Origin of the sequence: Amycolatopsis sp. NPDC049688 (assembly GCF_040674975.1) — a bacterium.
Classification (GTDB): Bacteria; Actinomycetota; Actinomycetes; order Mycobacteriales; family Pseudonocardiaceae; genus Amycolatopsis.
Map to the genome: position 1 here is coordinate 112766 of NZ_JBFANY010000019.1, position 56164 is coordinate 168929.

Consider the following 56164-nt stretch of genomic DNA (forward strand, 5'->3'; position numbering starts at 1 on the left):
CTTCTCCGCCGCCTCGACCCGGCCGTTGACTTCGGCCGCGACCTGCGGATCGTCCTGCCACGCCGGGGGCGTGTGCAGCGCGTACTCCCCCTTCAGGGGCGCCTTCTTCAACAGGTCGACCGCCGCGTCGAGGTCGGTGAAGTCGAACCAGTCCAGGGCGATCGGTTCCTCGTCGCCGGCCTTGGCCCACCAGGCCGCGCGGGCCACGACGACGTCGTCGCGCAGCGCCACCCAGGTCCATTCGGGCCGGTATTCGCCCTTGGCCGCCATTTCGGCGAAGTCGTCGCCCAGCAGCTTGCGGCCGACGAGACCGCGGTCGGGCAGGGAGGTGAACAGTGCTTCTTCGCCCGCTTCGAGCGGGCGCACGACCAGTTCGGTCATGGAAATCCTTCCGGGAGTACGCGCTCCCGGTCAGACAGCCGGCACCCTCGCTGCGGGGTGGGAGCGCGTGATCGGTTGCGTGATCATCGGTCCCACCTCCTTTCGCCTGCTCGAGGGTGCGTGCGTGACCCTACGGCGTCCCGGCGGCGGTGATCAACGGATTTTCTGCAGCACCACCCGCGTGCTCAGCCGCGGTTCGGCGTAGGAGTGCGACGCTTCCAGGACGTACTCGCCGGCGATGTGCCGCCAGCCGTCACGCCAGGCTTCGGCCGACCTCGGCGCGATGGCGATGTCGGTCTCGACGGCCTGGCCGGGCCCGGCTTCGACGCTCGCGAACCCGGCCAGCCAGCGGTGCGGCCGGTCGCCGCGTTCGGTCGGGGCCAGGTAGAGCTGGACGACTTCGCGGCCCTTTCGCGTTCCCGTGTTGCGTACGCGGACCCGGACGCGCGCGCCGCCTTCGTCGTCCGGGTAGGCGTCGAGTTCTTCGTACACCCAGGTCGTGTAACCCTGGCCGTGGCCGAACCAGTACGCGGGTTGCGTCTCGGCGCGGGACCAGGCGCTGTAGCCGATGTACACGCCTTCGCCGTACTCGAGCACGCCGTCCTCAGGCGTCACGTTCTTCACCGGGGCGTCTTCGAGCTTCGCCGGCCAGGTCGTCGGCAGGCGGCCGCCGGGTTCTTCCCGGCCGAAGAGGACGTCGGCGAGCGCGTCGCCACCGGCCTGGCCGGGGAACCAGGTGAGCAGCACGGCGGCGACCTCGTCCCGCCACGGCATCTCCACCGGGGAACCGGCGTTGACGACCACGACGGTGTTCGAGTTGGCCCGGGCGACCCGCGTGACGAGCTCGTCCTGCCGGCCGGGCAGGGCGAGCGACGTCCGGTCGAAGCCTTCGCTCTCGACCTCGGCGGTGGTGCCGACCACGACCACCGCGACCTCAGACTTCGCCGCCAGGGCAACGGCTTCCTCGATCGCGGCGTCCGGATCGGGCACCGGGCCGCGGTGGCCGAGGGCGAAGGTGACCCAGGCGAAGGTGCCGCGGGCGAACTCGGCCATCTCGGACGGGATCCAGTACGTCAGGCTGACGTCCACCGGCTCGCCCGCGGTCAGCTCGATCTCCCGCCGCTGCTCGTGGACCTGCATGATGGACGTGAAGATGTCTCCGCCCTCGGGCAGGTTCACGCCGTCGAAGAGGGTCTGGCCGCCGACGGTGAGGCGGAGGTCGCCGGGGCCGGTGAGGCCGAAGGTGTGCGTCCCGCCGCGGTCCGGGAGGAACGTGCCGGCGATCTCGACCGAGGCGAGGGTGCCGATGTCGAGCCCGGCCGGCAGTTCGCCGATCCAGTCGATCCTGGCTTTGCGCAGGGGGAACTCCGCGAGTTCGGTGCCGTCCGCGGCCCGGGCGGTCGCGCGGATCCGGAAATTGTCGGTGGCCGCCGGTAACGTCGTGCGCGGATCGGCACCGGGGCGGTAACCGAGCTCGGTGCCAGGGGGAACGGCCGCTTCGAGGCCGTCGAGAGGGGAGACGACGTGGTCGGGGAACACGGTGGCGCTGCCACCGCCGAGGATCTTCGGGTCCGCGGCGAGCGCGCCGATGAGCGCGATGCTTTCCGGCTCCCGCAGGGGAAGCACGCCGGTTTCGTTGCGGAGCAGCACGAACGACCGGTGCGCGATCTCGCGCGCGACCCTGTCACCGTCCAAACCGGACTGTGCGGGCGCCGGGCCGTCGCCGAGCGCGCCGGTCCGGTGGGCGAGCAGGAGCACGCGGCGCGCCATGGCGTCGACGACGGCTTCGTCGACTTCGCCGCCGCGGACGGCTTCGGCGAGCCGTTCGCCGAACACCGTGCGCGGGCCGGGCATGGCGACGTCGAGGCCGCCGTTGGCGGAGGCGACGGTGTCGCGCGCGGCCAGCCAGTCGGAGACGACGAAACCGTCGAAGCCCCATTCGTCGCGGAGCACGCCATTGAGCAGCTCGGCGTGCTGGGTCATGGTGACGCCGTTGACGCTGTTGTAGGCGGCCATGATCCCCCACGGCTTCGCGCGCCGGACGATGATTTCGAAGGGTGCGAGGTAGAGCTCGCGCAGCGCGCGCTCGCCGACGTGCACGTCGGCGGTGAAGCGTTCGGTCTCGAAGTCGTTGGCGACGAAGTGCTTGACCGCGACGGCGACCCCGCCGTCCTGCACGCCGGTGACGTAGCCGGCGCCGATCATCCCGGTGAGGAGCGGATCTTCGGAGTAGCACTCGAAGTGCCGGCCGCCCAGCGGCGACCGGTGGAGGTTGACGGTGGGCGCCAGCAGCACGTGCACGCCCTTGCGCCGGGCCTCCTGCGCGAGCAGGCGGCCGGCCTCGACCGCCAGGCGCGGGTCCCAGCTCGCGGCGAGCGCGGTCGGGCTGGGCAGGGTCACCGAGGGGTCGTCCGGGCTCCACCGCGTCCCGCGGACGCCGACCGGGCCGTCGGAGAGGACCAGGGAGGCGAGGCCGATCCGGGGCAGCGCGGGCAGGGACCAGACGTCCTGACCGGCGAGCAGGCTCGCCTTGGTGTCCAGGTCGAGCTGGGCCAGCAGCGCGTCGACGTCGAAGCTCATGCGCACCCTCCGCGGTCCGTCCTGCCGCCACCCTACCTGGCGGTGGGTAGTGAACGTTATGGTTCCGTGACGGCTTGTCCCGTAGGCTCGGGATCATGACCCGGGCCAGGGGCGCCGACCGCCGAGCCAGCATCGTCCGAGCGGCGTTCGAGGTGATCGCCGAGCGCGGCTACCGCGGCACCTCGCTGGCCGCGGTCGCCGAGCGCGTGGGGCTGACCCAGCAGGGGCTGATGCACTACTTCCCGACCAAGGAGGACCTGCTCACGGCGGTGCTGGAGACCCGGGACGAGTGGGATCTGCTGCACTTCGGCCACGCACCCCCGGGCGACCCGTCGGCGATGACGGTGAACCAGCTGGCGGACCTGGTCGACTACAACGCGACGCGGCCGGGCATCGTCCAGACGTACACGGTGCTGTCGGCGGACAGCGTCACCGAGGACCACCCCGCCCGCGAGTACTTCCACGACCGCTACGCCCGGGTCCGCGCGGGCATGACGCAGATGCTGGAACGCCACCGCGACGAGCTCCCGCCGGGCACGACCCCGGAACAGCTGGCCCCCATCGCGATCGCCGTCCTGGACGGCCTGCAGCTGCAGTGGCTCCTCGACCCGGCGGAGGTCGACATGTCCACCGGGTTCCGCACGTTCCTGACGCTGCTCGGGATCAAGCCGGACTGACGTCAGCCCATCCCCACGCTCTGCCGCTCGACCTCGATCAGCGCGACGACCCGCGGCTGCTCCCGCGAGTACGGACCGCCGATGTACTTCGTCGCGATCCGGTCGACGATCTCCCAGGCGGCGTCGCCCTCGAGCCACTCGGCCACCCGGCCGCGGATGATCACCGGCTCGAACGGGTTGTCCAGCGGGGTCAGGGAAAGCGCGACGCGCGGGTCGCGCCGCAGGTTGCGGGCCTTGCGCGAGTCCGGGCCGGTCAGGATGGCGATCCGGTCGCCTTCCGGGTCGACCCAGACCGGGACCGAGTGGGGCGCGCCGTCGGGCAGCACGGTGGCCAGGTGACCGAGCGCGGTGGTGGCGAGGATGCGGCGGACGTCGGCTTCGAGCATGGTCATCTCCAGGTTTCGTGGTGGTTCAGGCAACTGCGTAGTGGAGGTGGGTGACGCCGGGCGCGGGCACGGCCTCGATCAGGTTCAGCCGCACGTGCGACGGCAGTTCCCGGAAGAACGGCCGGCCGCCGCCGAGCAGGACCGACACCTGGTGGAGGACGATTTCGTCGACCAGCCCTGCCTCGAGCGCCGAAGCCAGGACGCCGCCACCCATGAGCCCGACGTCCTTGCCGCCGGCCGCCTCGCGGGCCGCGGCGATCGCGTCCCCGATGTCGCCCACGAGGGTCTGCCGCTCGGTCAGCTGCGGCGCCGGCCGGTGGCTGAGCAGGAACAGCGGGGCGCCCGGGTGCGGGCTGCCGCCGCCGAAGTGTTCCGAATCCTCGTAGGTGTTGCGGCCGGCGACGACCGCGCCGACCCGCCCGGCGAAGGCGTCGAAAACGCGGGCGCTCGGCTCGCTGAGGGTGAAGAAGTCGAACACGCGGCTCCGGGTGTCCCCGTCGGTGTACCAGTCGAAGAGCGTCCCGCCGTCGCCGAGCCCACGCCCCGGACCGGCGCCGCGGCCGGTGATGTACCCGTCGACCGACACGGCGTGGGAGCTGAAGACCTTGGCCATCGCGGCTTTCCCTTCTGGGTTCCTTCAGGAGACTCCAGAACCGTAGCAGCTTGAGTTCCTTGAGGGAACCCCAAGTGCTAAACTGGTGGTCATGCAGCGCACGAACTTCAGCGAACTGGCCGCGTGCTCGATCGCGCGCACGCTCGACGTGATCGGCGAACCGTGGTCACCGCTGATCCTGCGGGACGTGTGGGCCGGGATCAGCCGCTTCGAGCAGCTCCAGGCCGACCTCGGCATCTCCCGCAAGGTGCTCACCGAGCGGCTCAACCACCTGGTCGAGGAGGGGGTCCTCGAGCGCCACCCGTACGACCGCCGCCCGCGTTACGAGTACGTCCTGACGGAGAAGGGCACCGAACTGGTCGACATGCTGATGGCCATGACCCGCTGGGGCGACAAGTGGCTGGCGGGCCAGGCGGGCCCCCCGGTGCTCTACCGCCACCACGCGTGCGGCGAGATCAGCAGCGTGGACCTCCGCTGCGCTCATTGCGGCGAACCGATGCACGCCAACGACGTCGACCTGCTCGAGGGCCCCGGCGCAACGCGCTGACCCCGGCGGCCGGGCCAGTACGGCCGGCGGATCGTCGCCCCTCGCCACAATGGCGCCCGGGCGAGCATGGCCGCATGACGCCACCCCTCGCCCCCCAGCGACCGCTGCACCACCTCGCCGCAGCCACCCGGCCGCCACCGTCGCCGCTCACAGCAACCGCTGCTGTGCCACCACTTCCCGCAACCGCTGCAGCGTCCGCAGCGTCGTCTCCAAATCCTCCGGCGGCACCTCGGCCGCCACCTCCTCGGCCCACTCGACCTGCGCCTCCCCCAGCGTCCGCATCGCCGCGCGCGCTCGCCGCGTCAACGACAACACCGGCGCCCGCGCGTCGGCCGGGTTCGGCAGCCTGTCGAGCATTCCATTGCGCAGCAAGCGGTTCACCGTTTCCTGCACGCTCTGCCGACGCAGTCCTCGGCGGCGCGCCACCTCCGCCGCGGTCGCCGGGCCGTCCTCGAGAAACCCGAGCACCTGCCACTGCGCCGCGGTCAGCCCGACCGGCGCGGTCAGCGCGTCACCCGCGGCCAGAAACCCGCCGTTGCACGCGAAGACCGCGTCGATCACGCGGGTGAAAGTCTCGGCTCGAGGCGACCGCATGCGTGCTAGTCTCGCACATCGACAGGTACCTGTCGAAACGGAGACACCATGGACATGCCCCGCCTCGGTCCCGCGCACGACGCGCTGAAAGCGTTCGTCGGCGACTGGACCGGCACCGAGGAGCTCGCCGCCTCGCCGTGGGCGCCGGCCTCGACCGCGCACGCGGACTGCGAATACCGCCTGGCGCTCCACGGTTTCGCGGTGATCCAGCACTACCGGCAGCGCCGCGAAGACGGCTCGGAGTTCCTCGGCCACAACGTCTTCACCGCCGATCCCAGCACCGGCGAGACGCTCTGGTACGGCTTCGACAGCTACGGCTTCCCGCCCGAGTCGCCCGCCCGCGGCACCTGGACCGGCGCCACGCTGACCCTCGAAAAGAGGACCGCGCGCGGGATCGCGCGGCACCGGCTCACCCCCGGCGGCCGGACCTTGACGCACGAAATCGACATCCGGATGGGTGAAAACCCCGGGTACAGCCCGTTTTTGCGCGCCAGGTACACCCGCAAGGAGCAGTAGCGGGCCCGAAACTGTCGGACCCCCGGAGTACAGATGGTGGCGTGACCGAAACCACCACCACGGATCCGCCCCCGCTGATCGGGGTCGAGAACGTGAAGATGCCCGAGTGGGCCCGCGTCGACGAACGCGTGGCCGCTGCGGGCTTCGGCCAGGCCGTGCGGGCGCTGCCCACCGCCGTCTCGGTCGTGCTGCGCCTGGCGTGGCGGACGTCGCCACGGCTGACGCTGCTGGCCGCCGTCGTGCACGTCGTTTCGGGCTGTGTCACGGCGTTCGGGCTGCTCGCCACCGCGAACGTTTTCACCGCCCTGCTCGAACAGGGCCCGACACCGGAACGCGTGCTGCAGTCGCTGCCGGCGATCGCGGTCGTCACCGGGTCGTACGCGGCGCGCGCGTTGCTGGACGCGGCCGTCTCCGCCGTCGAGGGAGCGTTGCGGCCGCAGGTCACCGCGGCGGCGGACGACGCGGTGACGGCCGCGGTCGTGCGCGTCGGGCTGATCGCGTTCGAGGACGCGGACTTCCGGGAGCTGGCGCGGCAAGGCGCGCGGTTCGGTGTGCGCGCCATCGAAACGAGCCTGCGCCGGCTGGCCGACCTGACGTCGTCGACGATCTCGCTCGTGGCGGCGATGATCACGGCCGGGCTGCTGAACCCGTGGCTCGCGCCCGTGTTGCTGCTCGCCGCGGCGGCCGACGGCTGGGCCGCCGCGCGGGTGGCGAAGCTGAACTACCGGCACTACCTCGACACCGTCGGGCGCAACATCCGCAAGTCGGTCGTCGAAGAGGTCGCCACCTGGCGCTCGATGGCCCTCGAACGGCACGCCCTGACGCTGCAGGAGCCGCTGCTCGGCGAGTACCGGCGCATCTCGCGCAGCCTCACGCGCGAGGAGATCCGGCTGGCGCACCGGAGCAACCTGGTGCGCACCACCGGGCGGGCGGCGGCCGGCTTGGGCACGGCCGTCGCGTACCTGGTGCTCGGCTGGCTGCTCTACACCGGCGGGATGGAGCTGGCGCTGGCGGGCACGGCGGTGCTGGCCATGCGCACGGCGTCGACGGCGCTGTCCAGCACCATGCGCGCGGTCAACTCGCTGTACGAAGACTCGTTCTACATCGGGTTCTACAACCAGCTGCTCGTGGAGTCGGAGAAGCGGCAGCCGCCGCCGACGTCGGTCACCGCGCCGGCCGACCCGGGCGAGATCCGGCTGGACGGCGTCACGTTCACCTACCCCGGCGGGAAGACGCCGGCCCTGCGGGACGTGTCGGTGACGATCCGGCGCGGCGAGGTCGTCGCGCTGGTCGGTGAGAACGGCTCGGGCAAGACCACCCTCGGCAAGCTCCTCACCGGGCTCTACCCGCCGGACGAGGGCACGGTCCACTGGGACGACGTCGACCTGGCGCGGGCCGACCCGGCCTCGGTGCACGCGAACATCGCGGTGATCGCGCAGGAACCGGCGGAGTGGCCGATGACAGCGGCGAACAACATCACGGTCGGGCGGCTCGGCCGCGCCGACCCCGATCGGGCGGCGTGGCAGGAAGCCGTCGGCTACTCGGGTGCGGACGAGGTGATCTCGGCCCTGCCCGGCAAGGAGCACACCGTCCTGTCGAAGAAGTTCGACGAGGGCCACGACCTGTCCGGCGGCCAGTGGCAGCGCATGGGCATCGCCCGCGGCATCTACCGCGACGCGGCGGTCCTGGTCGCCGACGAGCCGACGGCGGCGCTCGACGCCCGCGCCGAAGCCCGGGTGTTCGCCGGACTGCAGCACGCAAGCCGATCGGGCCGCGGCCGCCGCACGACGGTGCTGGTGACGCACCGGCTGGCCAACATCCGGTCGGCCGACCGCATCCTGGTCCTGGAGAAGCGAAGGTTGATCGAAGAAGGCACCCACGACGAGCTGATCCGCGCCGGCGGCACGTACCACGAGCTGTACGAGATCCAGGCCCGCGCCTACCGAACCGAGCCACCGTGACCGCCACCCCGACGGTCGCCTCCCGCACCCCAACGGTCGGCCCGTGTACCCAGACGGTCGGCCCGCGTACCCGAGCAGTCGGCCCGCGTACCCAGACGGTCGGCTTACGCATCCCGGCGGTCGGCCCGCGCACCCCAACCGTCGGCCCGCGCATCCAGGCGGTCGGCTCGTCGACCGACCCTCCAGGTACGCGACCGACCCTCCGGGTACGCGAGTTCGCCGGTCCGGTACCCGTCACTCGCGTGATTGGGCGGGCATCTCGCGTGATTGGCGGGGCATCGCCGTCAGGTGGCGAGGGTCAGGGAGCCCAGGTGGGAGAAGTGGGCCGCGACGCGGGAGCCGCGGCGGAGCGGGACCGCGTCCGTCATGCCGCCGGTCAGGACCAGCCAGCCCGGCTCCAGAGCCAGGCCGCGCGCCGCCAGGGTGTTCGCCGCCAGGGCCAACGCCTCCGCCGGGTGGCCCTGGACGGCCGCGCCCGTTGCCGTGTCGACGATCTGGCCGTCGACCTCCAGCAGGGTCGCCTCCAGAGACAGGTCCAGCGAAGCGGGCGGCAGACCCACCGGGCCGACGCTGAAGTACGCCGACGAGCCGTTGTCCGCGACGGCGTCCGGAAGCGTGAAGCGGTAGTCCTCGTACCGGCTGTCGATGACCTCGATGCCGCCGTACACGCGGTCGACCGCGGCCAGGGCCGTCGCCGCGGTCACGCCGGGGCCCGCCAGCCTGCGGCCCAGGACGAACACCAGTTCCGGCTCCGCGCGCGGGTGGATCAGGGACGGCACCGGCACGCCCGCCGGCAGCACCATCGCGTCCGTCAGCCACGCCAGCAGCGGCGAATCGATCCCCATCCGCTGCTGCTTGGCCCGCGACGTCAGCCCCAGCTTCACCCCGACGAGCGTCTCGCCGCGCGCCCGGCGCTGGCGCAACGCCTCGTCCTGGATCGCGTACGCCGTCTCGAGGTCCAGGTCCGGCCACTCGGCCGAGAGCGGCGCGCGCTCCGAGACCGTCCCCAGCAAAGAAGCAGCCGCTTCTCGCACGTTCATGCGTCCTCCGACGAAGAAGCAGGGGCGAAGACCGCCGTGACACTGCCGATCCCGGCGATGGTGGTGACGATCGTGTCGCCGGGGGACACCGGGATCGCCCGGGTCATCGAGCCCGGCAGCACGACGTGGCCCGGCTCCAGGGTCACCCCCAGCGGCCCCACCGTGTTCGCCAGCCACACCAGCGAGTTCAACGGCGACCCGAGCACCGCGCCGCCCGCGCCCGTCGCCGCCACCGAGCCGTTCTGGTACAGCACGCAGCCGGCCAGCCGCAGATCCACCGAACCCAGCGAAGCCGGGCTGCTGCCCAGCACCACCCCGCCGGACGACGCGTTGTCGGCGATCGTGTCGAACAGCGAAATCTTCCAGTCCTGGATGCGGGAGTCGACGATCTCCAGCGACGGCAGCACGAAATCGACCGCCCGGACCGCGTCGGCGACCGTGACACCCGGGCCGCGCAGGGCCGAGCCGAGCACGAACGCGATCTCCGGCTCGATCCGCGGCTGCAGGAACGCCGACGTCGGGATCGGCTGATGCTCCAGGTGGAACATGCTGCCGGTGAGGTGCCCGTAGTCGGGCTGGTCGACGCCCATCTGCCGCTGCATCGCCGCCGACGCGAGGCCGACCTTGTGCCCGCGGACGGCGTCGCCGCCCTCGACCCAGCGCCGCACCTGCTCCTGCTGGATCCGGTAGGCGTCCTCGACGCCCGCGTCGGGATACGTCTTGATCAGCGGCTCGATCGGCTCGCGCGAGGCGTAGGCCCCCGCCAGAGCCGACGCGGCCTCCTGCACCTTGCTGACATCCACCTCGGAAACTCTGCCGTGCCCACCCCCCCGCACACAAGCGAGGATGTTCCACCCAGCGGAACTCTCGACAGGCAACCTCTTGCGCGCGAGATAAAACGGGCGTAGCGTCGAGGGCACCACCAGGAAGGGACGTGAGGGACATGGCACCGACCCAGGCCGAGGCCACCAAGCTCGCCGAGATCCGCGACGCACTGCGCGAGCGCCACCTGCGCCCGGCCGCCGAACGCCCGGCGACGAACGGGCGCGGCATCCACCACACCGCGCTGATCTCCAGCGACGTCGAGCGGACCATCGAGTTCTACCAGGACATCCTCGGCTTCCCGCTCACCGAGCTGATCGAGAACCGCGACTACCCCGGCTCCAGCCACTTCTTCTTCGACGTCGGCAACGGCAACGCGGTCGCCTTCTTCGACCTGCCCGGCCTGGACCTCGGCCCGTACGCGGAAGTCCTCGGTGGACTGCACCACCTGGCCCTGTCCGTCACGCCCGAACGGTGGAGCGCGATCAAGGACAAGCTCGACGAGGCCGGCGTGCAGTACCTGCTGGAGAGCAAGACTTCCATCTACCTGTCCGATCCGGACGGTGCCCGCGTCGAGCTGATCTCCGACCCGCTGGGCGAGATGTACGGCGAGAAGATCGGCTGAAAGCGTGGTCCGGGCGTCGCGCGCCAACTAACCTGTGCGCGACGTCTGGAGGTGCGATGTCCGATTGGTCGCTCTCGCGCGCGAAGGCGCGGCTCGATCACCGCGAGGTGCTCGACGAACTCACCGCCCGTACCCGGTTCGAGGTGCGGCTGCACCTGAACGAGCCGGCGACGAACGGCGTCTACGACGAGCTGACGAGCATCTTCGCGATCGGGCACGGCGAGTGCGCGGCCCTCCTCAAGCACCACCGGCTGCTGCCGTGGTGGGAGCGTGCGCTGCTGTTCCGCTATGCGCGGCGCATGCACGGCAAGGCGATCACGCGCAGTGTCGGCGTGGTCCCCGCCGAAATCGCCCCGCAGGCGGCGCGCGCGTTCGGCGCCGAGATCGCGGAGCTGGCCCCCGGCTCCGGGGACACCGGCGCGAAGTACGACCTGCAGGGCCGCGGCCTGCTGACCGTGTTCCGGATCGCGATCGGCGCCAAGGGCGCGATCTGGCCCGACCGCCACGAGGTCGCCACGACGTCCGCCCGGAACATCCTGACCTGCGCCGCCACCTTCGCCCGCCGGAAGCCGTGGCATGTGATCTGGCCCGTCTACCGGGTGCGCGGCCTGCGGCTCTGGAAGCTTTGACCCCGGCAAAGCGTTCCACCGGTATGAACGCAGAGGAGATCCTCGCCGGCGCGAAGACCATCGCCGTCGTCGGCCTGAGCCGCGATCCGGCCAAGGCCGCGCACGGCGTCCCGGCGGTCCTGCAGGCGCACGGCTTCCGGATCATCCCGGTGCACCCGACGGCCACCGAGCTGCTCGGCGAGAAGGTGTACCGGTCGTTGAAGGACATTCCCGAGCCGGTGGACCTGGTGGACGTCTTCCGGCCGTCGCCCGAAGCGCCGGGTATCGCGCGGGACGCCGTCGAGATCGGCGCCAAGGCGCTGTGGCTGCAGCAGGGCATCGTGTCCGCCGAAGCGCGGCGCATCGCCGAAGAAGGCGGCCTCGCCTACGTCGAAAACCGGTGCACCGCGGTGGTCCGCGCGACCGCCGGGATCTCCCGGAGCTAGCCGGACGCTCCGAAGTGGACGATGCGGTGGTTGCCCGGCTCGGTGACCCAGACGCCGCCGAGCCCGTCGTCGGCCACGTCCCTCGGTGAGCTGATGGGCTCGGCGGTGCCGGGCAGCGCGGCGCCCGTGCGGGTGTCGAACCGGGCCACGCGCCCGGTGTCGTCGACCAGCAGCCGCCCGGCGGGGTCGAGCGCGACGGCGCGGGGCCGGACCAGGCCACCGAACTCGCGCGTGAAGCCGCCCCACCACGAGAACTGCACCACGCGGCGGTTGCCGGTGTCGGCGACGTAGACGTTGCCCGCCGCGTCGACGGCGACCGCTTCCGGCGCCTTGAGCCGCCCGGCCAGGACGCGCGCGAGCGCGCCATCGCGGGTGAACGCCTGGACGCGGTCGTTGCCGGTGTCGGCCACCCACACGCGGCCGCGGGTGTCGACGGCGATCCCGGACGGCACGCGGAACTGCCCGGGCCCGGCGCCGGGCCCGCCGAAGGCCCGCGGGAGCGCCGCGACTTCACTGCTGGTCACGGCACCAGGATCACCGGCGGCGAGCCACGGCAGCCAGGGCCGGGACGAGTGTTCAGCGACTGTTCCGCCCGCGCTCACCAGCTCCACCGGGAGCACGTCCGCCGGTCGAGGAAGCTGTACGCGGGCAGCGGCCCGAGCCAGTCCGCCTGGACGCCGTGGTCGCGGGCCAGCCCGGCGACCGCGTCCCGGACGACGAGCAGGTCGCCCAGCCCGACCAGGAACGCCCACCGCTCGTCGGCGCTCTCGCCGGCGGGCAGCGCCACGGAGTCCTGGGCGCGTTCGGCGACCTGGGCGAGCAGGACGTCCGAGCGGGCCGCCCGCCACGCCGACCCGGGTTCGGTGAACCGCAGGCAGACGTGCACCTCGGCCAGGCCGTCGAGCCGGTCGAGGTCGGCGCGGTAGGTGCCGGCGGCCGGGGCGAGCACCTCGGTGCGGACGGTGTCCTCGTCCTCGGCCACCGTGCCGAACCGGACCGGCAGCACCGGGCCGCCCTCGACGAGCGCGGACACCACCGCCAGGTGCGCCGCCGGATCGGGCTCGGGATCGCCCACGACCATCGCCAGGTCCTCCCAGCACACCGTCCGCGGCGCCCGCGGGTGCCCGGCCCGGACGACGCCGTAGAGCTGCAGCGTCACGGCTGTTCGACGGGAACAGCGGGCTCCACCGGGACGGCGACGGCCGGGGTCGGCGGCGGGGGCGGGATCAGCCCGACGGTCTGCTCCAGCCCGATGGACACCTGCCCGGGGTTGGGCTGCTGCGCCTGCGCGGTCACCCGCTGCATCGCTTCGAGGTAGCGGATGTAGGTGTCGACGCTGGCGATCACGACCCTGGCTTCGATCGACAGCAGTTCGATCCCGATCAGGGACACCTTCACCGTGGCGTCGATGACCAGGCCCTTGTCCAGCAGGATGTTGAGGGTGTCGGCGAGTCCGCCACCGGTCTGTCCCGGTCTGGTCACTTCGCTCCTTCGGTCGCGGGGATGTCGTCGAGGGCGGCGCGGATCTCGGCGAACCGGAGCTCCAGCGCGATGAGGGCCTGGCCGAGTGCTTCGACCTGGTCCGGGGTGAGGGTGCCGGCGTCGAGCCGCCGCAACGCCTGGCGTTCCAGCACTTCCTTGAGGATGTCGAGCACGGTGACGACGAGGTGCCCGAGCCCCCGGCCGGCGTCGGCGGCGATCCGTTCGGTCATCCGGGCGTTCCTTCGAGCCCGAGCAGCAGCAACCGCAGGTCGAGCCGCACGAGATCGATGCCGGCGAGCGAGATGACGACGTCGCCGGTGACGACGGCCCCGCGGTGCACGACCCGGTCGAGCAGGTCGACGATGGCTTCGGCCGCGTTGGTGCCGGACGGGGTGAAGACCTCGGCGAGCAGGTCGCGATCCGGCACCCCGGCGGCCTCGGTGTCAGGCATCGGCGGCCGCGCCGAGTTTGACGTCGGTGAACGAATACGGCGGCCACGGCCCCGACGTCTCCACCGTCGCCCCCGCCGCACGCAGCTCGCGGGCGAACCACTCGACCTCCGCGTGGAACTCCGCCTCGCGGCTCGTCTCCACCAGGTACGCGGTGTTCACCAGCACGCCGTGGGGCCTGGCCCGCTCCACGCTGTCCGCCGCCTGCTTGCGCAACGCCTCCTCGAGCCGGTCCGCCGCGCCGGTCACGTCCTCGCGGGCCCGCTGGATCGCCTTCAGCCGCTCGCGGCGCCGGACCAGGTACTGCGTGCCCGTCAGGCCCGCCGCGTCCGGACGGGTGGTCGCGGCCGGCTCCACGTGCCGGATCCGGATGCCCCACTCGCGGTGGCCCGCCACCTCCTCGAGGCAGTCGCGGGCCTGGTCGTACCCCGCCGCCAGCAGCCGGCGGGCCGCGTCCTCGCCGTCGAGGACGGTGCCGAACCGCAGCGGCAGCACCGGCTCGCTGCGGAACACCGCGCGCACCACCGCGTCGTGCTCGCGGGCGAGCTCGGCGAGCGTGCCGTCGACCGGGTCGAGCGTGTCGATGCGGTCGAAGCGGGCCGGCGCCACCTCGGAGACCACCACGCCGAGGTCGCGGTAGCCGATGAGCCGCGGCGCCGGGCCCACGTCCCACGTGGACGGCCGGTTGCGGGTGATCGCGTACGCGCAGAGCCAGTTTCCGGTGCTCACCGGGGTTCTTCCCTCCCGCCCGGCACGGGCAGCCGGGCCTCCAATTCGGCGACGCGGGCCGCCAGTTCACGGCGTTCGGCATTCGGTGCGAAGAACGGGTCGTTCGTCCACCAGTCCATGCCCATTTCACGGGCGGTCTGCGCGGAGGCGATGAACAGGCGGATCCGCAGGGTCAGCAATTCGACGTCGACCACGCTGACGCCGATGTCACCGGCTATCACGACACCCTTGTCGAGCACGCGTTCCAGAATGTCTGCCAACGAATCGGACGAAGCGGCCAATCTGTCGACCTTCCTTTCAGGAATCAGTGGTGCCCCGCGTAAACCGCCGCAGCCGCTCGCACGCGGCAAGCTCGCCGTCCGCGTCGATGTCCACCCGGTAGGTGGCCATCACGCTGGTGGAGTCCGGGATCCGGGCCAGCTCGACGACGTCGAGGAGCACGGACCAGGCCCCGTTGCCGCGGCTGCGGATCCCGGTGACGGCATGCGGGGTCTGGCCCGTGACCACGCCGAACTGGGCCGTCGCCGCCTGGATGGCGTCGGCGGCGCGAAGCCGGGAAACGGATTTCCCGGCGGGTTCTGGCGTATTGTTGTCGAGGGCAGGGAAAGGTGGTGGCGATTCCGTCATCGCTTTCCTCGTCGCGGGTGGATGGCCCACCGTAGCAACCGGGAGGATCATGTGCACGGCGGTCGCGGCACGGTATTTTTCACCGGTTCGCGCGCCCGATTGGGCAATCCGCGGCAACCCGGGGCGACAAACGGCTCAACGCCGGGACACCCAGCGGCACCAATTTCCGGTAAACGGCCTTCACGTCACGATCGGGTAACGTCCACGAGCCGGTACCCGACACCGCGGACCGTCTCGATGGTGTGCGTGCCGAACGGCGCGTCGATCTTGCGGCGCAGGTACCCGATGTACACCTCGACGACGTTCTCGTCGCCGTCGTAGTGGGCGTCCCAGACGTGGCCGAGGATCTCGTTCTTCGACAACGCCGTCCCGGTGCGCCGCAGCAGGAACTCCAGCAACCCGAACTCCCGCGCGGTGAGCTCGATCCGTGTCTGTCCCCTGTGGACGGTCCGGGCGGAGGGGTCGAGCCGCAGGTCGCCCGCCTCCAGCACGGCCGGGCGGGCCGGCGCGCCGCGGCGCAGCAACGCCCGCAGCCGGGCGATGAGCACGACGAACGAGAACGGCTTGGAGAGGTAGTCGTCGGCGCCGAGGTCGAAGGCGTCGGCTTCGTCGTACTCGCCGTCCTTCGCCGTCAGCATCAGCACCGGCGTCCAGTTCTCGGCCGCCCGCAGGCGTTTGAGCACCTCGTAACCGGACAGCTCGGGCAGCATGATGTCGAGCACGATGACGTCGTACTCGTGCTCGGTCGCCCGCCAGAGGCCCTCGCGACCGGTGTGCGCGACGTCGGCGGTGAAGCCCTCGGCGACCAGCCCCCGCCGGAGCGTCTCCGCGAACTCGCGCTCGTCTTCCACGATCAGCAGGCGCACTACTCCTCCTTCGGCAGTTCGATCACCGGCAGCTCGATCACGAACCGCGCCCCCGGCTCGTCCGACGCGGCGTAGCACGCCCGGCCGCCGTGGCGCGCCGCGATGCCGGCCACGATCGGCAGGCCCAGCCCGGTTCCGCCGTGCCCGCGCTGCCGCGACGCGTCGAGCCGGACGAACCGCTCGAAGATCCGCTCCCGGTCGGCGGGCCCGACGCCGGGGCCGTCGTCGCTCACCTCGACGACGGCGACGTCGCCGCGCACCGCGCTGCTGACGCGGATGCGCGAGCGCGCGTGCCCGCGCGCGTTGTCGACCAGGTTGCGCACCGCCCGCCGCAGCTGGGCCTCGCTGCCGTGCACCTTCGCCGGCCCGGCCCGGACTTCGACCTCCAGCGCGCTCTCACCGCGGAGCCGCTCGGCCTCGGCGCGGACGATGTCGTCGAGGTCGACCTCGGTGCGCTGCGGCCGGTCGGTCGTGTCGTCGGTGCGGGCCAGCATCAGCAGGTCGTCGACGAGCTCGCGCAGCCGCGCGGTCTCCCGGCCGATCACCGGCACCAGGTCGCCGGTGCTTTCCGGGTGCCGCCCGGAGACGTCGAGCGCGGTGCTGATCGTCGACAGCGGCGAACGCAGCTCGTGGCTGGCGTCCGCGACGAACCGGCGTTGCGCGGCCTGCGCGGACGCCAGCCGCGCGAGCATCTCGTTGAGCGTCACGGCCAGGCGGTGCACCTCGTCGCCGCCCGGTGGCAGCGGCACGCGCGCGGCGAGGTCGCGGGTGGAGATCTCCGCGACCGTCCGGCGCATCCGCTCGACCGGCCGCAGCGCCGAGCCGACCGCGCGGTACACCGCGAACCCGGCGATCGCCAGCAGCGGCACGGCGATCAGCCCGAGCAGCAGCGTCAGCCGCGTCGACGCCTCCGTCACCGGTTCCAGGGAGCGCGCGGAGATGACGGTGAACGGCCCGCCCGGCCCGTTCACCTCCTGCGACACCACGCGGTAGTCGTCGCTGTCGCCGTTCAGCCCCAGCGGGAGGGTCTCGATGACCTCCTGCCCGACCGCCGGCCGGGCCGTGGTCAGCGGCGGGTGCCCGACGATCGCCGGGTCGCTCGCGATCGGCGTGCCCCGCGCGTCCAGCACCTGCGTGACGGCCTCGGTGTCACCGGTGCTGGCGACGTCGCTGGCGCTCAGGTCACGCGCGCCTTCGCGGACGAGCTGGATGGCGACCTGCCGCCCGGTGCTGCGGGCACTCTCGGTGACACTGCGGTCGAGCGATTCCTCGAGCAGGATCACCACGACCACGCCCGCGGTGGCGACGGCCAGCGCGAGCGCGAACACCGCCACCGCGGTGGTGCGCATCCGGACGCCGGTCGCGGCGATCACCCTGCCGAACTTCACCAACGCAGCGTAGCCACCGCTCACGGCCCCGAGCGCCCCGATGTGGCGTTGGTTGCGCCCAGCGCAGGTGGCCGGGCGAGGGACTTCGGCCACGGTTCACCGGCGGCGGCGCGGGCCGGTGAGCCGTTCGCCGCGCAGGCGTTCGACCTCGGGCAGGCTCAACGGGCGGAGCGGGTGGCCGATCGTCCAGGCCAGCAGCAGGTCGGCCAGCGCGGGGTTGCGGGCGAGCGCCGGGCCGTGCAGGTAGGTGCCGACGACCCGGTCGGTCACCGCGCCCTCGGTGCCGTCGCCGTTGCCCGTGCCGCGCACCACCCGCCCGAGCGGCTCGCTGCCGGTGCCGAGCTTGCTGACGCCCAGGTGGTTCTCGAACCCGGTCAGGGCTTCGCCGTCGAGGAGCCGCGACGGCGTCGCGACCAGCTCGGCGACCGCGCGCTGCGGGCCGGGTTCGGTGGTGACGTCGAGCAGGCCGAGACCGTCGTGGTCGACGCCGTCGAGGCCGCGGAATCGGGTGCCGAGCACCTGCAGGCCGGCGCACACGCCGAACACGACCGCGCCGGCCGCGACGGCCCGCCGCAGCCCGGGGTACTTGCGCAGGTGCGCGGCGGCCAGCACCTGGGCGCCGTCCTCGCCGCCGCCGAGCAGGTAGAGGTCCAATGTGGACGGCACCGGCTCGCCGAGCCCGACCGGGACGACCTCGGCGTCGAGCCCGCGCCACTGCAGCCGCTTGCCGAGCACCTGCGCGTTGCCGGTGTCGCCGTAGGTGCCCAGCACCTCCGGCAGCAGTAGTCCGATGTGGACGGTGGAGTCAGCCACTGGGCAGCCTGCCGACCAGGTCGCGGAAGGCGGTGTAGTTGGCGACGAGCTCGACGGCGCCGGGCGGCAGCGCGTCGATCGCGGTGACCGGGTCCGGCTCGGCCCAGTGCGCGACCTCGGCGTAGCAGAGCCGGACGGACAGGTCGGCGCCGCGCTCGCCGGTGACGACCACTTGGCGCCCGCGGAGCCGTTCGAAGTGGACGTCCCACAGCCAGGACAGGTCCCGGCCGTCGGCCTCCTGGGCGTTGACCGCGACGACGACCGGGGTGTCCTCGTCCAGCACGCGCAGCGTCTCGACCCAGCCGGCCGGGTTCTTCGCCAGCATCAGCCGCACGGAGTGCCGCGAACGGCGGATCGTGCGGTAGCGGCCGCCGATGTCGGTGATGGTCCGGAGCCGGGCGGCGGCGGTGTGCGGCGGCACGCCGAGCCGGTGCGCCGCGGCGAGCGCGAGCGCGGCGTTCGCGCGGTTCACCTCGCCGGGCAGCCGCAGGTCGAGGTCGACTTCGCGGCCACCGGGCGTCCGGACGAGGTCGCCGTCGAGCGTCCAGCCGGGCTCCGGGCGGGCGAGCCCGCACGCGCAGCCCCAGTGCCGCTCGTGGGTTTCGACGCGGCCTTCGCAGCGCGGGCACGCCGTCGAGTCGCCGGTCCAGCGGCGGCCGGTGCTCACCCACACGAGCTTCGCGGCCGCGCTCGCGGCGGACGTCACCAGCACGTCGTCACAGTTCGCGACGACGACCGTGCCGGGCAGGTCCGCGATGGCGGCTCGCAGGTCGCGTTCCATGGCGCGGACCTCGCCGACCCGGTCCAGCTGGTCGCGGCTGAGGTTGAGGAGGACGAGGACGGCGGGGCGGACCTGGTCGGCCACCCAGGGCAGGTAGGTCTCGTCGACCTCGAGCACGGCGTACGGCGCTTCGGGCCGGGCGGTCAGGGCGGCGAGGATGCCGTCGGGCATGTTCGCGCCGTCGCTGTTGGCGGCCACCTCCGCCAGGGCTTCCAGGGCGCGGGTGAGCATCAGGGAGGTCGTGGTCTTGCCGTTGGTGCCGGTGACGAGCACCACGGTCCGTTCCCGGCCGAGGCGGCGCAGGGCCTGCGGATCAAGCGCCAGCGTGACGCGGCCACCGATCATGCCACCGCGGCCGAGCCCCGAGCTGCGGGAAAGCCAGGCGGTCAGCCGCCCGGCGGCCACGGACGCGCGGGTTCGGAGGGGATTTCGGAGGGACACCGGCTGGATGCTGCCTGCCGGGCGCTGTGATTTTCCTGAGTCCGTGACGGGGCTCTCGGGGGCGTGACGAGCTTGGGATGCGCCGCCCGGCTGCCGGGCCCGGTGGGTGGTGCTGCCGCGGCAGGGGGCGGGGCCCGGTGGGTGGTGCTGCCGCGGCAGGGGGCGGGGCCCGGTGCGCGGCCGGCCGTGGGCCGGCCGCGGCAGCCGGGGCGGTGCGAGGTTGCTGCAGCCGGTCGGGTGCGAGGCCGGGGCCGCCGGCCTCGGGCAGACTGCGGCAGCCGAGCCGGCGCAAGGCTGCGGCCGTCGGATCGGGCGCGGGTGCAGCGGCGGCCCGAAAACCACCCACCCGCCGCGGGGGCGCCCCCCGGGTCCAGCGTATCGGCGGGGACTGACGACAACCGCGAAAAACCGCGCCTCTCAACCGGTTTGTCCACATCGCCCGCACCCCGTGGACAACCCGCGCCCCCATTCACACATATGAACAAACACCCCCTCGAACCCGCCGGACAACCCCGTCCACAGCCCCACAACCGCCATAGGTAGGAAACTTAACCATCGGATGTTGAACCAATTAGCATCCACAACTACCCGCATTGTTGCGAACAAATACAAGATCTTCCGCAGATACATCGGAGGTGTTACCGTCCAACCCCAGCCAGCGGAAAGGCGTACCGCTGAGCGGGAAACTGTCCAACGGAGGGCATCGTGGGACCGGAGCGCGGGCTGGAACAAAGCGGGACTCTCGAACGCGGACTCGCCGTGCTGGAGCACGTCGGCCGGCACCAGGAGATTTCCACCAATGCGATCGCGCGGCAACTGGGGCTTTCGCGCAGTGCCGCCTACCGCATCGTCGGGACCCTCAAGAACCTCGAGTACCTCGAAGCAGACCAGGTCACCGGGCGCGTCCGGCTCGGTACGCGGCTCGTCGAGCTCGGGGCGCGGGCGATGGCCGCCACCGATCTGCACCGGTGTGCTCCGCGGTACCTCGCCTCGCTGGCCGAACGGTCCGGAGAGACCACCTACCTCGCCGTGCCCGACAACGACACCATGGTCTACGTCGCCACCGAACGCAGTGCCAGTGCCGTCACCCTCGCCTGCCGGCTGGGGACGCGGCGGCCGCAGCACGCCACTTCGCTCGGGAAAGCCTGGCTCGCCGCCCTTCCCGAAGCCGATCGGCTCGAGCGGGTCCGCCGCATGAAACTCGACCCGCTGACCCTCAAGACCATCAGCGATCCGCACCGGCTGCTCGACGAGCTCGCGAAGACCAGCCGCCGCGGGTGGGCGATCGACGAGGTCGAAAACGAGCCCGACGTCGGGTGCGTCGCCGCCGCCGTGCGGGACCACTCGGGGCGGCCGATCGCCGCCATCAGCATCGCCGGGCCCGCTCCTCGCGTGCTGCGCCGCCTCGACGAACTCGGGGCCTCCGTGGCCGGGACCGCCGCCGCCCTTTCCCTCCGGCTCGGGTACGTCCGGGGCCGGCCGGCCTGACCACCAGAAGACGGCGAAGGAGCCGACCGTGACGTGGATCCAGGACTACCAGCCGGCGGGCGGACTGTGGCTGTCCGCGCTGCTCGCCGCGCTGCCGATCATCGTGCTGCTGGTTTCGCTCGGCGTGATCCGCTTTTCCGCGCACCTCTCGGCGGCCCTCGCGCTGGTCACCGCGCTCGGTGTCGCCCTGCTGCTCTACCGGATGCCGGCCGCGCTGGCCTTCGACTCCGCGGCGATGGGGCTCGTGTTCGGCGTGTGGTCGGTGGCGTGGATCGCCTTCCACGCCGTCTACTTCCACAACGTCACCGTCGCCACCGGCCGGTTCGACGCCATCAAGCGCGTCCTCGCCGGGTTCAGCGAGGACCGGCGGCTGCAGGCGCTGCTGATCGCGTTCGGCTTCGGCGCGCTGCTCGAAGGCGTCGCGGGCGGCGGGTCGCCGATCGCGATCACCGCGGCGATGATGGCCGCGCTCGGGTTCCCGCCGGTCAAGGCGGTCGTGCTGGCGCTGCTGGCGAACACCGCGCCGGTCGCGTTCGGCGGCCTCGGCAACCCGCTGATCGTGCTCGGCCGGCTGACCGCGCCGATCATGCACCTCAAGCAGGACCAGGCGACCGAGCTGTTCTCGGCGGCCGTCGGGCGGCAGGTCCCGGTGCTGGCGCTGATCATCCCGGCGTTCCTGGTCGTGGTCCTGGCCGGCTGGAAGCGCATGCTCGAGGTGTGGCCGGCCGTGCTGACCGCCGGGCTCGCCTTCGCGGTCATGCAGTTCGTCGCGTCCAACTACATCAGCGCCAGCCTGGTCGACGTCCTCGCCGCGCTCACCGCGATGGCCGCGCTGTGGATCCTGACCCGGTTCTGGCAGCCCGCCGCGGTGTGGCGCTTCGACGGCGAAGAAGCGCCCGCGGTCAAGAGCCTCGGCGCCGCCCAGGCCGAGCGCGGCGCGCTCTACGCGTGGATGCCCTACATCATCCTGATCCTGGCGATCTTCCTGTCGCGGATCGGCACGATCTTCAAGAACCTCCCCGCCTGGCTCGACCTGACCAAGCTGCTGCACAAGGCGGACTGGGTCTTCGCGTGGCCGGGCCTGCACAACCACGTCGTGCAGCACCCGCCGATCACGGCGAAGAACACGCCGTACGCGGCGACGCTGACCGTCGACTTCCTGTTCTCCCCGGGCACGGTCGCCCTGTTCGCGGCGCTGATCGCCGGGTTCGCGATGGGCGCGCGTCCCGGGCTGCTGCTCCGGACCTACCGCAGCACGCTGTTCCAGATGCGCTGGGCGCTGGCGACGATCTTCATGATCCTGGCCATCGCGTTCGTGATGAACTACTCGGGCGCGACACAGACGCTGGGCCTGGCCCTGGCGACGACCGGCGCGGTGTTCCCGCTGTTCTCGGCCTACATCGGCTGGCTCGGCGTGTTCCTGACCGGTTCGGACGCCTCGACGAACAGCCTCTTCGGCCCGATGCAGGTGATCTCGGCGCAGCAGCTGAACCTCAACCCGATCCTGGCGGGCGCGACGAACACCTCGGGCGGGGTGATGGGCAAGATGATCTCGCCGCAGAACCTGTCGATCGGCGCGACGGCGATCGGGCAGAGCGGCAAGGAGGGCTCCCTGTTGCGGCAGACGTTCCTGTGGTCGTTGCTGCTCACCGCGGTGGTCGGGGTGATTTCGCTCCTCCAGGCGACGATCCTGACGGCGATGATCCCGTCGCCCTAGGCTGGGCGGCATGAGTGAGCCGCTGGCGTCCTTCGGTTACGAGCTCGGGCTGCTGAAACGCGTCAGGAGGTCCGGCTGGTGGCACGCGGGCGTCCGCGACCCGGAGTCGGTCGGCGAGCACAGCCTGCGCGCGGCCCAGCTGGCGGCGCTGATCGCGGCGGAGGAGGGCGCGGCCCCGGAGCGGGCGGCGTTCCTCGCGCTGTGGCACGACACGCAGGAGACGCGCACGGGCGACCTGCCGCTGACGGCCGGGGACTACCTGCGCAAGCCGGAACCGCGGCAGATCACCGCCGACCAGACGGCCGCGCTGCCCCCGCGGTCACGCGACCTGGTGCGGTCGGCGGTGGACGAGTACGAGACCCGGGAGTCGGCGGAAGCGTTGTGCGCCAAGGACGCGGACAAGCTGGAGATGCTGCTGCAGGCCCTCGAATACCGGGACATCGGCGTGCGGCCGGTCGGCGAGTGGATCGAATCCGCGCAGAAGGGGCTGAAGACGGAGACCGCGCGGAAGATCGCCGAAGCGGCGTTGACGCTTTCGCCGCTCGCCTGGCGGGGACGCTAGCGGCTCGCCGCCGTCGCGCGGTCCAGCAGCAGCGCGCGCTCCCGGGTGTTCTCCGTCAGTTCCGCCGCCCGCCGGAACTCCTGCTCGGCCTCCTCGAGCCGGCCCAGTTTCTGCAGCAGGTCGCCGCGGACGCTGGGTAGCAGGTGGTAGTCCTTCAACGCGGGTTCGCCGGCCACTGCGTCGACCACCTCCAGGCCCGCCGACGGGCCGTACGCCATCGCCACCGCGACCCCGCGGTTCAGCTCGATCACCGGGGACGGCTGGAGCTTGCCGAGTCCTTCGTACAACGCCGCGATGCGGACCCAGTCCGTCTCCCCGGCCGTGCGGGCGCGCGCGTGGCAGGCCGCGATCGCCGCCTGGGCGGAGTACGGGCCGTACGCGCCCTCGGCGAGCTCCTCGGACAGGCTCAGCGCCGCGAGGCCGTGCTGGATCAGGAAGCGGTCCCAGCGGGAACGGTCCTGGTCCAGCAGCAGCACCGGTTCGCCGTTCGGGCCGGTGCGGGCCTTCGCGCGGGACGCCTGCAGCTCCATCAGGGCGACCAGGCCGTGGACCTCGGACTCGCCCGGCATCAGCCCGGCCAGCACGCGGCCGAGCCGCATCGCCTCCTCGCACAGCGCCGGCCGCATCCAGTCGTCGCCGCGGGTCGCCGAATAGCCCTCGTTGAACACCAGGTAGATGACCTCGAGCACGGACGACAGCCGGGCGACGCGCTCTTCGCCCTCCGGCACCTCGAACGGCACCTTCGCCGCCGAAAGGGCCTTCTTCGCCCGGACGATCCGCTGGGCGATCGTCGATTCGCGGACCAGGAAGGCGCGCGCGATCTCGTCCGTGGTCAGGCCGCCGAGCATGCGCAGCGTCAGCGCCACCCGCGCCTGCGTGTTCAGCACCGGGTGGCAGGCGACGAACAGCAGGCGGAGGACGTCGTCCTCGATGTGGTCGTCGAGCGCCGCGTCGAAGTCGGGCAGGACGCCCTCACCCAGCCGCTGGTCGCGCCCGACTTCTTCGAGTTTCTCCGCGTAGCGCTCGTTGCGGCGGAACTGGTCGACCGCGCGGCGCTTGGCGATGGTCATCAGCCACGCGCCGGGGTTGCGCGGCACCCCGGAGTCCGGCCACTGCTCCAGCGCCGCGACCAGCGCGTCCTGCGCCAGCTCCTCGGCCAGGCCGACGTCACCGCGAGCCATCCGGGCCAGGCCCGCGATGAGCCGCGGCGACTCGATCCGCCAGACCGTTTCGACCGTTCTCCGGGTGTCCGCAACCGTCACCCGGCCATCAGACAGGGTGATTCGGCGCGGTGCAACCCGCTACTCGCTGATCGGGCGAATCTCCAGCACACCGCCCCTCGGCCCGAGGCAGGGAACCTCTTTCATCAGCGCGACGACGTCTTCCAGCGACTCGCCGTTCAGCACCCAGAACCCGGCGACCAGCTCCTTCGTCTCCGCGAAGGGCCCGTCGATGACCTTCGGCTCGACGTCGCCGTCGAAGAGGACGCGCGCGCCTTCCGCGCTCGACGTCAGGCCCTCGGTGAGCACGATCCGGCCCTCGCCGGCCAGCCGGTCGTTGAACCGGGCCATCTCGGCCAGTTCCTCGGCGGCGGGCTGGAAGTCGGCCGCCTCCGACTCGGGACTGGCCTTGACCATCACCAGGAACCGCATCACGCCTGCCCGGAGCTCTGCGCCCGCAACCGGCCCTCGAGGGCTTCGACCTCGGGCGTCATGTTCTCGAAGTCGGCCGCCTCGGCGACGCGCCGGATCTCGACCTCGCCGGCGTGGCCGTCGGGGTTGGGCATCCGCTTGATCCACTCGATGCACTCTTCGCGGTCACGGCACTGGAGGATCCAGAAGCCGCCGACCAGTTCCTTGGTCTCGGCGAACGGGCCGTCGACGACCTTGGGCTCCTCGGTGCCGGAGAAGACGACCCGGGCGCCCTGCGAGCTCGGGGTGAGGCCTTCGCCGGCGAGCAGGATGCCGGCCTTGACCATCTCTTCGTTGAACTTCCCCATCTGCTCCAGCAGCTCCGCGCTGGGGCCCTTGCCCGCCTCGGAATCCTCGTTCGCCTTGACGATCACCATGAACCGCATCGCGGTCTCCCTTCGTTGCCTTCGCCTACGCGTCGAACGGCCGGGCGCCGGATCGACAGCCGGCGCCGAAAAACTTCCCGGGCGGAAAACTAGCAGCTCAGGGCCGATCCGGGCGGACAATCCGGACAGGGGAGAATCGACAGCCGTGGCCGTTCTCCCCGACGATCTTTCCGCCGCCCTCGACGACGAGCTGGCCCGGCACCCGGTGGCCCGGCTGACGCAGTCCGTCGACCGGCTCAGCGCGCGCTACCGCCAAGGCGACGCCGCGACTTCGCCGATCCTGAGCTCCGAAGCCGACGTTGCCGCGTACGCGGGCTACCGGATGCCGGCGACCTACGCCGCCGTACACGCTGTGCTCGCCGAAGCCGCTACGCGCGCTCCGGGCTTCGAGCCGCGTACGCAGATCGACGTCGGCGGCGGCACGGGTGCGGCGGTGTGGGCGGCCGCGCAGGTGTGGCCGTCGCTGGCGAAGTGCACTGTGCTGGAGCAGGTCGCCGGCGCGATCGGCCTCGGCAAGCGGCTCGCCGCGGGCGCCGGACTCCCGGCGGTCCGGAACGCGGAGTGGCGGCGCGGCTTCGCCGACCCGGCGGCGCCGGCCCCGGAAGCGGACCTCGTCACGCTGTCGTACGTGCTCGGGGAGCTGCCGGAGGCGGGCCGCGCGGACGTCGTGCGCTGGCTGGCGGCGAAGGCGGGAGCGGTCGCGCTGATCGAGCCGGGCACCCCGGCGGGCTACGAGCGGATCCGCGCGGCGCGGGCCCAGCTGATCGGCCTCGGCCTGCACGTGGTCGCGCCGTGCCCGCACGACGCGGCGTGCCCGATCGTGCCCGGCGAGGACTGGTGCCACTTCGCCGCGCGGCTCCCGCGGTCGGGGCTGCACCGCAAGCTGAAGGCGGGCACGCTCGGGTTCGAGGACGAGAAGTTCGCGTACGTCGTCGCGGCGCGCGTCTCGCCGGAACGCCCGGACGCGCGGATCATCCGGCATCCGAAGAAGCACAAGGGCTGGGTGGCGCTCGACTTGTGCACGGCTTCGGAAGGACTGAAGCCGGGAACGGCAATTTCGAAGAAGCAGGGGCAGCGGTACCGCGCGGCGCGCGACGCCGAGTGGGGCGACGGCTGGTCTTCCGCCTGATCCCGTGGCAGGGTGGCGGCCCATGGGGAGAGTCATCGCGGAGATCAGCATGTCGGCCGACGGCATCGTGGCCGGCCCGGACACCAGCACCGAGCACCGCCTCGGCAAGGACGGCGACCTGCTGCACGAGTGGATGTTCGAGGGCACGGAAGCCGAGGCCGGGTTCGCGGCGAAGCTGTTCGAGGGAACGGGCGCGTTCGTGGTCGGCCGGTCGATGTTCGACATGGGCGTCGACCCGTGGGGCGAGGACGGGACGTTCAAGAAGCCGGTGTTCGTGGTGACGAACCGCCCGCACGAGCCGGTGGTCAAGGGCCCGACGACGTTCACGTTCGTCACGGACGGCGTGGAAAGCGCGTTGCGGCAGGCGAAAGCGGCAGCGGGCGACGAGAACGTGGTCCTGATGGGTGGCGGCACGACGTTGCGGCAGTTCCTGCTGGCGGGGTTGGTTGACGAGCTGCGCCTGCACGTGGTGCCGCTGCTGTTCGGCGCCGGCGTGCGGTTGTTCGACGCCGAGGTGGGGGCGCACGTGAAGCTGGAGCGCACAGCCGTGCAGGAGACGCCGAACGCGACGCACCTGACGTTCCGGGTGCTGAACTAGGGCATCCGCACGGTCCGCAGGAACTCCGGCAGCAGCCACGGCCGCGGCCCGCTGACCCACACCCCGCCGAGCAAAGCCGCGCGGAGCTTGGAAATCCGGCCGAACATCATCGGCACCAGCACCGCCGGGTCGAACCTCAGCCGGACGTCGGCCGTTCCGTCCGGCTTCTCCAGCCGCAGCCGTCCGTGCTGCAGGGCCAGCACCGCCGGGGTGGTGTACGCCGAGCGGAACTCCACCGCGATGCGGCGGGGCGAGGGCTTCGCGTCGTCCAGCAGGTGGCCCATGCCGCCCGCGACCATGCCGAACAGGAACAGCTCCAGGAACAGCGCCTCGAGCCGCGCCGGGATGCGCCACGGCCGGCCGGCCGCCCTGGCGATGTCGAGGTCGTGGATCAGGAGCTCGTTCACCAGGTGCGCCAGCACGCCCGCCACCGGGACGCGGGACCCGCCCAGCCACCACACCGGCTTCTCCGGGTCGAGGTCCGCGCTGACGAGCAGCACCTCGGCGATGTCCGTGCGCAGCCGCTCGGCCAGGCGGAGCGGGTCGCGTTCCGGGTACAGCCGCAGGGCCAGCGCGTTCATCCCGGCGATCGCGTCCACGCTCACCGACCCGATCGGCTCCGCCAGGTCCGGCAGCGGGAGCGGGCCGCCGTCGCCGCGGATCATCGCCCGGTACATCAGCGCGATCATGCCCACGTGCGCGGCCGTCTCCGCGATCGACCACTCGCCCAGCGATCGCGCGTGCGGGTCCGGGACCTCAGTGAGCAAATCCGCGAACCGGCCGCCGACCTCCGGCAGGGCTGCGCGCACCGCGTGCCACTGTTCGACCGTCACAGCCTTCGACGCTAACGGGCGGGTACGCCGTCCTGGATCTTCGAAGGTGCGCTTTTTTCGGTCCGGCTCGCGCTCCACCGTGAGTAGTGAAACTCGCAGCGGTAACCGGCCAGTCGGGGGGCGTGCCGGCCGGTTACCGCCGCACCGAGGAAGAGGGGGCCTCGCGTCAGGAATGACGCGCGGCCCCGCGCTTCACTCGATCGAGTGACGGGTTAGGCCGGATCGGCCAGGATGCCGTTCACGTACGAGCCCGGGTGGGTTGCCGCGTCCTGGCGGAGAACCGGCAGGTCAGCGGGCCATCCGACGGTCAGCGGCCGGGTCTGGCCCGGCGGGATCGTCACCAGCTTCGCCGGCGTCCAGGACGCCCCGCCCTCTGACGGCGTCAGCACCGTGATCGTGGCCGAAGCCGTCGTCCCGGGGGTCACCTCGTTGTACTTCACGCCGTTGTCGACGCGCGGCAGGTGGTACACCGGGCCGAACGTCGGGTCGTCCGGGCCGACCAGGTCGACGCCGGGCACGCCGTGCAGGCCGCAGGTGTGGTCCGAGACGTTCCGGTACGTCAGGGGCACGTCGAACTGGCCGGGACTTTTCTCGACCGCCTTGCCCAGCGAGACGGACAGGTCAGCCGTCGTGCACCGCGGCGTGGCCGTCGAAGCCGCGGCCACGCCTCCCCCGGCGGGCGACCCGGCGGCGGGTGCGGCCGGACCCGGCGCCGCCGCCGATGTGCCGCACGCGGCCAGCGCGAACGCCCCCGCCGCCGTGCCGAGCCCGATCAAGATGCGCTTCATGTGAGTTCCCCTCTCGAAGTTCAGCTGCCGACCGGCGTGACGGTGACGGTGTCGCCCTTCAGCGGCGCCCCCGCGGGCCACGCGACGCTCACCGGCTGCCCGTACGGCCCGGTCGGCAGGTCGAACGTGACGAAGTCCGGCGTGGCCGGTGCGGCGGCCGAGCGCTGCACGATCCGGGACACCGCGGGGTGGCCGTCGCGCAGGTTCACCGGCCGCACCTCGCTGCCGTCCGGCGTCGCGGTGACCGGGAGCCGCTGCCCGCCGGCCAGGAAGGACACCGCCGTCGGCGCGCCCTCGAGCTTGCAGTTCGTGTGCGGCGAAGCCGCGGTGTAGGTCAGCACGTAAGCCTCGTGCCCGGCCGCGTTCGACGGGTCCGGCGCCACGGTCACCCGCACGTCCGAAGCCGCGCACGGGTGATCGCTCGGCATGGCGCTCGCCGTCCCGCCGGCCAGGACCAGCCCACCGGCCACCAGACCCCCGGCGATCAGCGCGGTACCAGCTCGCTTCATGGTCGTCCTCCCTGTGCTCGACTGGACTCACCGGGAAAGATGCCCACCGGCCCCGCGGGGATGCGCCGGGATGCGATCGATCACCGCAAAGCAACCCGCAGGATCGCCGGACGTCGGAAAGGGAGTCAGCTGCGGCCGAAGCAGACGAACGGCATCAGCGGTTCCGCCTGCGCCGCGTCCGCCAGGGCCCGCGCCGGGGGCGTGCCCACCGACAGGGCCTTGTGGAACGCCAGCATCACGCCACCCGCGGTCCGGTCGTCGACCCGGGCCACGCTCGAAACCACCGTGCGGCTGCCGCCGTAGAGCAGCGCCGCCGTGAACCCGAGGACCTCGTCGCCCGCGCGGACCACCGCCTGGCCGACGTCGCACGACGACAGCACCACCTGTTCGGGTGCCGTCGCGAGCTGCTGGACGTCGTAGGCCATCAGCGGCCCGTCGGCCAGGTTGAGCCGCGAGAACAGCACGTTCTCCTGCTCGTGGTGGCCGTGGGCGGCGAAGTGGGCCAGCCGGCAGCCGTCGAATGCCTTGAGCGTGGCCGCGACCGTGGCGTCCGGGCCGGTCAGCACCTCGGCGTCCGGGTACAGCGACGCCAGCCGGGCGACCTCCACGTCGGCGTGGGCGAGGTCGGAACCCGCGACGAGCAGCGGCGCCCCGGTCGCCCGGCCGGCCCGGTGCCCCGCGTCGAGCCAGGCCGACGACGACGGCGTGACCGTCACCGGGCGGCCGCGCAACGTCGGCAGCAGCCCCCACGGGATCGCCGAAAGCGCGCCGGTCGGCACGACGACGACGTCGAGGTCGCCGAGCCGGGACGACAGGGGGGCCAGCAGGATCGCGTCCAGCGCGGTCACCTGCGTCCGCACCGACCGGCGGATCACCTGGTCCAGCTGCGGTGGCAGCTGCCGCCCGCACAACGCGTCGAGGTCGCTGTGCAGCCGCGCGACCGGCTCCGCGACGGCGGACGCCGGGCCGAGCTCGATCAGCGCCACCCGGTGGTTCGCGATCACCTGCGCGCACAAGGCGCCGCGGTCGGCGAGGAAGCACACCATCGCGCTGCCGGTCGCCGCGAGCTCGTCGCCGACCTCGCGCAGCTTCGCCTCCGAGTGCTCGGCGTCCACGCCTTCGGCCTGCCAGCCCTTGGCGCGGATCTCCCGTTCCAGCGCGGCACACCGCTTCACGGCCTGGGTGTCCGGCTTCCCGGACAGCTCGCCCGCGCGGATCTGCATCGAGAGGAACCGCAGTTCGGCGACGGCGTCGACGGTCTCCGGGTGCGCGGGCGGGCGCACCGGCCGGAACCGGAACGCCTGCGCGCGCGACCGGTCGAGCCAGCGGAACACCACGCCGGGCGAGCGCTGGGCCAGCGCGGCGGCGAGCCCCGCGGCGGCGAGTTCCTTGCCCAGCGACGTCGTCCCGGTCTGCAGGTCGACGCTGCCGAACCGGCTGCGGTGCCGCTGCAGCTGCGTCAGCCCGGCCCGCGCGTTCGCGAACGTCACGCGCCGGTGGCCGCTCGCCGCCCCCAGTTCGGCCAGCGCGAGCCGCCGCACCAGGCGGTTCTCCAGCGGCGCGGTCCGGCGGTCGCGCGGGGCGATCCCGGCGCGGGCGCCGTCCAGGTCGCCCAGCGCGATCCGGGCCCGCGCGGCCAGCAGCGCCGCGATTTCCGCGTCGTTGCGCAGGCCCAGGCCGGTGAGGCGGTCCGCGAGCGCGGTCGCCTCCGCGCCGATCCGGGCGATCCGCCGCCCGGCCGCGAAGTCCGCGCGCAGCACGGTCAGCTGCGCCACCGCGGCCCAGGTTTCGTTGCCCCGGCGGCGAAACCGGCGTTCCGCGCGGCCGGCCCAGCTGCGCGCGGCGGCCGGATCGCCGCTCGCCAGCGCGGCCAGCGCCCGGGTCAGCTCGGCTTCGGCGTGTTCCTGGTTCATCCGCAGCCGCGGGAACTGCTCCAGCGCCGCGTCCAGTTCGGCGGCGGCCTCGTGCGGGAGGCCGGCGGCGAGCAGCGCCCGCGCCTTGTCGACGGCGAGCACGGGCAGCATCCCGACGCTCTGCTCGGCGTAGAACCCGCTCGCCGCGTCGAAGTCGCGCAGCGCGCCCGGGATGTCGCCGGTGAGCACGCGGGCCTGGCCACGGCCGTGCGCCGCCTTGGCGAAGATCCGGGCGAGGCCGTCCTCTCCGGGGTGGCCGGCGCCGATCTGCTCGCACTGGTCGAGATCGGCGAGCGCCAGCCGGACGCGCCCGGCGTACTGGTGCAGCATCGCGCGGTTGAGCAGCGTCCGCGCGAGCACGACGAACTCGCCGGCCTGCCGCAGCAGCGGGATCGCCTCGTCGAAGCAGGTGAGGGCTTCGTCCATCCGGCCGATCAGGATGAGCACCAGACCGCGCTGCTGCCGCAGGATCCCGCGCCCGGCGTCCGACACGAGCACGTCGGCCTCGTCGAGCAGGGCGAGCCCGCGGGCGCTGTTGCCCAGCGCGGTTTCGACGGCCGCGTACGTGCCGAGGACGCGCGTCGCGAGGTCCGGCCAGGCCGGCCAGTCCGGCGGCGGTTCCGCGGCCGGCAGCCCGAGCAGCCGCGCGGCGGAGCGGATCAGCCGCCCGCCGACCACCGGCTGGCCGTCGTTGGTCGCCGCGACCGCACGCCGGTGCAGCTCGCGGACCCGGTCTTCGACCGTCGGGGACGCGACCACGGGCTGCCCTTTCGGCCGGGGAACGCCCCGGATCGTACCTCCGCGCCGGAGGTACCAGGCAGCTTCGGAATCAGAGCTCGATCGCGGGTGTGCTCACCGTCCTCGACCGGCCGAGGGTGCGCACCAGGACCTGGACCATCCCGTGCGGCACGCCGCTCACCGCGAACCGGCCCTCCTCATCCGACGTCGTCGTCAGGGGGCCGTTCGCGGTGCGGACCTCGATCGGGTGCTCGGCGGGCGGGGTGAGCCAGCCGTCCAGGCGGATCGTCCCGCCCGGTGCCGGGCTCACGTTCACCATGATCGTCAGGCTTTCGCTGTCGAACGTGATGAGCCGTCCCTGTTCGGCGGCGCTGCGCGTGATCGCGAGCCCCTCCTGCTCCCGGATGCGCATCACCTCCAGGTCGACGTCCTCCAGCTGGATCGCGAACCGGATCTGGTCCACCAGCGTGGCGGGCATCGGGTCGGCGTCTTCCCACAGCTCGCGCACGCCGGCCAGCAGCCGGAAGTCGAGCTCGTCCAAGGGCTCGTCGGCGCCTGGTGGTTCGACGGTGGTCACAGCCAATCTCCTTCGCCGTTGGCGAGTAGCTGCTCGCGCAGGCGCGCGAGACAGCGTCCCCTGGTCGGGCCGATACTCCCCCTCGGCATCCCCAGCCGGGCGCCGACTTCGGCGTAGTCCGGCCGGTGCACGAACGCCACGATCCGCAGCAGGCTGCGGCAGCGTTCGGGCAGGTTGTCCACCGCGCGCCACAACCGCGCGCGCTGGTCGTCGCGCAGCACCCCCTCCTCGGGTGCCGGTGACGCTTCGGTCAGCCGCTCCGGGAGTTCCGGCAGCGGCCGTTCGACCTGGCGGCGTTCCCCCGTGCGCCAGGCCTCCCGTTTGGTGACGGTGATCAGCCAGCCGGTCAGCGCGACCGGCGAGCGGATCTCCGCGAACGAGCCGAGCAGCCGCAGCCACGCCGTCTGCACGACGTCACCCGCCTGGTCGGCGTCGAGGCCCTGGTCACGCGCCACCTGCCAGAGCAGCGGCGTGAGCAGGGCGACCAGCTCGTCCAGCGCCGCGCGGTCGCCCTCCCGCGCGGCGCCGAACAGGGCCGCCACGCGGCCGTGGTCGGTCTTGGCCACGTTCACAGCGAGCCCAGCGCGGTCCAGGCCCGCTTGACGACGGTTTCGCGGTCGACCGTGGCGAGGTCCCCGGACTGCAGCAGCGCCTTGCCGAGCTCGGCGGCGGCGAGCGGCGCGGCGAACGACGTCCCGTCCCAGACCGCGAAGCCGGCGCTGTAGTCGTCGGGGTCGAAGGAGTTGCGGCCGAGACCGGGCACCTCGTGGTCGGCGGCCGCGCTGCCGTGGACGTCGGTCGGGTACGTGCTGACGACGCCGGCGCCGGTCGCCCAGCAGCGCACCCACGGGCCTTCGTTGGAGAACAGCGCCTTGCTGGCGGCGACGTCGGGGTTGAGCGCGCCGACGCTGATCACCTGCGGCCCGCAGCCGCTGCCGAGCGGCTGGTCGGCGAAGGCCGCCGGGTAGAACCGGCGCGTGGTGGCGTCGTTGCCCGCGGCCGCGACGACGAGCACGCCGAGGCCGAGCAGCTCGGCGATCGCCGAGCCGAACCGGCCGGTGAAGGCGACGTCCGCCGGGTCCTCGACGTAGTAGCCCATCGAGATCGAGACGATGTCCACCAGGTCCTGCGGGCGGTTGTGCGCCTGCGCGTTCCGGACGCGGTCGGCGAGGAGGTGCAGCGCCAGCAGCACGTCGGCTTCGTAGGCGACGCCGTCGCTGTGCACCACGCGGATGGCCAGGGTGTCGGCCTCCGGGCAGGCCTGCCGGATGATGCCGGCGATGAACATGCCGTGCCCGGTGTCGGTGTCGATGTCGCCGATCAGCGGCTGGCCGGTCGACGGCGCGTCCCAGTAGCCGACCAGCAGCTGGGTGGGCACGGTGGTGCCCGCGGCGAGCTGGGCCTGCAGGATCGCGTCCTGGATGTCCGGCGCGACGGCGAGCCCCGAGCCGGCGGCCGGCGGGCCGGAGCGGTCGGCCAGCCCGAACCACGGGTGGGGGCCGATCCCGGTGTCGAGCACGGCGATCACCGGCCGCCGGTGGGTGAGCTTGCCGCGGTACGGCGGGGCGGCGGACAGCGCCACCGGGATCCGGTTGGCGCCGTGGGTGCGCCCGTAGGAGCTGCCCGCCCCGAACCCGCTGGTCTCCCAGGGCGTGCCACCGAGGCCGCTGGTCTCCCACGGCACCCCGCCGAACACCGGCGTCGTGAACAGCAGGTGCTCGACGGACATCTCGCGGACGATCTCCGGGTCCAGTTCCGGCTGCTCGCCCGCGGCGGCGGACCGCAGCAGCTGCAGCGCCCGCCAGCAGTCGACGACGACCGGGTCGGCGTCTTCGCGCACGTGCAGCAGGGCGCGGACGGGCAGGTCGCCGAGCTCCCGGGAACGGGCGGACGCCTTGCTGTCGCCCTGCTCGGCGGGGGCGGCGTAGAGGCCGATGCGGGCGAGCACGCGGTTGATCGCCGGAAGCGTTTCCTGGTCGCGCAGGTACCGCTGCGGCAGGAGGAACACGCCCGGCCGGTACACGGTCGTGCGCGGGACCGGCTGCCCGGCGGCGACGACGGCCGTCGCCGGGTCGAGCACGCGGGCGCCGTGCCGGTCGAGCAACTGCCTTGGCGGGGCCGGGAGCTCGTTGAGCGTGCTCGCGTCCTCCGCCGCTGCTTCCACGGTCTCGTCCCGCACGAACCTGACGACCATCGGGTCCACCCTCCTGCACGCCATTGATCACCACCGGCACCCGGGAAAGACCCGTGGGCCGTCCCTGGGATACGGCCCGGACGTCACGAATGCGTAACGGCGACGGCAAACGGGTGAACACGTATCTGGCGCCCCCGGCTCACCCACTTGGCCCTCCGGACGTCACGAATCCACGCGGGGAGATCACATGCTTGTGCTCCGGTCGAGCACGCAGGACGCCGCCTTCACGCCGGACCCGGCGACCGGCGGCGGCCGCTTCACGGTGCCACTCGACCTGCCGCCCGGGCCCGGCGGCAGCGCGCCGCCGCTCGCCCTGCGCTACACGACCGGCGCGCCGAACGGCCCGTTCGGCGGCGGGTTCACCGTCCCGCTGCCCCACGTCGGGGTCGCGGACGGCCACCCGCGGTCCCGCACGGCGGGCAGGCTGGTCCGCCGGGGCGACGGCTACCTGCTGACCACCCGCGAGGGGCTGCGCCACTTCCTCGCGCCCGGCGACGGCCCGGCCTGGTACCTCGACCGGACCGAGGACCCGTTCGGCACGGCCGCCACGTTCGGCTGGGCGCACCACAGCGGCCAGGCGTACCTGACCCGCGTCTCCTACGGCCCCTACGAGGTGGAGTTCAGCTACGAGCCGCGGCCGGACGTGCTGCGCTGGGGCCGCGGCGGCACCCTCGTCACGACGGCGCTGCGGTGCACGCGGATCGACCTGCGGGTGCCCGGCAGCCCGCGGCCGCTCGTGCGGCGGTGGTCCCTCGGCTACGACGCCGACGAGGTCACCGGCGCGTCCCTGCTGACGTCGGTGGCGCTCAGCGGGTTCGACACCCAGGGCGCGGAAACCGCCGCACCGGTGCTGCGCCTGGCCTACGCCACCGTCGAGGCGCCGCCGCCGCGGCGAATCCAGCCGGCCGCTCGGGCGCAGTCCGGCGGCGGGGTTTCGCTGCTCGACGCCGTGCCGTACCACTCGTTCGAAGAAACCCCCCGTGCCGGACGGCTGTGCGAGATCGACAACGGGCTCGGGCTCCGCACGGCCATCGAGTACGCGGCCGTCGCCTCGGTGCCGGTGGTCCGGCGGATCTCCCGGCGCGAACCGGCCACCGGCCAGGAGGGCGTGACCGAGTTCGAGTACCACGACAGCCGGTTCCCCGTCTTCGGCCGGGTCGTGGCGGACGAGCTCGGCGACGAGTACGCGCCGACGCTGCGGACCGTGCGCTGGTTCGGCGACGACGGGCTCCTGGCCGGGGAAGAGACCTACGGCCTCGACGGCTCCCCCGCCGCGGGCCGGCCCTACCGCCGGGTCGAGCACCTGCGGCGTCCACAGTGGACTCGATCGGTGACGACGGAGTTCGGGCGGCGGACTTCCCCGGTCTCGGTCACCACCACGGAGACGGCCTTCGACGCGACCGGGAACCCGACGCGCGAGGTGGAGACGACCGAACGGCCCGGGCACCCGCCGCAGGTGCGGGAAACGCGCACGACGTACGCGACCGATCCCGAACACCGGTTCACCGCGTTGCCCGCCCGGATCCGCGAAGTCGACGGGAGCGGGAAAGTGCGGTCCGACACGCTGTTCCGGTACGACGAAGAGCCCGACGGCGTCGCCGGTTCGCACGGTCTCCTCACCGCGCGGGAGGAACTGGTGCTCACCGACGCGCTCGTCGCCGAGGTCTACGGCCGGGTCCCGCCGGACTTCCGGCGCCACGGCTACCACCGCCGTCCCGGCGAAGAGGGCTGGTGGGTGACGACGTTCCACGGGCGGTTCGACACCGTCAACGGTCTGCGCACCACGACGACCGACGCGCTGGGGCACACCCGGGAAGTCCGCTACTCGGCCGACCGCTGCTTCCCGGAGGTGGCCACGGACCCGCTCGGGAACACGACGGTCACGCGCCACGACGTCCGCACGGCCCGGGTGTGCGAGGTGACCGATCCGGCGGGTGCGGTGACCACGGTGACCCACGACCCGCTGGGCCGTCCCGAAACGGTCGTGCGGCCGGGCGACTCGGCGGACCTGCCGACCGTCCGGTACCGCTACGGCCCGGGCCGGGTCACCACCGAGCAGCGCGCGGTGTCCGGCGAGGCGGAGGTGCTGGTGACCGCCGAGCTGCGCGACGGCGCCGGCCGGCTGCTGGAGCGGCGGCACGCCGAGCTCCTCGGCGACGTCGTCGACGAGCGCCACGAGTACTGCGCCCGCGGCCTGGTGTGCCGGACCAGCCGGGGATTCCGCGACGGCGAGCCGCCGGACACCACGGAGGAGTTCCGCTACGACGCCCTGGGCGTACCGCTCACCGGAACCGTCCGCGAAGACCGCCGCGAGGGTGTGCACGACCTGCTCGGGCGGGAGCTGCGCGGCGCGGACGGTGTCGTGCGGCTGCGGGACGCCGCCGGCAACGAGGTCGAAACGCGGTCCGTGGGCGGGCACAAGGTGTACCGCGTGTACGACGCCGCCTGCCGGGTGGTCGCGGTGCTGGTCGACGACCCGGGCGGCACCCCGGTCATGACGTTCACCCACCACGACGGCGGGCGGCCGGTGCCGTTGGAAGCGGGGCCGCACAGCTGCGGGCGGCTGGTGCGCGTCGCCGACGAATCCGGCGTCACGCTGTTCGGCTACGACGCGCTCGGCCAGGTGGCCGAGAAGCGCTGGCGGCCGGCGCACGTGGCCGTCGAGTACCGGCTGGACGTCGTGCGCCGCGCGGACGGCCGGGTGTCCGAGGTGACCTACCCCGACGCCGGCGACGGCCGGCTGACCGTCCACCACCAGTACGACGAGGTCGGCAGGCTGGTGTGCGTGCCCGGCTTCGTCGACGCCGTCCAGTACGACCTGCACGGCCGCCGGGCCGCGGTGCACTACGCGAACGGCGTCAGCGAGCACTTCGCCCCGGAGCACGTGGTCACCGGCCCGGGCGGCCTGCGGCACGCCGTCACGTCCGGCGCCCCGGAGGAACCCCTGGCGGGTACTGAGATCCGCGACGCGTTCGGCCGGCTGCGCGGGGTGCACGGCGACGGCGTCAACGCGCTGTACGGGTACGACCACACCGGCCGCCGGGTCCGCACGCTGGTCACGAACGGCACGCTCATCCACGAGATCCTGGCCCCGGACGACCGGTACGCGATCGAGGACGGGGAGCTCGTGCTGGTCGTGGCGGACACGGTGTGGCAGTACGCGGACGGCCGCCGCCGCTACCGGCACTTCGACGACGACGGCGCCTTGGCCCTGGTGACCGACGAGCGCGGCGCGGTCAGTCCAGTACGGCCAGGTCCAGCCGGCTGAGGCGCTCCGGGTCGGCCAGGATGTCGATCTCGACGATCCGGCCGCCGGCGACCGTGAAGCCCAGCACCGAGAACGGCCGGCCCTCGCGGGTCGCCACCACGCCCGCCGCGCCGTTGACCAGGGCGCGGTGGACCACGCCACCGCCGGCGCCGAGGCGGGAGAACGTCAGGGCCTGGTTCGCGACCGCCGCCGCGCCGCGGACCACGTCCGAGCCGCCCAGGGCCGGGCCGCGGTCGGCGCGCAGCACCACCTCGGGGTCGAGGACCGAGACCAGTGCGTCGAAGTCGCCGCCGCGGGCCGCCGCCAGGAAGGCGTCGACGACTTCGCGCTGCCGGTTCAGGTCGGGGTCCGGGGCGACCGGCGCGCCCTGCACCCGCCGCCGGGCGCGGCTGGCCAGCTGCCGGGTCGCCGCCTCGGACCGGCCGACGATCGGCGCGATCTCCTCGAACGGCATCGCGAACATGTCCCGCAGCACGAACGCCAGCCGCTCGGCCGGGGTGAGCGTGTCGAGCACGACCAGCAGCGCGAGCCCGACGGAGTCCGCCATCAACGCTTCGTGCTCGGGGCCGGCGTCGTCACGGCTGATGATCGGGTCGGGCACCAGGGTGTCCCACGGCTCCTCGCGCCGGGCCTTGCGCGACCGCAGCATGTCGAGGCAGACGCGGCCGACGACGGTGGTCAGCCAGCCCCCGAGGTTCTCGACGGCGGCGCTGTCGCTCCGGCTCAGCTTCAGCCACGCCTCCTGGACGGCGTCCTCGGCCTCGGTCAGCGAGCCGAGCATCCGGTAGGCCACGGAACGCAGGTGGTCGCGGTGGGTCTCGAAAGTGCGGGCGAGAAGCTCTGCGTTCACGGGTTCGTCCTTTCGCGGTGCGATCATCACCCTGACGTACGTGGCCGCAGGTTTGTGACAGATCGGACGACTGTGTGCCGGTGAGCGGCATCTTCCCTTGACGTACGATATATCACCATCCAATCATCGGATCTCTCCGGACGAGGAGGTCCTTTGAGAATCCGACTGCTTGCCTGCCTGGCCGCCGCCATCGCGCTGGTGGCGAGCCTGGTCACACCCGCGAACGCCGAGCTCCACCACCCGCGCCAGGACTGGCTGCGGGCCTCGACGGCCGGACTGTTCCTGCACTGGGGCATGTTCACCGCGCCGCGGCACACCGACTGCGCCGCCTGGGAGCGTGACGTCACCGACGGCGGCTGGACGCCGGGCTACTGGATCGACGAGGCGAAGAAGCTGGGTGCGTCCTACGTCGTCCTCACCACCTTCCACAGCCGGCTCGGGTACGCGCGGCCGTGGCCGTCGAAGATCCCCGGCAGCTGCTCGACGCAGCGGGACTTCCTCGGCGAGCTGATCGCCGCCGGCCGGGCCAAGGGCGTCCGGGTCATGCTCTACATGACCGACGATCCCCAGTGGCACAACGAAACCGGCCACGAGTCGCTCGACTCGGCCGCCTACTCGGCGTACAAGGGCAAGCCGGTCGACCTGACCACCCGGCCCGGCTTCGGCGAGTACAGCTACGACCTGTTCGACGAGGTCATGGACCGCTACTCCGACCTCGCCGGGTTCTGGATCGACAACGACAACGAGTACTGGGAGCAGCACGGGCTCTACGAGCACATCCGCGAGAAGCGGCCGTCCTGGCTGTTGAGCAACAACAACGAGGACACGCCGATCATGGACACGGTCAGCAACGAGCAGAAGACCGGCATGACCCCGTCCTACGACTACCCGCAGGCGGTCTACACGCCGATGCCGCGGCTCACCGAGGCCGACTACAAGCTGCCGACCAACGGCGACTGGTGGTACAGCGGCGGCGACCAGGCCGTCGACTTCCGGCTCTCCACCGGCCGGTACATCACGAACGCGGGCTCGTCGATCAAGTCGCTGATGGCGGAAACCGCCATGCTAAACGGGAAGTTCCCGCCGCAGCAGGAGGCGTTCAACAACTTCATGGCGACCTGGACGCAGCCGATCGAGGAGTCGCTGACCGGCACCGAGGGCGGCGGCTACATGTACGGCGGCATGCAGCCCGGGTTCTGGAACGACGGCGCGCACGGCGTGATCACCGTGAAGCCGGGCGCGAGAACGCAGTACGTGCACGTGGTCACGCGGCCGTCGACGAACCTGGTCCGGTTGCGGGACAACGGCTACCGCGTCACCGGCGTGTCCGACCTGCGCACCGGGAAGCCGATGCGGTTCGCGCAGTCCGGCGGTTATCTGTCCATTCTGGACATCAAAGACTGGGACACCTACGACACGGTGTTCAAAGTGGACACCGCGGGGCAGCAGTACTTCTACGACAAGAGCACGATCAAGGCGACCGCGTCGTCCAACGCGGCTTCGGCGGCGAACCTCGTCGACGGCAGTTACCTGAACTTCTGGGACGCCGGCGGTCAGCTCCCGGTGTCGGTGACGCTGGACCTGGGCCGGAAGCGGTCGACGGCCTACCTGGCGGTGCACGAGCGCGAGTCATCGCCGACGTACGCCCGGGAATCCTTCGGCCGCGCCGAGGATTCCGCGCGGATCAAGGACTACCGCGTCCACGCCAGTGACGACGGCAAGACCTGGCGCACGGTCCGCTCCGGCGCCCTGCCGAGCACCCGCGGCGTCCAGTTCATCGACGTCGGCGAGGTGCACGCGCGGTACCTGCGGCTCGAGGTGCTGAACACCTGGTCCGGGCCGCAGGCCAAGCCGTTCTACCGGCAGCTCGCGCTCGACGAGATCGACGTCGCCTACGGCTACCCCGACCCGCGCGGCGAGGTGCCCCTGGAAGCGGAGTCGTGGCGCAACGGCTTCGAGGGCAAGGCGACGCCGGTGTGGTGCGAGGCGTGCTCGGGCACGAACGCGGTGACCGGCCTCGACCGCGGCGCGGTCGTCTTCCGCGACGTCCAGGTCACGGGCCCGTCCCGGCTGCAGTTGGACACGACCGGGCCGGGCACGCTTGCGGTGAGCGTCAACGGCGCGGCCCCGATCACCGTCGACGCCCCGGGGGCGATCGCGGTGCCGACGATCGCCGGTGCCAACACCGTCAAGGTCTCCGGCACCACCGGCCTGGACCGGATCGCGGTGGCACCCCTGCCACCCGAGTCGTACACGCCGAGGACGACGTTGACCGTCCAGCCCGCCGGCGTGCAATGGGTTTCGCCGGGTCAGCAGTCGCTGCGGATCGACGCGTCGCTGCGGCTGGACGTCGACGACCCGATCGGCCAGGTGTCGCTGGCGCCGGTCGTCCCGGCGGGCTGGACGGTCCAGGGTTCTCCGGTGACCGCACCGGATCTGCGGCTCGGCCAGGTCCTCAGTGGATCGTGGACGGTGACCGCCCCGGCCGCCCAGGACGTGAGCATCCCGGTGACGGCGTCCTTCCGGACGCTCGGCCGTGCGAAGTCGGTGAGCAAGCCGGTGCAGGTGAAGCAGCGGCCGGCGGACCGGGTGTTCATGCGTGAAGCGGAGGACTCGGCCAACGACATCGGCGACGCCGGCGTCACCGGCTGCTCGCCGTGCTCGGGCGGCCAGAAGGTGCGCAACGTCGGGCCGGGCGCGGCGGTGACGTTCCCGGGCGTGACCGTGCCCGCGGCGGGCCAGTACCAGCTGTACCTGGACTTCACCGTCAACGGCGACCGGTCGTACTTCGTGTCGGTCAACGGCGGCGCCCCGGCGGAGGTCAAGGTCAGCGGGGCCGGGAACAACACCCCGTACACCACTTCGGTCCCGGTGACGCTGACCGCGGGCGCCAATACGATCCGGATCGGCAACGACCGGGCGGGCGCCCCGGACCTCGACCGGATTTCACTGGGTTAGCTCCCGCAGCACCCGGGCCGCGTCGATGTCGACGGCGCGGCCCGGGTCCCCGCCCGCGGCACACCAGGCGGCGGACACCCACAGCTCGGCATAGTCACCGCGGTCGATCCGGGGCAGCCGCCAGGTCAGGCGGCCGCCGGTCCGTTCGACGGCGTCCCCGCCGACCAGCCGCGACCAGTACGGCGGCACGTGCTGCCCGGCCCGCGAGCACCGCCGCAGCCGGTCGGCGCTGGGGCCGCCGACGCTCACCACGGCGTCGGCGGTCTCGGCGGTGAAGGCGCTTTCCCAGGTGCGGTCCTCGTGCGGCGCACCGGCCAGCTCGGCCTGGACGACGAACTCGCCGACGTCCTCCCGGGCCAGCACCCGGAGCACGGTGGTCTCCCGGGTCACCCCGGGCAGCCCGGCCGCGGTGGCGCCGGAGACGACGTCGAGCCGCACCGAGCTGTGCCGCCACCGGCACAGCCACGCCCCGGACGCGAGACCCCAGGTGAGCTCGGGTCTGGCGGGCACGTCCCAGCCACCGATGCGGACGGCGAACCGCACGTCCCCGAGCGGGGTGACGACGTCCAGCGCCCGCGGAGCCGTCCGCGACAGGACTTCGGTGTCCAGCATGCAGACATCCTTACCCCGCGGGCCGACCGGCGAAAACGCGCTGCGCGAACGTCACCCGACCGGGGAAGATCGGGGGCATGGAGGACGCACTGAACCGCCTGCGCGGCCGGTTGCCGACGGTGCCGCCGATCGGCGCGGTGGTCGAGCGGGACGGCCCGGTGGTCCGGATCCACTACGGCACGCACGGCGAGGTGGCCCACGGGCCGTTGCCCGGCGACGGCCTCGACGCGCTGGTCGCCCGCCAGGTCGCGGCGTTCGCGCGCCGGAACGAGCCGGTGGTCTGGCCGGTGTACGGCTACGACCGCGGTCTCGCCGGGCGCCTGCGTGCCGCGGGCTTCACGGCCGGGCCGGAGCGCGCGGTGCTTGTCTGTCCGATCGGGACCGAGCTGCCGGACCGGCCCGGCCGGTTCGGCGAAACCCACCTCCTCGCCCGGTCGGCGGCGACCGGGCCACACCGCCGCGCCTACGCCGAGTTCGTCGCCGACGGAACGCACCTGGACCGCTCGGCCGAAGTGGTCTTCGACGGTGCCGGAAACGCCGCGTGGGGGCAGGCCGCCGGCGAATTCATGGTCCTCGACGGGGTCACCGATCCCGGGTTCGCGGCCGCGCTGGCCGCCCGGGACTGGCGCCACCCGCAGCGCCCGTCCTCGTGGCGCCATCCGGAGGTCCGGTTCCTGCTCGCCGAGGCCACCGGCGACCTGCGAGTGGCCTTCGAGGCGGCCGGGATGCGCGCGATCACCACGGTGACGCGATACCACTTGCCGTCGCCGGGCAAGCCGGCGCGCACCCGTCCGGTCCGGGCGCTGTTCGACGATCCCGAACACGACGGGATCTGGTCGCGGTTCGGGGAGCAGTTCGCCTTCCGGCCCGCCATCCGGGAGTTCCCCGGCATCACCGAACCACCCGGCTCGGCGACCTGGCACGTCGGCGACCTCGACGACCCGCAGCTGGACGCGTTGCGCGACATCGTCCACAGGGGACTGCGCGAGTCCGTCGAGCCCGGCGAGGAGCTGTACTGGCTCGACTGGCAGCACGTCGGCTACCGCTTCGACCCCGCCCGGGTCGGCGGCGCCGGACCGCGGTGGCCCGGCGCCGTCTTCCCGGACGGGGACTACTACCTCTACCTGACCCGCGACCTCCGGCTGGGCACCTTCGGGCACCCGTGGGAGGCGACGGTCTGCGTCTTCGGCGAGCTGCTCACGCGGATCGACGCGACACTGACCGCGGCGCTCGGCGAGCCGGTCCGGCGCTCAGAACCCTGACGTGCCGTTCGGGGTGCCCAGCCCGGTCGGGCCGTCGTACCCGGCACCCGCGGTGCAGAGGTAGCTCCCGCCGCAACTGCCGTTCGAACCCGACGTCACGTCGTACAGGCCGCTGGTGTGCGCGTACGGGTACGAGCCCGACGTCACCGCGTTGCCCGCCAGCGCGTACACGCTCGCGATCACCGGGGACGACAGGCTCGTGCCGCCGACCTGCACCCAGCCGTCCGCGCCCTGGGCCAGGCCCAGCGACAGCAGGAAGTCGCACCACGACGACGTTCCGCAGCTGTTGTACGTGTCGTACACGCCGAGGCCGGTGGCCGGGTCCGCGACCGCCGAGACGTCCGCGACCGTCCTCTTCGCACACCCGGTGTCGTGCTGCCAGGCCGGCTTGGCCTCCAATGTGGAGCATCCGCTGCCGCTGCCGCTCCACGCCGTCTCGGTCCAGCCGCGCGGGGTGGTCGTGGCCTTCTTCAGCGTCGTGCCGCCGACCGCCGTGACGTACGGCGAGGACGCCGGCCAGCTCACCCCGTAGCCCGAGTCGCCCGAGGACGCCGTGACCGCGATGCCCGGGTGGTTCAGGTGGGCGTCCGCGGCGAGGATCGTCGAATCTTCGGAGCCGCCGTAGCTGTTGGAGATCGCCACCACGCCCGGCGTCGCCGCGGCCGTGTCGACCGCGGTCATCAGCGGATCGGTGTCCGGGGAGTTGGCCTCCACCAGGAGGATGTGGCAGTCCGGGCAGGTCGCCGACACCGCGTCCAGGTCGAGGCTGATCTCCTCGGCCCAGCCGTAGTCGGGCGCCGGGAGCGGGCTCGCCGCGCCGTTCTGATTGACCTTCTTGAAGCAGCCGTTGGCCGTCGTGCACGGGGAAAGCCCGCGCGCGGACCGGAACTTGGCCAGGTCGGCCTCCGCGGTGGGCGCGTCCTGAGCGTCCACAATGGCCACCGTGCGGCCGTTCGCGTGCAGCCCGCCGAGGTTGTAGGCGGCCTGGATCTCGGCCGGCCCGTAGCCGACCGGGGTCGAGACGACCAGGGGGCCGTTGCCGTTCGGCGACCGGACCGCCTTGCCGAGGCAGTGCATCTTGCCGGACTGCATCTTGCCGGAGGTCGCGCAGCCGAAGTTGACGACACCGCCGCTCTGCAGCGGCGTGGCTTCGGCGGTCGAGGTGGCCACCGTGAGCGGGGCCGCGAGCAGGGAGAGGACGACGAGGGACCGGAACAACCGTGGAGACGCCATGGCCTACTCCTCGGTAGGGGACGAGGTGGCAGCGGATCGTCGCATGTCACACGATCGGGGTCATCCGTCAGAAGAAGGTTTCTCGGTTCAGTCAATCGCCCACCGTGGTGCCAATGCGACGAAGAGTGACGAACTGACTCACCCGTTTGCGTATTGGTCCAGACAAGTGTTATTCAAAAGTGATCGAAGCGCCGCTGACTGGGAGCTACTTTGTTGCGACTGGCAACAAATACCTCGTGGATCCCCAACGGCGGAGGTGTCACGGCGTGAACCGGACCTTGGACAAGCTACGACGACGCGGCCCGGGGCTCGCGCTCGTCGCCTCGGCACTGCTGGTGGCGGCCGGGCTGACCGCCCCGGCGGCACTGGCCGCGGACGACTACACCCAGAGCGTCACGCAGGTGAGCTCGACGCAGGTGCAGATCAACTTCACCCCGACGACCCCCGCGCTGTACGTGGACGTCCACTACACCGGCGTCCCCGGCCTCGGCCAGCAGAACCTCCGGATGACCAACGGCTCCGGCACCTGGCGGACCACCGTCGGCGGCCTGAGCACCGGGAACGTCCTCGACTACTGGTTCACCTACGAGAAGAGCGGCCCGCAGTACGACACCCCGCACTTCAGCTACACCGTGGGCGGCGGCTCGACGACGGTGGCCGCGCCGACGTTCAGCCCGCCCGGTGGCACCTACTCGTCCGCCCAGACGGTGACCATCAGCAGCGCCACCGCGGGCGCGACCATCCGGTACACAGTGGACGGGTCAACCCCGACCGCCTCCTCCACTCTCTACAGTGGACCGATCAGCGTCCCGAACTCCCGCACCGTCAACGCGATCGCGCTCAAGTCCGGCTCGACGACGTCCCCGGTGTCGAGCGCGACCTACACGATCGGCACCCAGGCGGGCTGCCCGACGCAGTCCGACACCCCGAACTTCGGGTCGAACGTGCGGATCTTCGACCCGAGCATGTCGGCGGCCACCATCCAGGCCCAGCTGGACACCGACTTCAACAACCAGAAGGACACGCTCACCGCGCAGTTCGCCGAGCGCCGCGTCGCCCACCTCTTCAAGCCGGGCACCTACAACAACGTCCACGACAACGTCGGCTTCTACACCTCGGTGGCCGGCCTCGGCCAGAACCCCGGCGACGTCCTGATCAACGGCGACGTCACCGTCGACGCCTTCAACGCCTCCGACAACGGCGTAGCGCTGCAGAACTTCTGGCGCTCGGCGGAGAACATGGCGGTCAACCCGTCCGGCGGCAACGAGCGCTGGGCGGTGGCGCAGGCCGCGCCGTTCCGCCGGATGGACGTCCGCGGCGGCCTGCAGCTGTACCCGGCGAGCTACGGCTACGCCAGCGGCGGCTACATCGCCGACACGAAGGTGGCCGGCCAGGCCGCGTCGGTGTCGCAGCAGCAGTGGTACACCCGCGACTCCGCGCTCGGCAGCTGGAACGGCGGCGTCTGGAACATGGTCTTCTCCGGCACCAGCGGCGCGCCGGCGACCACGTTCCCGAACCCGCCGGAAACCACCCTGGCCACGACCCCGGTGTCCCGCGACGTCCCGTACCTCTACGTCGACGGCACCGGCAAGTACCGCGTGTTCCTGCCGTCCCTGCGCACCAACGCGTCCGGGCCGAGCTGGGCGAACGGCAGCACGCCGGGGTCGTCGGTGCCGATGAGCCAGTTCTACGTCGTGAAGTCCGGCGACACGGCCGCGTCCATCAACAACGCCCTCGCCGCCGGCTGCAACCTGTTCTTCACGCCGGGCATCTACCACCTGAACCAGACGCTCAACGTGACCAAGGCGAACACGACCATCCTCGGCATCGGCTACCCGACGCTGGTGCCCGACAACGGCGTCAACGCGATGCAGGTGTCCGATGTGGACGGCGTCCGGCTCAAGGGCCTGCTCTTCGACGCCGGCACGACGAACTCGCAGGCGCTGCTCACGGTCGGCCAGTCCGGCTCGTCGGCGTCGCACGCGTCGAACCCGACGACGGTCCAGGACGTCTTCTTCCGGATCGGCGGCCAGCTCGCGGGCAAGGCGACGAACAGCCTGGTCGTCAACAGCGCCGACACGATCATCGACCACATCTGGGCCTGGCGGGCCGACCACGGCAACAGCGGCACGGTCGGCTGGACCACCAACACCGCCGACACCGGGCTCGTGGTCAACGGCGCGAACGTGCTGGCCACCGGCCTGTTCGTCGAGCACTACCAGAAGTACCAGGTGATCTGGAACGGCCAGGGCGGACGGACGATCTTCTTCCAGAACGAGATGCCCTACGACGTGCCGAACCAGGCGTCGTGGAACGCGCCGTCGGGCGTCGCCGGGTATGCCGCGTACAAGGTCGCGTCGAACGTGACGTCCCATGAGGCCTGGGGCCTCGGGAGTTACTGCTTCTTCGACACGAACCCGGCGGTGTCCAGCTACCACGCGTTCGAGGTGCCGAACACCAGCGGCGTCCGGTTCCACAGCCTGCTGACGGTGTCGCTCAACTACCGCGGCACGATCACCCACGTCATCAACGACACCGGCGGCGTCACGCCTTCGGGCACGGTGCCGGTCAACGTGGTCAGCTACCCGTGAAGCAGTGGAGGACGCCTTCGGCGATGCGCTGAAGGCGTCCTCCACGCCGGTTACTTCACCACGATGTAGTACTCGCGGCCGAGGCCGGACTGGGTGCCGTCGGCGGTCCGGCTGAAGACCTGGATGGGGTAGAACCCCGACGCGTCGGGCGTGAAGGTGAAGCTCGCCCGGCCGTCGGCGCCGGCCGGGACCACGACCGGGTTGCCCCAGTCCTCGTAGAGGTAGTAGACGTACTCGACGACGCCCGGCGTGCGCGGGGTCAGGGTGAAGACGCCGGCGACGCCGGGGCCTCCGCTGGCCTCGTATTCCGGGTAGTCGGTGCTCGCCACCAGCGGGGCGTCGCTGGCCGAGTAGCCGTTGCTCGCGATACCGGACGTCAACCCGGTGCTGGTCGTGCTCCACACGTTGAGCCGGTGGAAACCCCGGGTCGCCGTGACGACGTTCGCGGTCACGGTTCCGTCGGCCGCGGCCGCCACGGTGGTCTCGGGCCCGTTGTCGATCCGGTAGGTGTAGGAGACGACATCGGCCATGCCGGGCGAGAAGCGGAACTCGTCCGGGACGCCGACCCCGGTCTCCCGCGGCCCGTTGATCAGCGGCTCCGTCGACTGCACGTAGAAGTGGTGGACGTGCTGGGGCGACCGGTTGCCCGCGCTGTCGACGCTCGTCACGTAGAGGTCGTTGGGGCCGGACGCCTGCGGCGTGTAGGAAACCGTCGCCGACCCGCCGGGGTGATCCGCCGCCACGAAGGTGCCCGGCGGATCGGTGTTGCCCCAGTAGAAGCCGACGACCGAGTCGTCGCCGCCGGCGCTGAAGGTGAACGAGCCCGGCACGCCGGCACCGGGGTGCCAGGTGTTGTCGTCGGGGTACTCGGCCGACGTCACGGCCGGCTCGGCGATCGGGGTGGCGGCACTCGCCTGCGCCGGGACGGCGCCGAACGCCACCACGGCCAGAAGTGCGGTGACCCCATGACGAACTCTCATCGGAAACCCCCATGTGAAGCCTGTGTCGGCTACAGCTAAGCACAATCCCGCCCGGGACCGGGCCGGGTTTTCCCGCGCTGTCAGGCGATGTGCCACACCGCGGCGGCGCCGTCGAGCACGTCGGCGTCCAGTCCGAAGTAGCCGCGTCCGGGTTTGGTGTCGGTGCGTTTGCGACCGGCCGGGACTTCGGCCAGCCGCCAGGTCTTCGTGTCCTGCTGCAGCCGGCCTTCGTAGGTGTCCGGCGCCGGTTCGCCGAGGCCGATGGCATCGCTGTGGCCGAGGCTGCCGGCGACGAAGGCGTACCGGTCGCCGAGCAGCGATCCGACGATCGCGCCCGCGCCGGACCCCGAGCGTTGCAGGTGGCCGTTGTGCGCGAACACCAGCGTCCGGCCGCGGGGTGCTTCGAGGGCGTGGATGTCCAGCAGGTTCTCGGCCATGAGCACCGCGCGCATGCCCGCGAGCCGCGAGATCCGCGTGTCCCGGTCACCGGGCTGGGCCGACGCCGCGTGGTAGCGCAGCAGGCCGCGTCCCGCGATGGCGTGCACCTTGGCCCGCTGCCAGGCTGCGTCGAGCCGGGGTGCCTGGGCGAGGAGCGCGGCGAGGAAGTCGTCGGCGAGCACCCGCAGCTCGCGGGCTTCCGCGGTGGCGCCGGGCGACTGAGCCGGGTCGAGGATCGCCTCGGATCGGCTCCACCGCTCGTCGTCGCCGGCCAGGGCGGCGATGTCGACGGCCAGGCCCAGGTAGTCGCGGACGTGCTGGAGGTAGCTGCGCGGGCTCGGCGCGCTGAACATCTCGGTCGGCGCGTCGAAGCCGTGGAACGTCAGCGGTTCGCCGGCCTTCTCGTTGTACTCGCGCAGCCACGCGATCAGCTGCCGGTTGGCGGCCACCTCGCCCAGGTCGTGCGAGAACCCGCCGTCGAGCGCGGCGACGCGGTCGGTCTCCAGCGCGATCGACCGGAAGCCGTGCTCGGCGAGTTGCGCGAAGAGGTCGTTGCGCAGGTGCGCGAAGGCCGGTTCGAAGTGGGTCGGCTCGCCCAGGGCGAGCAGGTCGGCGGGGATATCGGCGAGGTCCATGTGGTTGAATCGTATCCTTGAACACTCCGTTGAGACCTGCGGATCTCGCCCGCGAACACGGCATCTCCACGCAGGCGGTCCGGAACTACGAACACGACGGCTTTCTCCCGCCGGCCGCGCGCACGCCGAGTGGCTACCGGATCTACACCCAGGTACACGCATCGGCGCTGCGTGCGTTCCTCGCGCTGGTCACGGCGTACGGGCACACGACGGCGGGCGGGATCATGCACGCCGTACACGCCGGCGACGTCGAGCGCGCGCTGACGCTCGTCGACCGCGGCCACGAGCAGCTGCTCCGGGACCGCGAAACCCTCAACGCGGTCCGGAAGGCGATCGGGCACCTGACGGCCGGGTCGGCTCCCGAACCGGCCGCGACGGCGTGGTCGATCGGCGAGCTGGCGCACCACCTGGGCGTCACCGCGGCGACCGTGCGGGCGTGGGAACGCGCGGACATCCTGGTGCCCGAGCGGGACCGGGCGACCGGCTACCGGGTCTACCGGGCCGCCGACATCCGCGACGCCGAGCTGACCCACCTCCTGCGCCGCGGCGGCTACCCGCTGGACCACATCGCGACGGTCGTCGGGCAGGTCCGCACCGCGGGTGGCACGGAGTCACTGGCCGAAGCGCTCAAGAGCTGGCAGGACCGGCTGACCGCCCGTGGGCTGGCCATGCTCGACGCCGCCGGCCGGCTCGGCGCGTACCTGAACTCACGGCCGTGACCCCGGGTGCAGCCGGTCGTACTCGTGCGCGGCCGCGCGCTGGGTGCGCACCCGCAGCAGCTTCTCCTCGTCCTCGTCGTCGACCTCGTTGAGCCCGAGCTGCACGGCCAGCCGGATCTGCTCGCGGTTCTCGCGGACCACGGCGGAGAAGAAGTCGTCGATCCGCGGGTCGAGGAGCACCTCCAGGAGCACGCGGAACGAGGTGTCGACGCAGGCGCGCACGATTTCGTCGTGGAACGGCAGCCGCTTGAGCTTGCCGAGCTGCGGGTCCGCGGCGATCTTCTCGGCGATGATCGTGCGCAGCTCCTCCCGGTGCGCGCCGAGCGACTTGGCCAGGTTCTCCGGGTAGTTGCCCGTTTCCAGCACCTTGACGACCTCGTCGAGCACGGCGACGGTGATCGGCTTCTTGATCGCCTTCACGATCGGCTCGGAGAGCTTGTCGACGAGCCGGTAGGTGAACTGCTCGCCGACCGCCCGGTCCGCGGCCCGCCCGATCCGGACGAGCAGCAGCACCACGGTGACGAACTTGTGCGCGACCATCGCGGGGTGCGCGACGGGGATCATCGCGAACAGCTCGTACCAGTTGCGGACGAGGAACTTCCGCGCCCACCGCCGTTTCCGCCACCGCCACAGGAACTCGGCGAAGAACACCGCGCAGATCCCGCAGTCGACGGCGAAGATCACCAGGCCGGTGGCCCGGGCCGGCGGGCTGAGCACCATGAACCCCAGCAACCCGGCCGACCCGGCGGCGAGCACGAGCATGATCCAGTCGTCGGCGCGCACGTTCCCGGGCAGGATCCCGCTGTTGAGCTCGGGTTCACTGGTGACCATGCCCGATGATGGCACGGACCGTCCTGATCAGCCGGTCCGGCGAGTGTCATCTTTCTGTCCGGATTTCGTCGCGGTGCAATCGCGCCCGGATGCGGCATGGTGGAAGCAGGCGGGTCACGACGAGGAGGAGCATGGCGCGCACACCGCACAGCCGGCGCGCGCCGGCGCACCGAGAAGTGACGAGGGCTGGCAGCTCAGGGGGACGGCTGCCAGCCCACGCCGTACGACCGCGCGGGCCGCAGGTCGCGGAACCCGGTGTGCACTTCGCCCGCGTTGTCGAGGAACAGCGGTTTGCGCGCCGGCAGCGGGTCCTGGGCGTCCTTCGAGAGGTCGCCGTCGATGCGCCAGACGCGCTGCGGCGGCTCGCGCCGGTCGAACCGGATGTTGAGCTCGAAGCTCTCGCACGGGAACTCCGGCGTGCAGCAGTAGAACGGCGCCGGCAGCTCGGCCAGCCGGATGCGGAAGAAGAACTCGTGCTGGTCACCGGCGTCCAGCGGCTGCGGCGGCACGAGGGTGAACGCGACACGGCTGGAGCTGACCAGCCGCACGGAGTGCACCTCGCCGCCGGCGACGACGTCGATGCCGAGCCCGGACAGGTCCGGCGGGCTCGTGGTGCTGGCCGGCCGGGCGAGGGAGATCGCGTGCTCGATCTCGGCGAGCCCGGCGACGTGGCTGACCACCTTGCGGGTCTCGAACACCTCGGCGGCGGCCCCGGTCAGGGTCAGGCTGACCGCGAGGTCCGAGGTGTGCCACGGGCCGTCCTGGCCGATCGACGGGACACCGCCGAAGGGCGACGGCGCCCCGTACGCGGCTTCGGCGAGCAGGTAGATCACGTCGTCGGCGCGACGCTGCATCGTGCGCACGTTGCGGTCGGCTCCCGAACCCAGCCGTTCGAGGCGCTGGGTGTAGCGCTCGTTCGCGCCGGTGCCGAATCCGAGCACGATCCGCGCCGTTTCCCGCTGCGCTCCCGGCAGTTTTTCGATCAGCCGGCGAAGCGTGTCGACGACCTTGGCGCGAACCGTTCCGGCGTTGTCCTCCTCGCGGACGCCGCACACTTCACGCAGCCGTTCCCCGGCGATTGCGGGCAGGTTCTTCGCTTGGATGCCCAGCCCTTTGCGAAGCAGTTTCAGCTCCGCTGAGAGAGCGTTGATCTTCGCGTCGGCCGCCTCCTGAGCCAAGCCGCCCACCTCCGTCTTGGTCGATGCCACGGGAGTCTACTCAGCTTCGCCCGCCGTCCACGACAGCTGTGGGCGGTTTCCGCCTGTTTCCGGATCCGTGAAACAGCGCAGGCCGCGGCGAGCGTGCGCGTTTCCTATTGGGAGGCAACGGGAAACGTCTGTTTTCGCGGAAATCGCCGGGTCACGCTTGCGTCGCCGGATTCCTCCGGCAACCAAGGAACCCGCCGGACGGAAACGGCGGCGGGGTGATCGGAAAGGATGGATGCGATGCACACGCACCTCGTCATCGTGCTCGGCCAGCTCGTCTCCCTGCTGGGCTGACCAGGAGCAGGCCGGCGGGCCCGGGCCGCCGGCCTTCCCACCGCCCACCCAATACAGGATGATCGACCCATGCCGGACTTTGGAGCGGAATTGAAGCGTCGCCGAGCATCGGCCGGCATGTCACTGACGGGCCTCGCCGCGTCCGTCCATTTCACCAAGGGCTACCTGAGCAAGGTCGAGAACGGCAAGGTCCGGGTGAACCGGGACCTCGCCAAGGCCTGCGACGACGCGCTGAAGGCCGGCGGAGAACTGCTCGCCCTGGTCACGGAATCCGCATTCCCCGCGCGCCGGAACGCCGGCGGCATCGCCGGGCTGCCGGACAGCGGCCGGTACTTCGTCGGCCGCGAAACCGAACTCGAAGCCCTTTCCGCGCTGCTCCTCGGTCCGGACGACGCCCGCGTCGGGGTGGTGCACGGGATGGCGGGGGCCGGCAAGACGGCGCTGGCCGTGGCCGCCGCCCGGCAGGTCGCGGGCTCCTTCCCCGACGGCTGCCTGTTCTTCGACCTCCGGGGCCACACCCCCGGCGCCGCCGAGCTTTCGCCCGGCGAGGCCCTGCACCGGCTGCTGCGGCTGCTGGACGTCCCGGCCGGGCAGCTCCCCGCCGACGAGGACGGCCTGGCCAACCTGGCCCGGGACCAGCTGCGCGGGCGCCGGATGATCCTCGTGCTCGACAACGTCCGGTCCGCCGAGCAGATCCGGGCCATCACCGGCGGCGAGACGTCGTCCCGGATCCTGGTGACCAGCCGGGGCCGGCTGCCCGCCCTCGACGACGCCTGGCACTTCCCGGTCGGGGTGCTGCCGCTCGACGACGCCGTGCACCTGCTCCGGTCCGTCGCCGGGAAGCACGCGCCGGCCGATGAAGCCGTGGCGACCGAGATCGTCCGGTACTGCGGGCAGCTGCCCCTCGCCGTGCGCATCGTGGCCGCCCGGTTCATCGCGGGCGGCTGGACCGCGGCGCGGCTGCGCGACCGGCTGGCCGACGAAACCACTCGCCTCGGCGCGCTGGAGGACGACGAGCGGAGTGTCGCGACCGCGTTCGCCGTCTCGTACGAGGCGCTGCCGCCGGACCAGCGGCGGCTGCTGGGCCTGCTCGCCCTCCACCCCGCGGCCGCCGCGGAAACCGGCACGGTCGAGGCGCTCGCCGGGCTCGCCCCCGGCGAAGCGGACCGCCTGGTGGACCGGCTGCACGACGCGCACCTGGTCGTCCGCGACGAGCGCGGGTACGTCGAACTCCACGACCTGATGCGCACCTTCGCGGCGAGGCACGCCCTCCCGCAGGTCGAACCGCCGGACCGGGAAGCCGCCGTGCGCCGGCTCGTCGACCACCTCGTCGCGATGACGCTGGCGGCCGACGAGCTCGCCGAACCCGACCGGTTCCGCCCGGCCACCGGCCTGCCGGTCCCGGCCGGCCTGCCCTTCTCGGACGCGGCCGGCGCGCTCGCCTGGCTGGGCGCCCAGTGGCCGGCGCTCGCCGACGTCGTCGCCACCGCGGCCCGGCACGGCCTGCCCGGCCGCAGCTGGCAGCTGGCGTTCGTGCTCCGCGCGTTCTTCTTCCGCGAGAAGCTGTTCGAGCCGTGGATCCGCACGCACGAGTGCGCGCTCGAGGCGGCGCGCGCGGCCGGCGACCCGAGCGCGACGGGCATGATCCTCAACAACCTCGGCATGGCGTACCTGGAGTCGGGCCGCGTCGCCGAAGCCATCACCTTCCACCAGCAGGCCCAGGAGCAGTTCGCGCTGGCCAGCGACGACCGCGGCGCGATCGACGCGCTGTCCAGCCTGGCGTGGGCCCGCCTGTACCGCGACGAAGCCGAGGCGGCCCTGACCGACCTCACGACGGTGCTGGCCGTCTACCGCCGGACCGGGCGCACCCGGAACGTGATGATCGCGCTGCGCGGGATCGCCCTCGCGGCGACGGCCCTCGGCCGGTTCCCCGAGGCCCTGGTCGCCGCCCGGGAGGCGAGCGGGCTCGCCCAGGCACCGGTCGACCGGGCGATGTCGGACAACTGCGAAGCCTGGGTGCACTTCCGCGCCGGCGAGCTGGACGACGCCGAGCGCTGCTACCACCGCGCGGCCGAGGTGGCCGACGACGCGGGCAGCGAGTACGAACGGGCCCGGGCGCTGACGGGCCTGGGCAACACGGCGGCCGGCCGCGGCGACCGGGAGACGGCGGAGCGCTGGTGGGCGGACGCGGCGGCGTACCGGGTCACGCTCAACCCCGCCGTCCTCGGCGAGGCCGAATACCGGAACCGGCCGGCGTTCACGGAGTGATGCGGCCGGAGGAAACCGGCCAAAAACAGGACACTTCCCCGCCACGCTGGTTCGGGTGGTAGCGAAGGCCGCCGTCGCGGCGATCAAGGCCGCAGAAGCCCGAATTCGTGGTGAGGTCGCCGTCATGACAACGCACTGAGCTCCGCAGACCCGGCACCCCGGCCGGCCGCCGGGGTTTCCGGGGTTTCCTGGCCGGAAGCCGTTTCCGGCAACGGGAAACGCCTTGTAGCCGGTTGCTCCCTGGCACATCATGGAATCAGTCCGCAATTCCGCGAAACAGCGGAATCACTCTCCCGGTGTCACCGGGAAAATCGCCAGGAGCCTGCCATGATGGTCGTCTGTTCCGTTTCCGCCCTCTTCCGCACGGCCCTGTTCATCGTCGCACTCGCGCTGGTCGCCGGGCTGGCCCTGGCCGGCCCGTCCGAGTCCGCCACCACGCCCGGCACCGGCGCGGGCCCGGCGGTGTCCACCTCGGAGCCCGTCACGCACTGAGCGCGCACCCGGCCGTCAGTGCTTTTCCGGCCCCAGGTGCTCGACCAGCCTGGCCAGCTGGTCGGCGTACCGCCGGACGAAATCGGGCGAATCTTCGCCGGTCAGCCCGTCCACCACGTGCGGCAGGGTCACCGGGGCCATCGCCGCCGCCATCAGCAGCACCGTCAGGCACTGCGGATCGACCCAGTCCGGCAGGCGGCCTTCGGCCTTCAGCGCCGAGATGTGGTCCACGGTCCCGGCCAGGCGCTGGGCGCGCGGCCCGTGGTCGGGGTCGCTGTCCGGGCCGTCGTACTCCAGGCCGGACCACGCCAGCAGCCGGACGCCGTCGCGGCCGGCAAGGGTCTCCAGGGCGAACCGCCGCACCTGTTCGGACAGCGGCAGGCCGGGGGCCAGCAGCTCGTTCTGCCGCTCCCCCCAGCCTTCCGACATCGCCCGGTACAGGCCTTCCTTGCCGTCGAAGTAGTACGAGATCAGCTGCTGGTTGACCCCCGCCCGCGCCGCGATCGCCGCGATCCGCGCCCCGGCGTACCCGTTCGCCGCGAACTCCGCGCCCGCCGCCTCCAGGATCAGCCGACGGGTACGCTCCGGATCCCGTTGCCGCTCTTGAGGCTTCGGTGAACGGCGCGGCTTCGATGCGGTCACGCCGCGACTATACGTCAACCAACCGCTTGACTCTGTGGAACAGAAGGTTGAGGCAAGGCGGCCGTCACGGCGAGGGCCAGCACGAGCACCCCGGCACTGACCGCGAGGGCACTCGCCGTCGCGGCCGCCGAACCTTCGGCCAGCCGGGCGAAGAAGACCGTGCCGGACAACGCGATCCCCGCCGCCGTGCCGAGCTGGACGGTGGTGTTCACGACACCGGACGCCGCGCCGGCCTGCTCCGGCCGCACCCCCGCCATCGCCACGCCGAACAACGCGTTCAGCACCGCGCCCAACCCGAGCCCGACGGCGATCACCGGCACCAGCAGCGCCCACCCGGTCAGGGCGGAATCCAGCTGCACCACCAGGACCGCGACCGCCACCAGACCGGCCA

At 72.3% G+C, this 56164-nt stretch carries 57 protein-coding genes (2 of these 57 cut by a window edge); 19 read left to right on the top strand and 38 right to left on the bottom strand.

Annotated features, from left to right (window positions below):
* Positions 1 to 381: the beginning of a GNAT family N-acetyltransferase gene (locus tag AB0J55_RS39410; RefSeq protein ID WP_364260970.1), read on the bottom strand. The gene continues 522 nt to the left of window position 1, outside the view; the window shows 381 of its 903 coding nt (coding positions 1-381); the start codon lies at positions 379 to 381; the stop codon falls past the left edge of the window.
* Positions 382 to 534: 153 nt separating this feature from the next.
* A complete protein-coding gene (locus tag AB0J55_RS39415) occupies positions 535 to 2961 on the bottom strand; it encodes a glycoside hydrolase family 3 C-terminal domain-containing protein (RefSeq protein WP_364260973.1) in 2427 nt (808 codons plus the stop codon).
* Between the two features lie 95 nt (positions 2962 to 3056).
* On the opposite strand from AB0J55_RS39415, the gene AB0J55_RS39420 reads away from it, so the two are divergent.
* Complete coding sequence (locus tag AB0J55_RS39420; RefSeq protein WP_364260976.1) at positions 3057 to 3638, top strand: TetR/AcrR family transcriptional regulator; 582 nt, start codon at positions 3057 to 3059, stop codon at positions 3636 to 3638.
* 2 nt (positions 3639 to 3640) lie between these two features.
* Here the strand turns inward: AB0J55_RS39420 and AB0J55_RS39425 are convergent, their stop codons facing one another.
* Entirely contained in the window at positions 3641 to 4024 is a 384-nt protein-coding gene (locus AB0J55_RS39425) for a PPOX class F420-dependent oxidoreductase (RefSeq protein ID WP_364261184.1), read from the bottom strand.
* A gap of 25 nt (positions 4025 to 4049) precedes the next feature.
* Positions 4050 to 4637 (bottom strand): dihydrofolate reductase family protein, encoded by a 588-nt coding sequence (locus tag AB0J55_RS39430; RefSeq protein WP_364260979.1) that lies wholly within the window; start codon positions 4635 to 4637, stop codon positions 4050 to 4052.
* A gap of 91 nt (positions 4638 to 4728) precedes the next feature.
* Here AB0J55_RS39430 and AB0J55_RS39435 point away from each other — a divergent pair, with 91 nt between their 5' ends.
* Positions 4729 to 5184: a helix-turn-helix domain-containing protein gene (locus AB0J55_RS39435; protein WP_364260982.1), complete on the top strand. Its 456-nt coding sequence runs from the start codon at positions 4729 to 4731 to the stop codon at positions 5182 to 5184.
* A 147-nt stretch (positions 5185 to 5331) separates the two neighbouring features.
* On the opposite strand, the gene AB0J55_RS39440 is transcribed toward AB0J55_RS39435, so the two are convergent.
* On the bottom strand, positions 5332 to 5778 hold the full coding sequence (locus AB0J55_RS39440) for a MarR family winged helix-turn-helix transcriptional regulator (protein WP_364260985.1): 447 nt from the start codon (positions 5776 to 5778) through the stop codon (positions 5332 to 5334).
* A gap of 48 nt (positions 5779 to 5826) precedes the next feature.
* Here AB0J55_RS39440 and AB0J55_RS39445 point away from each other — a divergent pair, with 48 nt between their 5' ends.
* On the top strand, positions 5827 to 6294 hold the full coding sequence (locus AB0J55_RS39445; RefSeq protein ID WP_364260988.1) for a DUF1579 family protein: 468 nt from the start codon (positions 5827 to 5829) through the stop codon (positions 6292 to 6294).
* A 98-nt stretch (positions 6295 to 6392) separates the two neighbouring features.
* Entirely contained in the window at positions 6393 to 8255 is a 1863-nt protein-coding gene (locus AB0J55_RS39450) for an ABC transporter ATP-binding protein (RefSeq protein ID WP_364261187.1), read from the top strand.
* A 284-nt stretch (positions 8256 to 8539) separates the two neighbouring features.
* Here AB0J55_RS39450 and AB0J55_RS39455 read toward each other — a convergent pair whose 3' ends face one another.
* Entirely contained in the window at positions 8540 to 9295 is a 756-nt protein-coding gene (locus AB0J55_RS39455; protein WP_364260991.1) for a fumarylacetoacetate hydrolase family protein, read from the bottom strand.
* Positions 9292 to 10098: a 2-keto-4-pentenoate hydratase gene (locus AB0J55_RS39460; protein ID WP_364260994.1), complete on the bottom strand. Its 807-nt coding sequence runs from the start codon at positions 10096 to 10098 to the stop codon at positions 9292 to 9294. The genes AB0J55_RS39455 and AB0J55_RS39460 overlap by 4 nt, the downstream gene beginning before the upstream one ends.
* A gap of 140 nt (positions 10099 to 10238) precedes the next feature.
* On the opposite strand from AB0J55_RS39460, the gene AB0J55_RS39465 reads away from it, so the two are divergent.
* From AB0J55_RS39465 to AB0J55_RS39475, 3 genes are read left to right on the top strand one after another with little or no spacing between them, the layout of a single operon-like run.
* Positions 10239 to 10742: a VOC family protein gene (locus AB0J55_RS39465; protein WP_364260997.1), complete on the top strand. Its 504-nt coding sequence runs from the start codon at positions 10239 to 10241 to the stop codon at positions 10740 to 10742.
* Positions 10743 to 10798: 56 nt separating this feature from the next.
* Entirely contained in the window at positions 10799 to 11371 is a 573-nt protein-coding gene (locus AB0J55_RS39470; protein WP_364261000.1) for a hypothetical protein, read from the top strand.
* 23 nt (positions 11372 to 11394) lie between these two features.
* Complete coding sequence (locus tag AB0J55_RS39475; RefSeq protein WP_364261003.1) at positions 11395 to 11796, top strand: CoA-binding protein; 402 nt, start codon at positions 11395 to 11397, stop codon at positions 11794 to 11796.
* Here the strand turns inward: AB0J55_RS39475 and AB0J55_RS39480 are convergent.
* From AB0J55_RS39480 to AB0J55_RS39535, 12 genes are all read right to left on the bottom strand, one after another.
* Positions 11793 to 12320: an NHL repeat-containing protein gene (locus AB0J55_RS39480; protein WP_364261006.1), complete on the bottom strand. Its 528-nt coding sequence runs from the start codon at positions 12318 to 12320 to the stop codon at positions 11793 to 11795. The two genes, AB0J55_RS39475 and AB0J55_RS39480, sit on opposite strands and share 4 nt — an antisense overlap.
* A gap of 74 nt (positions 12321 to 12394) precedes the next feature.
* Entirely contained in the window at positions 12395 to 12955 is a 561-nt protein-coding gene (locus AB0J55_RS39485; protein ID WP_364261009.1) for a GvpL/GvpF family gas vesicle protein, read from the bottom strand.
* Entirely contained in the window at positions 12952 to 13278 is a 327-nt protein-coding gene (gvpJ, locus tag AB0J55_RS39490; protein WP_364261012.1) for a gas vesicle protein GvpJ, read from the bottom strand. Before gvpJ (AB0J55_RS39490) ends, AB0J55_RS39485 begins: the two co-directional genes overlap by 4 nt.
* Positions 13275 to 13508: a gas vesicle protein K gene (locus AB0J55_RS39495; protein ID WP_364261015.1), complete on the bottom strand. Its 234-nt coding sequence runs from the start codon at positions 13506 to 13508 to the stop codon at positions 13275 to 13277. The genes gvpJ (AB0J55_RS39490) and AB0J55_RS39495 overlap by 4 nt, the downstream gene beginning before the upstream one ends.
* Complete coding sequence (gene gvpJ / locus AB0J55_RS39500; protein ID WP_364261018.1) at positions 13505 to 13729, bottom strand: gas vesicle protein GvpJ; 225 nt, start codon at positions 13727 to 13729, stop codon at positions 13505 to 13507. The genes AB0J55_RS39495 and gvpJ (AB0J55_RS39500) overlap by 4 nt, the downstream gene beginning before the upstream one ends.
* Positions 13722 to 14456, bottom strand: coding sequence for a GvpL/GvpF family gas vesicle protein (locus AB0J55_RS39505; protein WP_364261021.1), 735 nt, complete (start codon positions 14454 to 14456; stop codon positions 13722 to 13724). Before AB0J55_RS39505 ends, gvpJ (AB0J55_RS39500) begins: the two co-directional genes overlap by 8 nt.
* Positions 14453 to 14737 (bottom strand): gas vesicle protein, encoded by a 285-nt coding sequence (locus AB0J55_RS39510; RefSeq protein ID WP_364261024.1) that lies wholly within the window; start codon positions 14735 to 14737, stop codon positions 14453 to 14455. Before AB0J55_RS39510 ends, AB0J55_RS39505 begins: the two co-directional genes overlap by 4 nt.
* 16 nt (positions 14738 to 14753) lie before the next feature.
* A complete protein-coding gene (gene gvpO, locus AB0J55_RS39515) occupies positions 14754 to 15083 on the bottom strand; it encodes a gas vesicle protein GvpO (RefSeq protein ID WP_364261026.1) in 330 nt (109 codons plus the stop codon).
* Positions 15084 to 15268: 185 nt separating this feature from the next.
* Positions 15269 to 15949: a response regulator transcription factor gene (locus AB0J55_RS39520; protein WP_364261029.1), complete on the bottom strand. Its 681-nt coding sequence runs from the start codon at positions 15947 to 15949 to the stop codon at positions 15269 to 15271.
* Positions 15949 to 17337, bottom strand: a complete 1389-nt coding sequence (locus AB0J55_RS39525; RefSeq protein WP_364261032.1) for an ATP-binding protein — start codon at positions 17335 to 17337, stop codon at positions 15949 to 15951. The genes AB0J55_RS39520 and AB0J55_RS39525 overlap by 1 nt, the downstream gene beginning before the upstream one ends.
* A 96-nt stretch (positions 17338 to 17433) precedes the next feature.
* Positions 17434 to 18150, bottom strand: a complete 717-nt coding sequence (locus AB0J55_RS39530) for a glutamine amidotransferase (RefSeq protein WP_364261035.1) — start codon at positions 18148 to 18150, stop codon at positions 17434 to 17436.
* Positions 18143 to 19336: a MurT ligase domain-containing protein gene (locus AB0J55_RS39535; RefSeq protein WP_364261190.1), complete on the bottom strand. Its 1194-nt coding sequence runs from the start codon at positions 19334 to 19336 to the stop codon at positions 18143 to 18145. Before AB0J55_RS39535 ends, AB0J55_RS39530 begins: the two co-directional genes overlap by 8 nt.
* A gap of 741 nt (positions 19337 to 20077) precedes the next feature.
* On the opposite strand from AB0J55_RS39535, the gene AB0J55_RS39540 reads away from it, so the two are divergent.
* From AB0J55_RS39540 to AB0J55_RS39550, 3 genes are read left to right on the top strand one after another with little or no spacing between them, the layout of a single operon-like run.
* Positions 20078 to 20860: an IclR family transcriptional regulator gene (locus tag AB0J55_RS39540; protein WP_004562351.1), complete on the top strand. Its 783-nt coding sequence runs from the start codon at positions 20078 to 20080 to the stop codon at positions 20858 to 20860.
* A gap of 28 nt (positions 20861 to 20888) precedes the next feature.
* Positions 20889 to 22577 (top strand): lactate permease LctP family transporter, encoded by a 1689-nt coding sequence (locus AB0J55_RS39545; protein ID WP_364261038.1) that lies wholly within the window; start codon positions 20889 to 20891, stop codon positions 22575 to 22577.
* A gap of 10 nt (positions 22578 to 22587) precedes the next feature.
* A complete protein-coding gene (locus AB0J55_RS39550; RefSeq protein WP_364261041.1) occupies positions 22588 to 23139 on the top strand; it encodes an HD domain-containing protein in 552 nt (183 codons plus the stop codon).
* On the opposite strand, the gene AB0J55_RS39555 is transcribed toward AB0J55_RS39550, so the two are convergent.
* The 3 genes from AB0J55_RS39555 to AB0J55_RS39565 are packed head-to-tail and all read right to left on the bottom strand — an operon-like array spanning position 23136 to position 25216.
* On the bottom strand, positions 23136 to 24401 hold the full coding sequence (locus tag AB0J55_RS39555; protein WP_364261044.1) for an RNA polymerase sigma factor: 1266 nt from the start codon (positions 24399 to 24401) through the stop codon (positions 23136 to 23138). The genes AB0J55_RS39550 and AB0J55_RS39555 overlap by 4 nt on opposite strands.
* Before the next feature lie 39 nt (positions 24402 to 24440).
* Entirely contained in the window at positions 24441 to 24791 is a 351-nt protein-coding gene (locus tag AB0J55_RS39560; RefSeq protein WP_364261047.1) for a YciI family protein, read from the bottom strand.
* Complete coding sequence (locus tag AB0J55_RS39565; protein ID WP_364261050.1) at positions 24791 to 25216, bottom strand: YciI family protein; 426 nt, start codon at positions 25214 to 25216, stop codon at positions 24791 to 24793. The genes AB0J55_RS39560 and AB0J55_RS39565 overlap by 1 nt, the downstream gene beginning before the upstream one ends.
* Before the next feature lie 145 nt (positions 25217 to 25361).
* On the opposite strand from AB0J55_RS39565, the gene AB0J55_RS39570 reads away from it, so the two are divergent.
* Both AB0J55_RS39570 and AB0J55_RS39575 read left to right on the top strand, forming a co-directional pair.
* Positions 25362 to 26345 carry a small ribosomal subunit Rsm22 family protein gene (locus AB0J55_RS39570; RefSeq protein ID WP_364261053.1) on the top strand — a complete coding sequence of 328 codons (984 nt, stop codon included), beginning with the start codon at positions 25362 to 25364 and terminating at the stop codon, positions 26343 to 26345.
* Positions 26346 to 26367: 22 nt separating this feature from the next.
* Positions 26368 to 26943, top strand: coding sequence for a dihydrofolate reductase family protein (locus AB0J55_RS39575; protein ID WP_364261055.1), 576 nt, complete (start codon positions 26368 to 26370; stop codon positions 26941 to 26943).
* On the opposite strand, the gene AB0J55_RS39580 is transcribed toward AB0J55_RS39575, so the two are convergent.
* The 7 genes from AB0J55_RS39580 to AB0J55_RS39610 all read right to left on the bottom strand — a co-directional run bounded on the left by AB0J55_RS39580 (position 26940) and on the right by AB0J55_RS39610 (position 34495).
* A complete protein-coding gene (locus AB0J55_RS39580; RefSeq protein WP_364261058.1) occupies positions 26940 to 27776 on the bottom strand; it encodes a maleylpyruvate isomerase N-terminal domain-containing protein in 837 nt (278 codons plus the stop codon). The genes AB0J55_RS39575 and AB0J55_RS39580 overlap by 4 nt on opposite strands.
* A 212-nt stretch (positions 27777 to 27988) precedes the next feature.
* Entirely contained in the window at positions 27989 to 28564 is a 576-nt protein-coding gene (locus AB0J55_RS39585) for a DUF4232 domain-containing protein (protein WP_364261061.1), read from the bottom strand.
* 20 nt (positions 28565 to 28584) lie between these two features.
* Entirely contained in the window at positions 28585 to 29073 is a 489-nt protein-coding gene (locus tag AB0J55_RS39590; RefSeq protein WP_364261064.1) for a DUF4232 domain-containing protein, read from the bottom strand.
* 125 nt (positions 29074 to 29198) lie between these two features.
* Positions 29199 to 31745 (bottom strand): CHAT domain-containing tetratricopeptide repeat protein, encoded by a 2547-nt coding sequence (locus AB0J55_RS39595; RefSeq protein WP_364261066.1) that lies wholly within the window; start codon positions 31743 to 31745, stop codon positions 29199 to 29201.
* 70 nt (positions 31746 to 31815) lie between these two features.
* On the bottom strand, positions 31816 to 32301 hold the full coding sequence (locus tag AB0J55_RS39600; protein ID WP_364261069.1) for a hypothetical protein: 486 nt from the start codon (positions 32299 to 32301) through the stop codon (positions 31816 to 31818).
* Complete coding sequence (locus AB0J55_RS39605) at positions 32298 to 32867, bottom strand: sigma-70 family RNA polymerase sigma factor (protein ID WP_364261072.1); 570 nt, start codon at positions 32865 to 32867, stop codon at positions 32298 to 32300. The genes AB0J55_RS39600 and AB0J55_RS39605 overlap by 4 nt, the downstream gene beginning before the upstream one ends.
* Before the next feature lie 2 nt (positions 32868 to 32869).
* Positions 32870 to 34495 carry a S8 family serine peptidase gene (locus AB0J55_RS39610; RefSeq protein WP_364261075.1) on the bottom strand — a complete coding sequence of 542 codons (1626 nt, stop codon included), beginning with the start codon at positions 34493 to 34495 and terminating at the stop codon, positions 32870 to 32872.
* 187 nt (positions 34496 to 34682) lie between these two features.
* Here AB0J55_RS39610 and AB0J55_RS39615 point away from each other — a divergent pair, with 187 nt between their 5' ends.
* Complete coding sequence (locus AB0J55_RS39615; RefSeq protein ID WP_364261078.1) at positions 34683 to 37763, top strand: SpvB/TcaC N-terminal domain-containing protein; 3081 nt, start codon at positions 34683 to 34685, stop codon at positions 37761 to 37763.
* On the opposite strand, the gene sigJ is transcribed toward AB0J55_RS39615, so the two are convergent.
* Positions 37732 to 38613, bottom strand: a complete 882-nt coding sequence (gene sigJ, locus AB0J55_RS39620) for an RNA polymerase sigma factor SigJ (RefSeq protein ID WP_364261081.1) — start codon at positions 38611 to 38613, stop codon at positions 37732 to 37734. The two genes, AB0J55_RS39615 and sigJ, sit on opposite strands and share 32 nt — an antisense overlap.
* Before the next feature lie 153 nt (positions 38614 to 38766).
* Between sigJ and AB0J55_RS39625 the strand changes: the two genes are divergently transcribed.
* Complete coding sequence (locus AB0J55_RS39625) at positions 38767 to 41571, top strand: alpha-L-fucosidase (RefSeq protein WP_364261084.1); 2805 nt, start codon at positions 38767 to 38769, stop codon at positions 41569 to 41571.
* On the opposite strand, the gene AB0J55_RS39630 is transcribed toward AB0J55_RS39625, so the two are convergent.
* Complete coding sequence (locus AB0J55_RS39630) at positions 41560 to 42183, bottom strand: hypothetical protein (protein ID WP_364261087.1); 624 nt, start codon at positions 42181 to 42183, stop codon at positions 41560 to 41562. The genes AB0J55_RS39625 and AB0J55_RS39630 overlap by 12 nt on opposite strands.
* 77 nt (positions 42184 to 42260) lie before the next feature.
* Between AB0J55_RS39630 and AB0J55_RS39635 the strand changes: the two genes are divergently transcribed.
* Positions 42261 to 43445 carry a DUF2716 domain-containing protein gene (locus AB0J55_RS39635; protein ID WP_364261090.1) on the top strand — a complete coding sequence of 395 codons (1185 nt, stop codon included), beginning with the start codon at positions 42261 to 42263 and terminating at the stop codon, positions 43443 to 43445.
* Here AB0J55_RS39635 and AB0J55_RS39640 read toward each other — a convergent pair.
* Positions 43434 to 44678 (bottom strand): S53 family peptidase, encoded by a 1245-nt coding sequence (locus AB0J55_RS39640; protein ID WP_364261093.1) that lies wholly within the window; start codon positions 44676 to 44678, stop codon positions 43434 to 43436. The genes AB0J55_RS39635 and AB0J55_RS39640 overlap by 12 nt on opposite strands.
* A 266-nt stretch (positions 44679 to 44944) precedes the next feature.
* Between AB0J55_RS39640 and AB0J55_RS39645 the strand changes: the two genes are divergently transcribed.
* Positions 44945 to 47269 (top strand): chitobiase/beta-hexosaminidase C-terminal domain-containing protein, encoded by a 2325-nt coding sequence (locus AB0J55_RS39645; protein ID WP_364261096.1) that lies wholly within the window; start codon positions 44945 to 44947, stop codon positions 47267 to 47269.
* Positions 47270 to 47319: 50 nt separating this feature from the next.
* Here the strand turns inward: AB0J55_RS39645 and AB0J55_RS39650 are convergent, their stop codons facing one another.
* Both AB0J55_RS39650 and AB0J55_RS39655 read right to left on the bottom strand, forming a co-directional pair.
* Positions 47320 to 48249 carry a hypothetical protein gene (locus AB0J55_RS39650; protein ID WP_364261099.1) on the bottom strand — a complete coding sequence of 310 codons (930 nt, stop codon included), beginning with the start codon at positions 48247 to 48249 and terminating at the stop codon, positions 47320 to 47322.
* Between the two features lie 80 nt (positions 48250 to 48329).
* The gene (locus tag AB0J55_RS39655) at positions 48330 to 49322 is read right to left on the bottom strand and encodes an erythromycin esterase family protein (RefSeq protein ID WP_364261102.1); all 993 of its coding nucleotides are present in this window, start codon (positions 49320 to 49322) and stop codon (positions 48330 to 48332) included.
* A gap of 17 nt (positions 49323 to 49339) precedes the next feature.
* Between AB0J55_RS39655 and AB0J55_RS39660 the strand changes: the two genes are divergently transcribed.
* Complete coding sequence (locus AB0J55_RS39660) at positions 49340 to 50041, top strand: TioE family transcriptional regulator (protein ID WP_364261105.1); 702 nt, start codon at positions 49340 to 49342, stop codon at positions 50039 to 50041.
* Here the strand turns inward: AB0J55_RS39660 and AB0J55_RS39665 are convergent.
* A complete protein-coding gene (locus tag AB0J55_RS39665) occupies positions 50030 to 50872 on the bottom strand; it encodes an ion transporter (protein WP_364261108.1) in 843 nt (280 codons plus the stop codon). The two genes, AB0J55_RS39660 and AB0J55_RS39665, sit on opposite strands and share 12 nt — an antisense overlap.
* 194 nt (positions 50873 to 51066) lie before the next feature.
* On the bottom strand, positions 51067 to 52080 hold the full coding sequence (locus AB0J55_RS39670; RefSeq protein WP_364261111.1) for a hypothetical protein: 1014 nt from the start codon (positions 52078 to 52080) through the stop codon (positions 51067 to 51069).
* 360 nt (positions 52081 to 52440) lie between these two features.
* Here AB0J55_RS39670 and AB0J55_RS39675 point away from each other — a divergent pair, with 360 nt between their 5' ends.
* Together AB0J55_RS39675 and AB0J55_RS39680 are read left to right on the top strand one after the other, a co-directional pair.
* On the top strand, positions 52441 to 54639 hold the full coding sequence (locus tag AB0J55_RS39675; protein WP_364261114.1) for a helix-turn-helix domain-containing protein: 2199 nt from the start codon (positions 52441 to 52443) through the stop codon (positions 54637 to 54639).
* A gap of 327 nt (positions 54640 to 54966) precedes the next feature.
* Entirely contained in the window at positions 54967 to 55131 is a 165-nt protein-coding gene (locus tag AB0J55_RS39680; protein ID WP_364261117.1) for a hypothetical protein, read from the top strand.
* Between the two features lie 15 nt (positions 55132 to 55146).
* Here AB0J55_RS39680 and AB0J55_RS39685 read toward each other — a convergent pair whose 3' ends face one another.
* Positions 55147 to 55773: a TetR/AcrR family transcriptional regulator gene (locus tag AB0J55_RS39685; protein ID WP_364261120.1), complete on the bottom strand. Its 627-nt coding sequence runs from the start codon at positions 55771 to 55773 to the stop codon at positions 55147 to 55149.
* Positions 55774 to 55787: 14 nt separating this feature from the next.
* Positions 55788 to 56164 carry the 3' end of an MFS transporter gene (locus AB0J55_RS39690; protein WP_364261123.1) on the bottom strand. The gene runs 1021 nt beyond the window's last position, so only the last 377 of its 1398 coding nucleotides appear in the window; the start codon falls outside the window, past its right edge — the gene reads right to left on this strand; it ends in the stop codon at positions 55788 to 55790.

Bases quoted from the DNA above. Each gene is read 5' to 3' on its own strand.
- AB0J55_RS39415 (WP_364260973.1), bottom strand. From the start codon at position 2,961: ATGAGCTTCGACGTCGACGCGCTGCTGGCCCAGCTCGACCTGGACACC.
- AB0J55_RS39420 (WP_364260976.1), top strand. From the start codon at position 3,057: ATGACCCGGGCCAGGGGCGCCGACCGCCGAGCCAGCATCGTCCGAGCG.
- AB0J55_RS39425 (WP_364261184.1), bottom strand. From the start codon at position 4,024: ATGCTCGAAGCCGACGTCCGCCGCATCCTCGCCACCACCGCGCTCGGT.
- AB0J55_RS39430 (WP_364260979.1), bottom strand. From the start codon at position 4,637: ATGGCCAAGGTCTTCAGCTCCCACGCCGTGTCGGTCGACGGGTACATC.
- AB0J55_RS39435 (WP_364260982.1), top strand. From the start codon at position 4,729: ATGCAGCGCACGAACTTCAGCGAACTGGCCGCGTGCTCGATCGCGCGC.
- AB0J55_RS39440 (WP_364260985.1), bottom strand. From the start codon at position 5,778: ATGCGGTCGCCTCGAGCCGAGACTTTCACCCGCGTGATCGACGCGGTC.
- AB0J55_RS39445 (WP_364260988.1), top strand. From the start codon at position 5,827: ATGGACATGCCCCGCCTCGGTCCCGCGCACGACGCGCTGAAAGCGTTC.
- AB0J55_RS39450 (WP_364261187.1), top strand. From the start codon at position 6,393: ATGCCCGAGTGGGCCCGCGTCGACGAACGCGTGGCCGCTGCGGGCTTC.
- AB0J55_RS39455 (WP_364260991.1), bottom strand. From the start codon at position 9,295: ATGAACGTGCGAGAAGCGGCTGCTTCTTTGCTGGGGACGGTCTCGGAG.
- AB0J55_RS39465 (WP_364260997.1), top strand. From the start codon at position 10,239: ATGGCACCGACCCAGGCCGAGGCCACCAAGCTCGCCGAGATCCGCGAC.
- AB0J55_RS39470 (WP_364261000.1), top strand. From the start codon at position 10,799: ATGTCCGATTGGTCGCTCTCGCGCGCGAAGGCGCGGCTCGATCACCGC.
- AB0J55_RS39475 (WP_364261003.1), top strand. From the start codon at position 11,395: ATGAACGCAGAGGAGATCCTCGCCGGCGCGAAGACCATCGCCGTCGTC.
- AB0J55_RS39495 (WP_364261015.1), bottom strand. From the start codon at position 13,508: ATGACCGAACGGATCGCCGCCGACGCCGGCCGGGGGCTCGGGCACCTC.
- gvpJ (WP_364261018.1), bottom strand. From the start codon at position 13,729: ATGCCTGACACCGAGGCCGCCGGGGTGCCGGATCGCGACCTGCTCGCC.
- gvpO (WP_364261026.1), bottom strand. From the start codon at position 15,083: ATGACGGAATCGCCACCACCTTTCCCTGCCCTCGACAACAATACGCCA.
- AB0J55_RS39550 (WP_364261041.1), top strand. From the start codon at position 22,588: ATGAGTGAGCCGCTGGCGTCCTTCGGTTACGAGCTCGGGCTGCTGAAA.
- AB0J55_RS39560 (WP_364261047.1), bottom strand. From the start codon at position 24,791: ATGCGGTTCCTGGTGATGGTCAAGGCCAGTCCCGAGTCGGAGGCGGCC.
- AB0J55_RS39565 (WP_364261050.1), bottom strand. From the start codon at position 25,216: ATGCGGTTCATGGTGATCGTCAAGGCGAACGAGGATTCCGAGGCGGGC.
- AB0J55_RS39575 (WP_364261055.1), top strand. From the start codon at position 26,368: ATGGGGAGAGTCATCGCGGAGATCAGCATGTCGGCCGACGGCATCGTG.
- AB0J55_RS39585 (WP_364261061.1), bottom strand. From the start codon at position 28,564: ATGAAGCGCATCTTGATCGGGCTCGGCACGGCGGCGGGGGCGTTCGCG.
- AB0J55_RS39590 (WP_364261064.1), bottom strand. From the start codon at position 29,073: ATGAAGCGAGCTGGTACCGCGCTGATCGCCGGGGGTCTGGTGGCCGGT.
- AB0J55_RS39610 (WP_364261075.1), bottom strand. From the start codon at position 34,495: ATGGTCGTCAGGTTCGTGCGGGACGAGACCGTGGAAGCAGCGGCGGAG.
- AB0J55_RS39615 (WP_364261078.1), top strand. From the start codon at position 34,683: ATGCTTGTGCTCCGGTCGAGCACGCAGGACGCCGCCTTCACGCCGGAC.
- AB0J55_RS39630 (WP_364261087.1), bottom strand. From the start codon at position 42,183: ATGCTGGACACCGAAGTCCTGTCGCGGACGGCTCCGCGGGCGCTGGAC.
- AB0J55_RS39635 (WP_364261090.1), top strand. From the start codon at position 42,261: ATGGAGGACGCACTGAACCGCCTGCGCGGCCGGTTGCCGACGGTGCCG.
- AB0J55_RS39640 (WP_364261093.1), bottom strand. From the start codon at position 44,678: ATGGCGTCTCCACGGTTGTTCCGGTCCCTCGTCGTCCTCTCCCTGCTC.
- AB0J55_RS39650 (WP_364261099.1), bottom strand. From the start codon at position 48,249: ATGAGAGTTCGTCATGGGGTCACCGCACTTCTGGCCGTGGTGGCGTTC.
- AB0J55_RS39655 (WP_364261102.1), bottom strand. From the start codon at position 49,322: ATGGACCTCGCCGATATCCCCGCCGACCTGCTCGCCCTGGGCGAGCCG.
- AB0J55_RS39665 (WP_364261108.1), bottom strand. From the start codon at position 50,872: ATGGTCACCAGTGAACCCGAGCTCAACAGCGGGATCCTGCCCGGGAAC.
- AB0J55_RS39675 (WP_364261114.1), top strand. From the start codon at position 52,441: ATGCCGGACTTTGGAGCGGAATTGAAGCGTCGCCGAGCATCGGCCGGC.
- AB0J55_RS39680 (WP_364261117.1), top strand. From the start codon at position 54,967: ATGATGGTCGTCTGTTCCGTTTCCGCCCTCTTCCGCACGGCCCTGTTC.